This window comes from Providencia sp. SP181 (genome assembly GCF_050446505.1).
Classification (GTDB): Bacteria; Pseudomonadota; Gammaproteobacteria; order Enterobacterales; family Enterobacteriaceae; genus Providencia; species Providencia vermicola.
Genome location: NZ_JBBPXM010000001.1, coordinates 1 through 57,671 on the forward strand (window position 1 = coordinate 1; position 57,671 = coordinate 57,671).

Annotated in this window: 40 protein-coding genes and 2 pseudogenes (1 of these 42 running past the window's edge); 11 read left to right on the forward strand and 31 right to left on the reverse strand. The window is 39.0% G+C overall.

Features of this window, described 5'->3' with window-relative positions; genetic code table 11:
* The 4 genes from rsxC to AABS66_RS00020 form a co-directional block, all read right to left on the reverse strand.
* Window positions 1-2,013 (reverse strand): electron transport complex subunit RsxC (rsxC, locus tag AABS66_RS00005; RefSeq protein WP_430224405.1); only part of this gene is annotated, 2,013 nt, incomplete at its 3' end.
* Window positions 2,006-2,620 (reverse strand): electron transport complex subunit RsxB, encoded by a 615-nt coding sequence (rsxB, locus tag AABS66_RS00010; protein WP_206086074.1) that lies wholly within the window; start codon window positions 2,618-2,620, stop codon window positions 2,006-2,008. The genes rsxC and rsxB, both read right to left, overlap by 8 nt.
* Window positions 2,620-3,201, reverse strand: a complete 582-nt coding sequence (gene rsxA, locus AABS66_RS00015) for an electron transport complex subunit RsxA (protein WP_206086073.1) — start codon at window positions 3,199-3,201, stop codon at window positions 2,620-2,622. The genes rsxB and rsxA overlap by 1 nt, the downstream gene beginning before the upstream one ends.
* A gap of 88 nt (window positions 3,202-3,289) precedes the next feature.
* Entirely contained in the window at window positions 3,290-3,730 is a 441-nt protein-coding gene (locus tag AABS66_RS00020; RefSeq protein ID WP_206086072.1) for a DUF2569 domain-containing protein, read from the reverse strand.
* A gap of 393 nt (window positions 3,731-4,123) precedes the next feature.
* Between AABS66_RS00020 and AABS66_RS00025 the strand changes: the two genes are divergently transcribed.
* Window positions 4,124-5,098, forward strand: coding sequence for a bile acid:sodium symporter family protein (locus tag AABS66_RS00025; protein ID WP_206086071.1), 975 nt, complete (start codon window positions 4,124-4,126; stop codon window positions 5,096-5,098).
* 240 nt (window positions 5,099-5,338) lie between these two features.
* Here the strand turns inward: AABS66_RS00025 and add are convergent, their stop codons facing one another.
* The 3 genes from add to manA all read right to left on the reverse strand — a co-directional run bounded on the left by add (window position 5,339) and on the right by manA (window position 9,469).
* Complete coding sequence (gene add, locus AABS66_RS00030; RefSeq protein ID WP_272573569.1) at window positions 5,339-6,340, reverse strand: adenosine deaminase; 1,002 nt, start codon at window positions 6,338-6,340, stop codon at window positions 5,339-5,341.
* A gap of 196 nt (window positions 6,341-6,536) precedes the next feature.
* Window positions 6,537-8,183 carry a YdgA family protein gene (locus AABS66_RS00035; protein ID WP_272538399.1) on the reverse strand — a complete coding sequence of 549 codons (1,647 nt, stop codon included), beginning with the start codon at window positions 8,181-8,183 and terminating at the stop codon, window positions 6,537-6,539.
* A 110-nt stretch (window positions 8,184-8,293) separates the two neighbouring features.
* Window positions 8,294-9,469 carry a mannose-6-phosphate isomerase gene (gene manA / locus AABS66_RS00040; RefSeq protein ID WP_206086068.1) on the reverse strand — a complete coding sequence of 392 codons (1,176 nt, stop codon included), beginning with the start codon at window positions 9,467-9,469 and terminating at the stop codon, window positions 8,294-8,296.
* 179 nt (window positions 9,470-9,648) lie between these two features.
* On the opposite strand from manA, the gene fumC reads away from it, so the two are divergent.
* Window positions 9,649-11,046 (forward strand): class II fumarate hydratase, encoded by a 1,398-nt coding sequence (fumC, locus tag AABS66_RS00045; RefSeq protein ID WP_206086067.1) that lies wholly within the window; start codon window positions 9,649-9,651, stop codon window positions 11,044-11,046.
* A gap of 58 nt (window positions 11,047-11,104) precedes the next feature.
* On the opposite strand, the gene tus is transcribed toward fumC, so the two are convergent.
* From tus to AABS66_RS00060, 3 genes are all read right to left on the reverse strand, one after another.
* Entirely contained in the window at window positions 11,105-12,013 is a 909-nt protein-coding gene (gene tus, locus AABS66_RS00050) for a DNA replication terminus site-binding protein (protein WP_272538400.1), read from the reverse strand.
* 121 nt (window positions 12,014-12,134) lie between these two features.
* Window positions 12,135-12,713 (reverse strand): lytic polysaccharide monooxygenase, encoded by a 579-nt coding sequence (locus AABS66_RS00055; protein ID WP_206086065.1) that lies wholly within the window; start codon window positions 12,711-12,713, stop codon window positions 12,135-12,137.
* Window positions 12,714-12,795: 82 nt separating this feature from the next.
* Window positions 12,796-14,067, reverse strand: coding sequence for an MFS transporter (locus AABS66_RS00060; protein ID WP_206086064.1), 1,272 nt, complete (start codon window positions 14,065-14,067; stop codon window positions 12,796-12,798).
* Window positions 14,068-14,182: 115 nt separating this feature from the next.
* On the opposite strand from AABS66_RS00060, the gene AABS66_RS00065 reads away from it, so the two are divergent.
* The 3 genes from AABS66_RS00065 (at window position 14,183) to bioD (ending at window position 17,211) form a co-directional block, all read left to right on the forward strand.
* Window positions 14,183-15,088 carry a LysR family transcriptional regulator gene (locus AABS66_RS00065; protein ID WP_206086063.1) on the forward strand — a complete coding sequence of 302 codons (906 nt, stop codon included), beginning with the start codon at window positions 14,183-14,185 and terminating at the stop codon, window positions 15,086-15,088.
* A gap of 96 nt (window positions 15,089-15,184) precedes the next feature.
* Window positions 15,185-16,396, forward strand: a complete 1,212-nt coding sequence (locus AABS66_RS00070; protein ID WP_375083461.1) for an ROK family protein — start codon at window positions 15,185-15,187, stop codon at window positions 16,394-16,396.
* Between the two features lie 140 nt (window positions 16,397-16,536).
* The gene (bioD, locus tag AABS66_RS00075) at window positions 16,537-17,211 is read left to right on the forward strand and encodes a dethiobiotin synthase (RefSeq protein WP_206086061.1); all 675 of its coding nucleotides are present in this window, start codon (window positions 16,537-16,539) and stop codon (window positions 17,209-17,211) included.
* A gap of 64 nt (window positions 17,212-17,275) precedes the next feature.
* On the opposite strand, the gene AABS66_RS00080 is transcribed toward bioD, so the two are convergent.
* The 5 genes from AABS66_RS00080 to AABS66_RS00100 form a co-directional block, all read right to left on the reverse strand.
* Complete coding sequence (locus tag AABS66_RS00080) at window positions 17,276-17,509, reverse strand: DUF1161 domain-containing protein (protein ID WP_206086060.1); 234 nt, start codon at window positions 17,507-17,509, stop codon at window positions 17,276-17,278.
* Between the two features lie 44 nt (window positions 17,510-17,553).
* Entirely contained in the window at window positions 17,554-17,928 is a 375-nt protein-coding gene (locus AABS66_RS00085; protein WP_206086059.1) for a DUF1283 family protein, read from the reverse strand.
* An 81-nt stretch (window positions 17,929-18,009) separates the two neighbouring features.
* Window positions 18,010-18,759: a bifunctional NADP-dependent 3-hydroxy acid dehydrogenase/3-hydroxypropionate dehydrogenase YdfG gene (ydfG, locus tag AABS66_RS00090; protein ID WP_206086058.1), complete on the reverse strand. Its 750-nt coding sequence runs from the start codon at window positions 18,757-18,759 to the stop codon at window positions 18,010-18,012.
* Between the two features lie 74 nt (window positions 18,760-18,833).
* A complete protein-coding gene (locus AABS66_RS00095; RefSeq protein WP_430224406.1) occupies window positions 18,834-20,462 on the reverse strand; it encodes a DUF4139 domain-containing protein in 1,629 nt (542 codons plus the stop codon).
* A 105-nt stretch (window positions 20,463-20,567) separates the two neighbouring features.
* Window positions 20,568-20,975, reverse strand: a complete 408-nt coding sequence (locus tag AABS66_RS00100) for a hypothetical protein (protein WP_241016886.1) — start codon at window positions 20,973-20,975, stop codon at window positions 20,568-20,570.
* 176 nt (window positions 20,976-21,151) lie between these two features.
* Between AABS66_RS00100 and AABS66_RS00105 the strand changes: the two are divergent.
* The 3 genes and pseudogenes from AABS66_RS00105 to AABS66_RS00115 all read left to right on the forward strand — a co-directional run.
* Window positions 21,152-21,376, forward strand: a pseudogene (locus AABS66_RS00105) (ASCH domain-containing protein); the annotation flags it as partial.
* A gap of 48 nt (window positions 21,377-21,424) precedes the next feature.
* Window positions 21,425-21,754, forward strand: a pseudogene (locus tag AABS66_RS00110) (type II secretion system protein GspD); the annotation flags it as partial.
* A 370-nt stretch (window positions 21,755-22,124) separates the two neighbouring features.
* Window positions 22,125-22,577, forward strand: a complete 453-nt coding sequence (locus AABS66_RS00115) for a GNAT family N-acetyltransferase (protein WP_349415119.1) — start codon at window positions 22,125-22,127, stop codon at window positions 22,575-22,577.
* Between the two features lie 394 nt (window positions 22,578-22,971).
* On the opposite strand, the gene AABS66_RS00120 is transcribed toward AABS66_RS00115, so the two are convergent.
* Window positions 22,972-23,514 (reverse strand): hypothetical protein, encoded by a 543-nt coding sequence (locus AABS66_RS00120; protein WP_206086055.1) that lies wholly within the window; start codon window positions 23,512-23,514, stop codon window positions 22,972-22,974.
* Between the two features lie 188 nt (window positions 23,515-23,702).
* Here AABS66_RS00120 and AABS66_RS00125 point away from each other — a divergent pair, with 188 nt between their 5' ends.
* Together AABS66_RS00125 and AABS66_RS00130 are read left to right on the forward strand one after the other, a co-directional pair.
* Window positions 23,703-24,050: a helix-turn-helix domain-containing protein gene (locus AABS66_RS00125; protein WP_349421863.1), complete on the forward strand. Its 348-nt coding sequence runs from the start codon at window positions 23,703-23,705 to the stop codon at window positions 24,048-24,050.
* Window positions 24,047-25,354, forward strand: coding sequence for a type II toxin-antitoxin system HipA family toxin (locus tag AABS66_RS00130; RefSeq protein ID WP_206086053.1), 1,308 nt, complete (start codon window positions 24,047-24,049; stop codon window positions 25,352-25,354). Before AABS66_RS00125 ends, AABS66_RS00130 begins: the two co-directional genes overlap by 4 nt.
* A 112-nt stretch (window positions 25,355-25,466) precedes the next feature.
* Here the strand turns inward: AABS66_RS00130 and AABS66_RS00135 are convergent, their stop codons facing one another.
* Together AABS66_RS00135 and AABS66_RS00140 are read right to left on the reverse strand one after the other, a co-directional pair.
* On the reverse strand, window positions 25,467-26,567 hold the full coding sequence (locus AABS66_RS00135; protein ID WP_206086052.1) for an alkene reductase: 1,101 nt from the start codon (window positions 26,565-26,567) through the stop codon (window positions 25,467-25,469).
* Between the two features lie 53 nt (window positions 26,568-26,620).
* The gene (locus tag AABS66_RS00140) at window positions 26,621-27,220 is read right to left on the reverse strand and encodes a TetR/AcrR family transcriptional regulator (protein WP_272573576.1); all 600 of its coding nucleotides are present in this window, start codon (window positions 27,218-27,220) and stop codon (window positions 26,621-26,623) included.
* A 124-nt stretch (window positions 27,221-27,344) separates the two neighbouring features.
* On the opposite strand from AABS66_RS00140, the gene AABS66_RS00145 reads away from it, so the two are divergent.
* A complete protein-coding gene (locus AABS66_RS00145; protein WP_430224408.1) occupies window positions 27,345-28,472 on the forward strand; it encodes a DNA alkylation repair protein in 1,128 nt (375 codons plus the stop codon).
* A 76-nt stretch (window positions 28,473-28,548) separates the two neighbouring features.
* On the opposite strand, the gene AABS66_RS00150 is transcribed toward AABS66_RS00145, so the two are convergent.
* The 13 genes from AABS66_RS00150 to AABS66_RS00210 form a co-directional block, all read right to left on the reverse strand.
* Window positions 28,549-29,079 (reverse strand): beta/gamma crystallin-related protein, encoded by a 531-nt coding sequence (locus AABS66_RS00150; RefSeq protein ID WP_206086049.1) that lies wholly within the window; start codon window positions 29,077-29,079, stop codon window positions 28,549-28,551.
* Window positions 29,080-29,297: 218 nt separating this feature from the next.
* Entirely contained in the window at window positions 29,298-32,153 is a 2,856-nt protein-coding gene (locus AABS66_RS00155; protein ID WP_430224409.1) for an RHS repeat-associated core domain-containing protein, read from the reverse strand.
* 35 nt (window positions 32,154-32,188) lie between these two features.
* Entirely contained in the window at window positions 32,189-33,940 is a 1,752-nt protein-coding gene (locus AABS66_RS00160; RefSeq protein WP_430224410.1) for an RHS repeat-associated core domain-containing protein, read from the reverse strand.
* A 20-nt stretch (window positions 33,941-33,960) separates the two neighbouring features.
* Window positions 33,961-35,037: a hypothetical protein gene (locus tag AABS66_RS00165; RefSeq protein WP_430224411.1), complete on the reverse strand. Its 1,077-nt coding sequence runs from the start codon at window positions 35,035-35,037 to the stop codon at window positions 33,961-33,963.
* Window positions 35,038-35,062: 25 nt separating this feature from the next.
* The gene (locus tag AABS66_RS00170) at window positions 35,063-37,927 is read right to left on the reverse strand and encodes an RHS repeat-associated core domain-containing protein (RefSeq protein ID WP_430224412.1); all 2,865 of its coding nucleotides are present in this window, start codon (window positions 37,925-37,927) and stop codon (window positions 35,063-35,065) included.
* A gap of 35 nt (window positions 37,928-37,962) precedes the next feature.
* Window positions 37,963-40,845 (reverse strand): RHS repeat-associated core domain-containing protein, encoded by a 2,883-nt coding sequence (locus AABS66_RS00175; protein ID WP_430224413.1) that lies wholly within the window; start codon window positions 40,843-40,845, stop codon window positions 37,963-37,965.
* Between the two features lie 13 nt (window positions 40,846-40,858).
* The gene (locus AABS66_RS00180; RefSeq protein ID WP_430224414.1) at window positions 40,859-45,256 is read right to left on the reverse strand and encodes a SpvB/TcaC N-terminal domain-containing protein; all 4,398 of its coding nucleotides are present in this window, start codon (window positions 45,254-45,256) and stop codon (window positions 40,859-40,861) included.
* 44 nt (window positions 45,257-45,300) lie between these two features.
* Window positions 45,301-52,464, reverse strand: a complete 7,164-nt coding sequence (locus AABS66_RS00185) for a neuraminidase-like domain-containing protein (RefSeq protein ID WP_430224416.1) — start codon at window positions 52,462-52,464, stop codon at window positions 45,301-45,303.
* A gap of 463 nt (window positions 52,465-52,927) precedes the next feature.
* Window positions 52,928-53,758, reverse strand: a complete 831-nt coding sequence (locus tag AABS66_RS00190; protein WP_272516282.1) for a prepilin peptidase — start codon at window positions 53,756-53,758, stop codon at window positions 52,928-52,930.
* A 1-nt stretch (window position 53,759) separates the two neighbouring features.
* Complete coding sequence (locus tag AABS66_RS00195) at window positions 53,760-54,974, reverse strand: hypothetical protein (RefSeq protein ID WP_206086041.1); 1,215 nt, start codon at window positions 54,972-54,974, stop codon at window positions 53,760-53,762.
* An 11-nt stretch (window positions 54,975-54,985) separates the two neighbouring features.
* Complete coding sequence (locus AABS66_RS00200; protein ID WP_430224417.1) at window positions 54,986-56,014, reverse strand: type II secretion system F family protein; 1,029 nt, start codon at window positions 56,012-56,014, stop codon at window positions 54,986-54,988.
* A complete protein-coding gene (locus tag AABS66_RS00205) occupies window positions 55,998-57,542 on the reverse strand; it encodes an ATPase, T2SS/T4P/T4SS family (protein ID WP_430224418.1) in 1,545 nt (514 codons plus the stop codon). The genes AABS66_RS00200 and AABS66_RS00205 overlap by 17 nt, the downstream gene beginning before the upstream one ends.
* Window position 57,543: 1 nt before the next feature.
* Window positions 57,544-57,671, reverse strand: partial view of a hypothetical protein gene (locus AABS66_RS00210; protein WP_430224419.1) — the 3' portion only. 388 nt of this gene lie beyond the right edge of the window; the window shows 128 of its 516 coding nt (coding positions 389-516); its start codon lies off the right edge, out of view; the stop codon is at window positions 57,544-57,546.

Genomic DNA, 57,671 nt, shown 5'->3' on the forward strand with positions numbered 1-57,671 from the left:
AACTTTGCGTGGGTCGACTTCTGTTTCTTGCTGAGTGTCAACCTCAGGAGCCGTTGGCTCTTGCGCTGCTTTCTTGGCTTTCGCACGGGCAATGGCAGCAGCAACCGCGGCTTTGCGTGGGTCGACTTCTGTTTCTTGTTGAGCGTCAACCACAGGAGCCGTTGGCTCTTGCGCTGCTTTCTTGGCTTTCGCACGGGCAATGGCAGCAGCAACCGCAGCTTTGCGTGGGTCGACTTCTGTTTCTTGCTGAGTGTCAACCACAGGAGCCGTTGGCTCTTGCGCCGCTTTCTTGGCTTTCGCACGGGCAATGGCAGCAGCAACCGCAGCTTTGCGTGGGTCATCATCAGATCCACTAACAGGAGCATTAGCTTGCACATTAGCCAATTTCTCAGCTTGTTTAGCACGAGCTTGGGCTTTTCGTGCCTCACGTGCCGCAATAACTGCGCTGTTGTCAGGCAATTCGCCAGAAACAATTTTAATCGGCTCTTGGCTTGCAGTTTGTTTTGCCTTCACTCTTGCTAATGCCGCATTTACTACGTCTTTATCGGCACTTTCAACTTGAACAGCCGCTTTCTTATGGCGCTCTTCACGGGCCAGTTTATCGCGCTCCATTCGCTGTTGTTTCGCTTCAAAGCGCAATTTCGCTTCTGCGGCACGGCGCTCTTCTTGTGCGATTTCACGAATTTCTGCTTTTTCTTGGCGGTAATATTGTACTAACGGGATATTGCTTGGACAAACATACGCACAGGCACCGCACTCAATACAATCGAATAAATTGTGCTTTTGCGCTTTTTCGTGCTCGTCACCCTTACTGAACCAGTAAAGTTGCTGCGGTAATAAAGCTGCTGGGCAGGCATCAACGCATAATCCACAACGAATACACGCTTCTTCAAGGGCTTTTGGCCCCATTTCTTCCATTGTAGGAACTAAAAGACAGTTACAAATTTTGACAACAGGAACATTGAGGTCGGGTAGGGTAAAGCCCATCAATGGCCCCCCCATGATCACCATTTGTTCAGGTTCTGGGTTGAATCCAGATTGTTGTAGTAAGTGCCTTACTGGGGTACCTAAACGTGCCCAGAAATTTCCCGGTTGGGAAATCGCTTCACCTGTTACAGTGACAACACGTTCAATTAAAGGTTGTCCATCAATGACTGCACGTTTAATTGCCACAACAGTGCCCACGTTTTGCATCAACACGCCTATTTGGGATGAGCGGGCACCCGATGGTACTTCTTGACCGGTTAAAATTTTAGTTAGTTGTTTGGCCCCACCTGAAGGGTATTTAGTTGGGATCACACGGACGAAAATGTTTGAGTCTTGTTTAGTGATGGCTTTATTCAGAGATTGAATAGCTTCTGGCTTATTATCTTCAATGCCAATTAATACTTGGTCTGGATTTAATAAATGTTGTAAGACGCGGCAGCCTTCAATCACTTCTTGGGCGTGCTCTTGCATTAACCTATCATCAGCGGTGATATAAGGTTCACATTCAGCCGCATTGATAATCAATGTTTTAATCGCATCTTTACCTCCCGCCAATTTAGAGGCAGTAGGGAAGCCCGCTCCACCTAAGCCTGCAATTCCAGCTTGCTCAATTTTGTGCAATAAATCTGGTTTGGCTAATTGATAGTAATCAGGGGTTGGCTCTAATGGGCACCAAGTATCTTTACCATCAGATTGAATACGCACACATAATTCTTTTAAACCCGATGGATGTGCCGTCACCATAGGTTCAATTGCAGTAATCGTTCCAGAGGTTGAAGCATGTACTGGTACGGTACGACCAAGACCACGAGTTAACGGCTGGCCTTTAAGCACAGAATCACCGACTTGAACGATAAGTTCACCTTCAGGGCCTAAATGCTGCTGCAATGGGATAATCAGCTCATTAGGTATAGTTGCAACCCGCATAGGGGTACGGCTGGATTGCAACTTCATTTCAGGTGGGTGAATGCCACCATCAAAATCCCAGATATTGTCTTTTTTCAACCATTTAAATAACTTAAGCATGGGAGTTCTCCCTTGATTTCACTTCAGTTTTTTCAATAGGTTCAACAGAAATATTTTTCACTGGAATAGTGTTTAAATCCCATTTCCAATTGGCGGTTGTGGTTTTCACGGGGACAAGTTCAATACAGTCAGTTGGGCAGGGGGCGACGCATAAATCGCATCCAGTACATAAATCTTCAATTACGGTATGCATTGCACGGGTGGCACCGACAATGGCGTCAACAGGGCAAGCTTGGATACATTTCGTGCAACCGATACAGTTTTCTTCATCGATAATGGCAACTTTACGAACAGGGTTCTGCGCTGCTTCATCACCATCAATAGGTTGTGGGTCAACATTCAGCAATTCGGCTATCTTTAGCATGACTTGCTCGCCACCAGGGGCACATTTATTGATCATTTCACCATTGTTAGCGACCGCTTCTGCGTAAGGGCGGCAACCTGGATAGCTACACTGCCCACATTGACTCTGAGGTAAAATAGCTTCCACTTGTTCGACAATTGGGTCAGCTTCGACTTTAAAACGTAACGACGCGTAGCCTAAAATTAGACCGAAAATCAAACCGAATACGGCTAATATACCGATGGCAATCCATACAGACATCATTAGAATTTCACCAAACCACTAAAGCCCATAAATGCGAGGGACATAAGCCCTGCAGTGATCAGGCCAATGGAAGAACCACGGAATGGGGCAGGGACATTGGCAACAGCGAGTCGTTCACGGATCGCTGCAAACAGAACCATCACAAGGGAAAAGCCAATAGCGGCTCCAAAACCATATACGGCTGACTGCAGGAACGAATGGGACATATTAATGTTCAACAATGCCACACCTAATACTGCGCAGTTTGTTGTAATTAAAGGCAAGAAAATACCTAATAACCGATAAAGTGTAGGGCTTGTTTTTCTTACAACCATTTCTGTAAATTGTACTACCACAGCGATTGCAAGAATAAAGCTGAGTGTACGTAGATAAAGTAGGTCAAGGGGAACGAGGATCAGTGTATCAATTAGCCATGAAGAAATGGAGGCTAATGTCATGACAAATGTTGTCGCTAATCCCATACCGATGGCAGGTTCAAGTTTCTTTGATACCCCCATAAATGGACATAACCCAAGAAATTTAACAAGGACGAAGTTGTTAACCAGCACCGTACCAATAAAGAGTAATAGATAATCAGTCATGCTATTGCCTGAAATGAAAATATAAAGAACAAAAACTGGCCGAAGCCAGCTAAACAGCCATTATGATATCAAGCAATTTTTGTGATGCTTATCGATCTTGTGTGAAAGTCATTTTAACTCGTTGAGAACGTTTTAAATAAGGGACAAAGAACCCCGCACCTAACAGGGGCCAAGCAAGGACTTGCAGAGCCGTTTTGTCATCAATGGGTGAAAATGCAAATGTTTTTAGTCCTAATAATAATAAAATAAGTAACCAAATCGTAAAGCGGCGAGGGAAGTGCTTTGAACGAGAAAACATTAATTGAAGCACATGAACACTAAATACTGTCATACCAATCGAGATTGCAAATGACAAATACCACGCAGCAGGAATAAACGTTATCCAACCCTCTACCGTGGAAACAATTTCATACAGCTTGATGCAATACATCACCGTCATACTACAAACTGCCAAGAAAGTGAGTAGCAAGTAGATTGCAGGAACCAAAAGCCAACCCGTCAGGCGGTTAGCGTCATAAACTGAACTCATAAATAATTATCCATTTTTAGCCAATCGCAATCGATTTAACAATTCTATCATAGATTTATTTGCCAACTCATTCCTTCTAATGCTACTTTTCGAGGCTTATTTATATCTACAGCGATGAAAAAACTTAGGCATAACGACGATTAACCCGTGATCGATTAAGATCTAGCGAGGATCTTCATAATAACTGGCTGTTTTGTACTGTAAACAGGCTTTTTTAGCGAACTTATTAAATAAGCGTTGTTAAACGGTAATATGGAGTGACGCTGTCACTTTAATAAATTTCAGGGAAGCTGAGATTTTTTCCATTGAAAAATGAATTATTACGGCTATCTTTTAAGGCTAAAACCGATTTTAAGGCCAATTAAAGCACTGCCTTTTGTTATGGATAAGCAAATGAACTTACTTGCAAAATTAAGAATTGACCCTTTTTTACTGATCATGATTTGTGTTGTGGGCGTGGCAAGCTTATTTCCTTGTGAAGGAGATATTAAAACGGGCTTCCAATACCTAACAACTGCGGCGATTGCCTTATTGTTTTTTATGCATGGAGCTAAGTTATCACGCGAGTCAATAATGGCTGGGATAGGGCACTGGCGATTACATTTACTGGTATTTGCAAGTACATTTATTTTATTCCCCATTATTGGTCTCGGCTTAGCCGTTATTGTGCCTGCATGGATGTCTCCGACGGTTTATATGGGTTTCCTCTATCTATGTGCATTACCAGCAACCGTCCAATCTGCCATTGCATTCACTTCTGTTGCAGGCGGGAATATCGCCGCTGCGATTTGCAGTGCTTCTGCATCTAGCATTTTAGGTGTCTTTCTTTCACCTATCTTAGTTGGCCTTTTGATGGATGCAGATGGTAGCCAAGCCGTTGACACACTCAATGCTATTGGTTCTATTCTTATGCAATTAATGTTGCCTTTCGTTGTGGGGCATTTATCTCGCCCATTAATTGCTAATTGGATTAATCGTCATCGTAAATTAGTGAATATCACTGACCGATCTTCGATATTACTTGTCGTCTATGTTGCATTTAGTGAAGCAGTGGTTGAGGGGATTTGGCAGAAAATTGATGTTTATTCACTATTGATGATTGTTGTTGTGACATGCATTATTTTATTTGTTGTGATAGTGATAAACACGTTAGCGGCTCGTTTACTTGGATTTAGCAAAGAAGATGAAATCACGATTGTTTTTTGTGGTTCAAAGAAAAGCTTAGCAAATGGCGTTCCAATGGCGAATGTGTTATTTCCCGCAGCCACGGTAGGCGTGATTTTATTGCCACTGATGATTTTCCACCAAGTCCAATTGATGGTGAGTGCGGTATTGGCACAGCGTTATGCAAAACGCTTAGTGAAGTAATCGTTGTATCGAATAGCTTGAATAACATGTTTATTTAAGCTGTTTTTGTTCTTTTCAGTCTCTCTAACTCTAACTTTTAGTTACAACATACTATTTGTTATTATTAAATAAAGTACCTTAGCATTGTAATTAACAGGTTAGCAGCTTTACAGGCGTGCGTGATTGAAAACAATGTGAGTTTGTCTGGAAGAAGGAACTGAAGGAAAAGGGCATCATTCTGTGCCCTCAATAACTCACTAATTAACGTTTGGCCGCTTTTTGGGCTAGCGCGACTTTCTCGCTATCCGATAAAAATGCCATTGTTAAGCCGTTACGCTGTGCTTGTTCTATCTCTGTAACGCTCAAACCTGCTTGTGGTGCGGCGACTTCATATTCATGGCGTAGTTCAATGCCTTGAACGGCAGGATCATCAGTATTAATTGATGCTAACACACCCTGTTGCAAAAAGGTTTTGAGTGGGTGCTGAGCCAATGAAGGCACAGTGCTAGTTTGGATATTCGACGTCAAACAGCTTTCCATACCAATTTGATGTTGAGCTAAATATTCAATCAGAGCAGGGTCTTCAATAGCTTTTACACCGTGGCCGATGCGTTGTGCGCCTAATACTTTGATTGCATGCCAAATACTGGCAGCACCAGCGGCTTCTCCTGCATGTACGGTAATGTTTAAACCTGTATCACGAGCTTTAATAAAATGCTCTTCAAATAGCTCACCAGGGAAACCTAACTCATCACCCGCAAGGTCTAAAGCACATAATTGGTTACGATGTGCAAGCAAACCTTGTAATTCAGTGGTACAAGCTTTTTGCCCAAACGTACGGCTCAAGATACCAATCAGATTTATTTTAATATCATATTGGCGACAACCCGCTTTAACACCATCAACAATCGCTTCTACCACACCTTCAACGGGTAATTGGTGCTTCATCGCCATGTAATAAGGTGAAAAGCGTAATTCTGCATAATCGATACCTGCATTGAATGCATCTTCGACATTTTCAAACGCAACACGACGACATGCATCTAAATCAGCAAGAACCGCCACACCCCAATCTAATTTTGTTAAGAAACCCACCAAGTCGGCTTCTTGGCCTATAATTTGCACATGAGGGCGAAGAGCTTCAAGTTCCGTGGCTGGTAATTGAATATTGTGTTCTTTAGCTAAAGAAAGAATGGTTTCTGGACGGATATTACCATCAAGGTGGCGATGTAAATCGGTTAAAGGGAGATTTGTTTTTATCACGGAATGTTCCTTTATCTATTTTCTTCCCTTATTTTGGCTGTTACAACGCCAAAGGCAATCTTAAGTCACGAAAAATGTGAAACGCATTCAATTATTACATAATAATTGTGATTCAAATCACATTTATTATGTGAGGTAAAAAAAAACGCCAATCAAATTGACTGGCGCTTTAAATTTTTTAGGTAACAGAAATTAATTAGTTAGCTGGAGCTTCTTGCGGAGCAGGCGCTAATTCTGGTGCTTCCATTTCTGGAGCGGGCTCTGCATCAGGCGCTGGAACAGCTTCGTACTCTAAAGCATCATCTGGATTCGACATAATTTTCATCTTAGTCAGGAATTCAGCTAATGTATACTTATCATTGTTGAATGTGAGGTCATTACCTGCAAACTTGATAGTCATCGTTAAATCATTTTCACTATCAATCATCCAAGGTGATTTTTTCTGTTTTGCTTTTTCAGCACGTTCTTCATCTGTCATGAACATTTCTTCGAATGGGGAAGAGAACATGTCAGACGTTAACATTTGCTGCACGCCTTCGAACTCAGACGTTACCATGCCTTTCATTTCTTTCTTCGTATCAGCATCAACTGGTGTACCTTGGTCAATGATCATGGCTTGCGTCATAGATTCGATTAACATTGGTTTGTTCAGTTTCAGGTTGAAGTCGAAAGATGAAATCAATTGCTTAACAGCTTCATCAACTTTGTTAGACATTGCTAAGGCTGTAATTTCGTCTTGGTTCCATTTGTTAAACGTAATGTTCAAGTCAACAGAGCTTTGACCTGCTTCGTTTTTCCAGTAGAACGGGCTAACAGTGAAAACAGGTTTGCTTTTCATCAGCTCAGGTAATGTAGTAGACATCATTTCCATCGCTAAACGTTCTGTTGCTTCAGTTGGATCGCCATTTGCTAAGCCTTGTGCCAATGCTTCGTTGTATTGCTCAACAAATTTGCCCAATGCTTTTGCATCTAACTTTTCAATTGCAACAGTTAATTCGCCCGAACCTAAGTTTTGCTCTAATGCTTTTAAGTCAGCGATACTGTAAGAGATATTCCCTTTAACATCTTCACCTGTGATAGCTGTATCACTTGAGATTTTGAAATCTTTAAATGAGAATTTGGTATCAGGGATGTTAAAGTCAGTGTCTGCAATAATAAACGATTGTTTACCTGTATAGAAACCGTACTGAGATTTTGTCACATTAGAGACTAATTTTAAGCCTTTTAATGTCATGGATTCAGTTTTATCTTTCTTACCGATAACTAAACTGTCAGTAATTAAAGACGCGTCAACCGCAGCAAGGTCAGCCGTTGTTGAAATATCAAACTTAGAACCACTGAAAGAAACGGTAGCATCATCTTTAGAGTATTCAACAGGGATTAACTCTAAATTAGTATCAATGCTTTTGCTGTAACCGATAACAGCATTACCATGAATGAATGGCTTCCCTTTGGTTGCTTCAAATAATTCTTTAGTTGTAGCATTATTGGCTAATTCAACTTGGGTCGCTGCTAATTTAGGCATTAAATTAAATTTGGCAACCTGTGAAATAGGGAATGGGCCATGGTCGATATTTGCTTTAAATACGATTGATTCATCAGGTGTAGTCGAATCTGCTGACGTAATTACGATATCTGCTTGTGAAGAGAAAACGCCTTTTTTGTAGTTTTCTAATTTAAAGTTCACACCTGATTCAGGCACATTTACAGCAAAAAAATCGTTGGTTTTCAGGATGACTCTATCAAGTTCATCTTTAACTTTAGAACCTGTATACCATGATGCACCGGTCCACACTGCGCCCAGAGCAACGATAACACCAACCGCGACTAATGACTTTTTCATTATAAACATCCATCCTTTCAGTACGTTTCTAACGCACTTATAAATTTGTATAAGTTTTATATAACCGTCTTAATGCTGCGTAAGAAAGACGGCTAATACAGAATATGACACTAAAGATTAAACACTCGAGCAAGTTTACCATTACCTTTAATGGAAACATGTTTCTCATACGCAGGCAGAAAAATAGACTCACCAGAATCAATGCTAATTTCTTTATCACCTGAGTTTAAAACTAACTCGCCTTCAATACAGAATAAAATTGAGGCTGTATCGTTAGTTAGGGTAATCCCCGAGTGATTAATAGAATATATATTAAATGAAAAATCTTCTACTGGAATATGATATTTCCAGATATTTCCAGATTTTTCGGGGATATTTAACAAATCATGCGCAGGCGTAGGTTTGAAATCAATATTCGCAATTAACTCAGGTATATCGATATGCTTATTTGTCAAGCCTGCGCGTAGCACATTATCGGAGTTGGCCATCACTTCTAAACCGACACCTTCTAAATAAGCATGTGGTGTTCGGGCATATAAAAACATTGCTTCGCCAGGTTGCAATTCAATGACATTTAAAAGAAGAGGGGTAAATAAGCCATTATCTTCAGGATATAAGCTAACCATTTGTTTTATTGAGTCCCAAGGTTCTCCCTGACGGCTATTTAAGGCCGCCTTTAATACCCCTAGAGCCAACTCTTTTTGTGCGCCAGTTAGATTCAGAAGTTGTGCAAACAATCGAGAAAGCTTCTCTTCAGAAGGAGATTGAACAAATAACTGAATGTCAGGATGAGCAGCAGAAACAAAATCAAGTAAAGCTGCAATTTCATTCAGGGGACGAAACGCATTCATCGCCTTGAAAGGCGTTAATGCATAGATTAATTCGGGTTTATGATTATCGTCTTTGTAATTACGGAGAGGTGAATCGAGTGGTATGCCTGCCGCATTCTCTTTGGCAAAGCCAACTTCAGCATATTTCTTATTGGGATGAACTTGAACTGACAGCGGCTGAGCCGCACAAAGTACTTTGAAAAGATAAGGCAATCGGTGATAAGTTTGCGCCACCTTTTTTCCTAAATACAACTCAGGATGACTATCAATCAATGTATTTAACGGAGTAATTTGATTATTTTGGCTATCGATAACGTCGGAGCTAGCTTTAGGATGCGCTCCCATCCAAAGTTCAGCCATTGGCAAATTCTCTGGATTTGCGATTCCATACAGCTGTGTTAGGGCGTTTTTACTTCCCCAATCATAATTTTGGACTTTGTTTATCATTTTAAGCATAGCAAAATTCTCTTTTTTGTAAAAATCAACTCATTTCCTTAACATCAGGGTACAATAAGCTCGACCAAGTCTCATAAATTAAATTCAATTTGTGGCATTATACTGCTCGGTTATTTGCTTACCTGCAAGCAGACGATTCTAAAATTAATTATTCTGTGTATGTACCTAAGGAGATAGTAATGGCAGCCACTCGCATTGAAAAAGACTCAATGGGGCCTATCGAAGTACCTGCTGACCAGTTGTGGGGCGCGCAAACGCAGCGTTCTTTAGAACATTTCCGTATATCTGTAGAAAAAATGCCAGTCGCGCTTATCCACGCACTTGCGATTACTAAAAAAGCGGCAGCAAGTGTGAATATGGATTTGGGACTACTCGTTAAAGAACGTGGCGATGCAATTATTGCCGCTGCTGACGAAGTTTTAGCGGGTAAACACCCAACAGAATTCCCTTTAGCTATTTGGCAAACGGGTTCTGGTACACAAAGTAACATGAACATGAATGAAGTGTTAGCAAATCGTGGTAGTGAAATTTTAGGTGGTCAAAGAGGTAATGACCGTCTGATCCACCCAAACGATGACGTTAACAAAAGCCAAAGTTCAAATGATGTCTTTCCTACCGCGATGCACGTAGCTGCCGTTGTAGCTATTCGTGAACATCTGCTCCCAGAATTGAAAATTTTGCATAAAACTCTAGATGCAAAAGCAAAAGAATTTAAAGACATTGTTAAAATTGGCCGTACCCACTTACAAGATGCAACACCGCTGACTTTAGGCCAAGAAATTTCAGGTTGGGCTGCGATGTTAGCTCACAGCGAAAAACACATTGAGAACGCGGTTCCTCATGTTTGTGAATTAGCATTAGGCGGTACTGCAGTCGGTACAGGTCTGAATACTCACCCAGAGTATGCGGTTCGTGTTGCTAAAAAAATTGCAGAATTAACAGGGCAACCATTCATCACTGCACCGAATAAATTCGAAGCATTAGCAACATGCGATAGCTTGGTTCATGCTCACGGTGCGTTAAAAGGCTTAGCGGCATCATTAATGAAAATCGCTAATGATGTTAGATGGTTAGCTTCTGGCCCTCGTTGTGGTATTGGTGAAATTTCAATTCCAGAAAACGAACCAGGCAGTTCAATCATGCCAGGTAAAGTTAACCCAACACAATGTGAAGCATTAACCATGCTGTGCGCACAAGTCATGGGTAACGATGTTGCTGTGAATATAGGAGGTGCTTCGGGTAACTTTGAATTAAACGTTTTCCGTCCAATGTTAATCGATAACTTCCTGCAATCGGTACGTTTATTAGCTGATGGTATGCGTAGCTTTAACGAACACTGCGCTGTGGGTATCGAGCCAAACCGTGAGCGCATTGAGAAATTACTACATGAATCATTAATGTTAGTAACCGCATTAAATACGCACATTGGTTATGATAAAGCAGCTGAAATTGCGAAAAAAGCGCATAAAGAAGGCCTAACATTAAAAGAGTCTGCATTAAAGCTGAACTATTTAACTGAAGAGCAGTTTAATGATTGGGTTCGTCCAGAGGACATGGTTGGCAGTATGAAATCTTAATCTAAACGTTAAGATTAAATCTTAAGGCACCCGCATAGTTAAACTAGCGGGTGTTTTTTTATCGCTCAATGTAAAGATTTAATCGAGGGATCAATAACTCAACAGGTTTTGCGCGTGGGCGATTACGTAATGCGATATTATCTGCATGGTAGTCAGGCAACTCCCCAATTTTGATTTCAGCCAATGTTTTCTCTACAGCAAAAACGAATAATGGTGTTGCACAGGCAAATTGAGTCTGTTTTTGCTGTGCCTTATCCCAAACGCGTGCAATTGGCTGCACTTTTACAGGGCGCTGGGTTTTTAAAATGGCATCATGGGGAAGGGACTCAATCAATTGTATTTCTGTTTTTAATTGCAATTGCCAATGCTCTCGCGGTAAATGAGCAGGGCAACGGCCATTTTCTAAACTATATTGTAATTTATCGAGCAATGTTTCTTTAGTGATTTTATTGATCACTTTTTTATTTGCCCAACCAAAGCCTAATGTATCTACATCCACTAAGCTTGTGATAGTACGGTAAGTATTTAACGTGAGTAGGCCATGCAAACTTTCTCTAATAAACTCAAATCGTTGAGTCTCATCTATCTGCGTAACAAGGGTTTTAATGGATATCTTCAGCTGATTGATTTCATCTATTAATTGGTTAAACCGCTGATAACCCTGGTTGTCTATTTGAATACAAATGACACCTGGTAGCCGAATAGCGGCTTTGTTACTAATTTCAGTAGATTTATTATGTATAAACAGTAGGTTGAGTAAGGCAATGACTTCTTTTATTGCATTATTACCAGTAATCTCATCAACAATAATTTCGTTGACCTCATTGTTTTCATCACCTTTAATGACATCGGGTAATGTATAAACTTTAGCTATATATTGTTTCTGCTCAGACAATAACCCAGATAACTGTTTTATCTGGCATTCTAATTGGTTAAAAAATTCGATTAATATTTGTTTTTTATTCATATGAATTAGTTACAACATACAGTTTGTTTAAATATAAATTAACATTAGCAACAGTGTTTTTCAATTTGATTGTATTAACTAGAGTAAAAAGGGGATGACTCCCCTTATTTTAGCACTATTTTCAGTTCGATTTCACAAAATGTATATTTAAATCAATTGCTTGATAAAATGCATTACCTGTGTCATCGATTGTCCATACTGCTAAAATGGTATGGTACCCTTGATGTGATAATGGAAGGACACAGTTATGTTGAACAACTTCCTGTGGTATTTCAACGCGTTCGTATTTACAAAAAGGTTTTAACTCAAATTGCGCACGAGATAGCGGTGCATTTGGATTCCAATTTAATTTGGTGATGAAGTATTCCCATTTCGTGGTTTTATGTATCGCTGTTAACCGCCATCTGAAATCAATTTCAGGGGAGGATTGTGTCAAGCGTTTCCAACGAAGAGGAGTTTGTTCATCAAGCTGTTTAAACTGGGGTAGTCCTGCACTCGCAATTTGACCATCAAGCGGGCCTTTTTCTGGAAACCCCTTCGGTCCTTCAACTGATTGGGGTTCATATTGAACAGGGCCACAATTTTTGTTTTCTTGTTTTTTACACAAATAAGCTCGACTTTCAGGAGACTCGACATATCCATGGGACCAAACTAGAAAACTACAACAGAAAAGAACTGGGGCAAACAACAACGGTTTCATCTCATTTCCTCGTTATTAAAAGAGCGTGTATCATCCAGTAATAACGAGGGGGAGAAAATTTTAACCTTTATCAGTGTCTAAGCTAATGGTCATAACAGCCTGATTTCAATCGGCATGCAATCATAACACCAACCAATAATATTCCTGCGATGAATAAAGCAACGCCGTTCCAACCATAATTAGCCCAGAATAGCCCACCAACTGTACCCGCAATACTTGAGCCTGCATAATAGCTGAATAAATACAGTGAAGATGCTTGCCCTCGAGCCCGTTTAGCTCGACGTCCAACCCAGCTGCTAGCAACAGAGTGTGCCGCGAAAAAACCAGTTGTTAATAAGGTCATTCCCAATAAAACAATCCAGACATTTGAATGTAATGTAATTAAAATACCTAATAACATCAATGAAATAGCAGCAATCAATATGTTACCTAATCCATATTTCTGGGTTAGACTGCCTGTTTTTGTCGCACTGTATGTACCTGTTAAGTAGATAACAGATAAAAAACCAACGGTAGATTGTGATAAGTTATAAGGTGCTTCTAATAAGCGGTAACCAATATAATTATACATGGTGACGAACCCGCCCATGAGAACAAAACCCTCAACAAATAACCAAGGTAAGCCTTTATCCCTAAAATGAAGATGTAAATTGACCCATAAATTTTTCGGTTTTAACGAGCTGGCACGAAAGTGTTGGGAAGGGGGTAATAAACGCCAGAAACTTATCGCAGCAATCAAAGCCAAGGTCCCTAAAATCACGACAGCGACACGCCATGAAAAATAATCAGCAACAACCCCTGTCATTAATCGTCCACTCATTCCACCAATGGAATTCCCGCTGATATAAAGTCCCATAGAAAGAGCCACATAACTTGGGTGTATCTCTTCACTTAAATAAGTCATGGCTACAGCGGCAACGCCACTAAGGGATAAGCCAACTAAGGCTCTAGCAATCAAAATACCTTGCCAGCTTTGCATCACTGAACTTAATAACGTAAATAATGCCGCACATGTCAACGCTATCACCATCACGTTTTTACGACCAATCGCATCTGATATTGGCCCTGTGATTAACAAACCTAAAGCCATTAAGCCTGTGCTTAATGAAAGGGCTAGGCTGGCTGTTGCAGGAGATACGTTAAAATCTGTGGATAATAAAGGCAGGATAGGCTGCACAAAATACAGCAGCGCAAATGTTGCAAAACCAACTGTAAAAAAGGAGAGGGTGACACGTAGGTATAAAGCGTCATCTCTTTGAATATAATGTTTTTTAGGTGCGACATGTACCGCGGAGTCAGTTTCTTCCCTTTCAGCAGGTTGCTCAGTAGTCAGGCTATTGGATGAGTGTTCCATGTGTATTCCTTGTCATACTAACTCATTTGATTTTGATCAAAGAATAGAAATTCCTAAGTTTTTTGTCTAATATATTAATTATCTAAAATGATACTTTAAAGATATCAATATACTTATGAACATTGAACTGAGGCATTTACGCTATTTTATTGCGGTAGCAGAAGAGCTCCATTTTGGGCGAGCCGCTGAGCGCCTACATATATCACAACCTCCATTAAGCCAACAAATACAATCACTTGAAGAACAAATTCATGCTAAATTATTGGAGCGAAATAATCGAAATGTCGCTCTAACACCGGCAGGAACCATGTTTTTAAAAGAGGCTTATCAAATACTTGCTCAAGTTAATGCGGCTGCAACTAAAGCAGCTCGAATGGAAAAAGGTGAGCTCGGTGAATTATCTATTGGTTTTACTTCCACAACACCCTTTATGCATAAAGTCACAATGAGCTTAAGGCAATACCGTGAAACTTACCCTGAAGTCTCTATTCACATGCACCAAATGAATACAAAACAACAAATTGCGCCTTTAGTAACTGGGCGCATTGACATGGGGATTATGCGAAATACTATTTTGCCTGAGCAACTCGACTATCAATTGCTGTTTAAAGAATCATTTATGGTTGCCGTTTATGAAGGGCACCCATTGTTAGAATTCGAAGAGCAAGGCGTCGATATTCAATTGTTGGCTAATTACCCTCTAATTTTTTTTGAACGTGAAGTAGGAACGGCGTTACATGATGAGATCAGTCAGTTATTAACCTCCGCAGGGATCGTCCCTAAAATCTCACAAGAAGCTGGGGAAGCCATGACAATACTTGGGTTAGTTTCCGCAGGAATGGGAATATCTATTATTACTGAATCATTCACACGCATGAAAATTGATGGTGTAAGATATGTAAAATTAATTAATATTGAGGCATCATCTGAAGTATGGTTAGTTTACAATACCCGTAGAACCTTACCTGCAGTCGCTAAAAAATTGACTCAAATTTTGATTTCCAATATTGTCGGCAAATAAACGTGACCGAAATCACACTTGGTATGTATGCAGAATCATTCATATACAGAATAAGGCATAATAACTAATTGCTTTATAAAGGATTTGACAATCGCTATGCTGAACCAAACGGGTCATATTGACCAAATAAAACAATTAAACACAGGTATTGTGTATCGAATAATTGATCAACATGGTCCAATATCGCGTATTGCCTTATCTAAGCAAGCTTCATTAGCCCCTGCAAGTATCACTAAAATTACCCGTGAGCTAATGGATGCCCACCTTATTAAAGAGCTAGAATTTCCAGTATTGGGTTTGCGAGGTCGCCCCGCAATTGGTCTGGTCATTGAAAGTGAAGGGTGGCAGTTTCTTTCGATGGTTATTGAGCCACGTAAAATCACGGTTTCTTTGAAGGAAATTAATGGGGTGACGCTAGCGCAAAACACATACCCATTTGATGTGTGTGGTAATGATGCTTTTATTCATGAATTGCTTGAGTTAATCAGCCAGTTTTTTGCTGATCATCAAATGTTAATTGAGCGGCTTACTGCGATCAGCATCCTTGCAGAAGGTATCATAGATCCTTACCAAGGGATTGTTTTCCAACTTACGGGTTTCAATATTAATTCTTTACCAATAGCACAACATCTGACTAAACAGACAGGTTTACCTGTTTATTTACACTCAACCGTTGATGCACTGGCATTAATGGATCATTTTTCGCTTTCAGCAAAACGACAAGCCACAAATATTATTTACCTTCAAATACAGGATGTGGTGAATGCCACTGTACTAAACCGTGGCGTGACATTAGATGCCAATACACAAAAACCGCTTCTATTCGGTCATAGTCAGTTAGGTGAATCGAATCAAGTTGCCTGTTATTGTGGTGGTGAGGGTTGCTTGGAAACGCATATTTCCATTCCAGTGGTATTACAAAAAGCCAGTAATTTATCTTGTCATTACCCTGATAGCGTCTTATTCCAAAGTGAAATATCAATCGATAAAATTTGCGCTGGCGCAATATTAGGCGATCCCCTTTGTGTTTATCTAATAGAAATGGTAGCAAAACAATTGGCCAAACCATTATCGTTAATGGTAAGCCTATTTGGTACTGAACTTATTCTTATTAACTCCCCCTTAAATATAGCATCAGAGAGATTATTTGAGCGGTTGCATCATTATATACATCAATACGCATCTCCTCTGTATAGTTCTCATTTATTAATAGAAAAATCTAATTTTTCAGTAAAAGAAAGTGAATCCACATTAATTCAGCGCGCTTTATATGATGGTTCACTGCTACTACAATTGCTACAAGGCTAAAACAATTAGATAAACTTTTGACTATCGACCACAAAATTGAGCTAACGCAAACTTATCACTTTCCCATTCCCATAAACTGAATCCATATCATTTTTACAGCTTATTGCTGCTAGTCTGTCACTTCAGGATAGAAAAAGACCATGATCAATCTATTTATTACCGGGACAGATACAGATGTCGGGAAGACAGTATCAACACTTGCTATTTTGCAAGCACTCAATGGACAAGGAATTAAAGCCGTAGGATACAAACCTATTGCAGATCAATGCATTGATACCCCTGAAGGAGTCAGGAATAAAGATGCATTATTGATTCACAGTGTGTCTAAAGACCTCGTTTCTTATGATGAAGTTAATCCAGTTCGCATCACTGACAACTACAGCCATGAGAACAGTATTGATTTTAGTAAAATCAAACAAGGTTTAGAGCATTTACATGAACAATGCGACATGGTCGTTATTGAAGGAAATGGCGGTTGGCGCTATTTACTTGATGATAATACTTTTTATGCCGATTGGCTCAAAGGACAATCTGTCGGAGTCATCTTAGTGGTGGGTATTCAGCACGGTTGTGTCAATCATGCCTTGTTAACAGCGGATGCAATTAGAGCCGATGGTTTACCGCTAATTGGCTGGATGGCAAACCGAATTAATCCAGGTCTTGCTCATTACGCACAAATTATTGACCGTCTACAGCACCACATTAAAGCGCCACTAATTGGTGAAATTCCGTATTTATTACGGCCAGAAGAGCGGGATTTAGGACGCTATTTGCATATCGAAAAATTGCAGGAATTTATTACTGTACCAGCGTAATTATTTGAAAATAAACAAATAAAAAGGGCGATTTATTCGCCCTTTTTGTGTTATTTATCCATGCCTAATGGCGAGTATAAATAATTTTATATGAATCATTTTGGCAGTGACCGACAACTTGGCCTTTTGATGGGTCAACTTCATCATTAGGAACTGCAACTAAACTAAAACTATCGGCAGGTACGCCATTATTGATAATTTTCTGTTTAATTTCTTCTATCACACTTTCACATGAAGCTTGAGCAAAAGCAGGGGCCAACATCACTAAAAATAATGGAACTAATAATTTCTTTCGCATTGATCCTCCTTGGTAAATGACTCCATAACGAACAAGTTAACAACTTACGGGTTAATTGGACGACCAGTACCAACATCTAAACAGCGCTTTGTACTAGGCTCCCAATAGGCATTCAGATTCAAGCTTTTTTCACACTTATCTTTTGCATCAAATGCGGCGTCAATCTTATCGAACTCTTTTTCAGTACGCGTATTCACTTTATTGCGTAACATTCGAGTGTTATCCCATTGTTCTTTTTCTTGGCGAGCTTGTTCTTTATTTAAAGTATCATCACCTTTACCAACAGAAACACAAGTACTGCCTGCAGTGCATGACGTTGTTGTATTTCCCTGAGCAGCGGGTGCAACTGTTGTCCAAAGTAATGGTAAACAGACACACATAGCTGCTACGCTTTTCTTCAAAATATTCTGAGTACTCATGTAAATTCCTTACTAAACAGGGCCAATATCTTGAGTATAGCCAAAGATAAACCATTTCGTCTGTAGAGAATAGTACGAAAATTAAAGTTGTTTATGAACGGTTAAACCAGCGAATGTTTGGCAAACAGGCATTAATTCCAGAGTATTCACGTTCATATGCGCAGGCAGCGTTGCAACCCAAAATACCGTTTCAGCGATATCTTCAGGCGTTAATGCTTCAGCACCTTTATAGGTGTTTGCAACTTTATCATCATCACCTTTAAAGCGTACGTTAGAAAACTCAGTTCCACCGACTAAACCTGGCTCAATATCCGTCACCCGAATTTTTTTACCTTGTAAATCAGCACGTAAACCTAATGAAAATTGTTTAACAAATGCCTTAGTGGCGCCATACACATTACCACCTTTGTAAGGCCAACTTGCTGCGGTTGAACCAATATTAATAATATGACCATGATCTTTTGCCACCATGCCTTGTAGGACTTCATAGGTCATATTGACCAAACCTTTGGTATTGGTATCAATCATTACTGCCCAATCGTCTGGGTTTGCATTAAACGCAGGTTCCAAACCAAGTGCTAAACCTGCATTATTGACAAGAACATCAATATTTTTCAAGGAGGTAGGTAAATTAGCGACGGCAGTTTGAATCGCTTTTCTATCTTGAACATCTAATGTTAGAGGATGAAAACTATTGCCTAATTCACGTTGTAACGCTTCTAAACGTTCAGTTCGACGCCCTGTACCAATAACGGTATGACCTTGCTGAATGAATCTACGCGCGATAGATTCGCCAAATCCAGATGATGCACCAGTCACTAATATAATCATGAAAACCTCTAAGCTATTATAGTTGTCTTGCGTAAATTTATTCTAACGCCTTCGAAAGGGAACTACAAAAGTTACTATTCAAGACCAACGATATGCTTATCTTTTGGGTAGCTCAACGTATAATTAAATGGAATTTCAATCTGTTGGTTAGCTTCTAAAGTCACATCCCAAGTTAATTCTCCTGTTGTTTTATTGACAACAGCCTGTTTATTATCAATTTCAGAGACTTTAATTTCGCTATCTTGACTAATCGGTAATTGGTCAACAATTGTTAAATTAATTGGCTTAGTATGCATATTTTTGGCTTTAATTAAATATCCTTCCTTCTGTTCAATAGTTGAACCAATAAAACTTGGTTTTTTCTTCATTTTTTCGTTATTTCCACGAGAAATCTGAATGTTTTTATCAATGCCAAAAGGAATAAAGAGAGTATCATTCAACTGAGTGGTATCAATTTGGAAATTACCAATATACGTATTGCCATAGTAAATATTGGCGTTACCATTCAGTAAATTCAGCGCCTGCCAATTATCGATATCGGCTTGTAAGAAGACATCTTCCGCCAATTTCGGTGTCGTCGTGTATTGGTATTTCCCTATAATATCTGTTTGTTTGATGGTTAACGAGTTGGGTTTTGTGCTGCTTTTTAGGCTATAAGGTAATGAAATATCGTAGTTTAAATTGATGCCATTGTTTGATGCAGTGACAAAATCGGCAATACCTGAGCTATCACGCTTTTTTTTTGCACGCATACTGGCGTCCGTCATTGCGACGGGAGCAGGGGCCTGTTGCATTAAGGCTTGGGATTCGTACTGTATACTGTCATCATAAACCGATAAGCGCCAAGGTTGCAGGTTAAATGGCGTAATATTTTTAGACGGATTCACAGAGGATAACGTTAAATTGACATCTCGCCAATCAATCCCTGTGTTTTGCACAACATTGGCTTTGTAGGTAAGAACGATAGGGGATTCAACATCTTCACTACGAAAATCATAACTTGGGGACCAGGCGGCATCAGGGGTAAGGTAAGAAAGTTGCATTTGTGCTGTGGTTGCGTTTTTCGCATCAATGACCATCACCACTTGAGTTTGCTGCCCGACAACCGCAGGCAAGTTTTCATCAATTTGAGCTTGTAGCAACATGTTTTTTTCTTCAAGCTCATCCACTGACGCTTGGTTCTGCTGCTGTTCTTGCAATATTTGCGTCATCTGTTGACGAATAAAATTCAATTTTTGTGATGATTGCTCAATTGTCTGGCTATTGCTTTCACCAAAAAAACGTTGATCTTTCAACAACGATAATTGTTCTTCTCCCACTTTAATTGCAATATTTAAGCGTTCAATTTGTTGATTATTTTGTTTTTGTTGTTCTTGAAGCGTAATTATTTCAGGTGAATAAATAGGGGGAACAGCGACCTTTTGGACATTGATTGAACGAATAATAACATCATTATTTTTCAAACTAACGGACAGGGTTCGTGGGTCTATATTTGCTGCAATATTGGTCAATATAACATCATTTTGGCCCGGTTTAAGTGACAGTGTCACATCATTATCCAACTCAGCCCCACGTAAAAATATTGTTGCATGATTCAATTTAACATTTTGATTTAAAGTGCTTTCTGCTTCCGCTAGAGCATGACCTGCAGCAAGAAGTGATGTTAAAAGTAGGCCACTTACAATACGAATGGAAACCGTCATAGTGAAACTCCAAGAATATATAATGAGCAAAAATTGATAAATCGGCGATTCACTCATCATATTTTATCCGTTTGTCACTTGATAACAGATAAAGCCTAAAATATTTTATTTGTACTTTTTCATTTGGTAGATAAAGTATCCAGTCGCTAAAGGGATGATAAATGGAATAATCGCAATTAAATACAAAGCGCCGAAGCCTCTAGCGCCCCCCCCATTAATTATCTCTTCAAATGTATGCTCTGAAAAATAGTGAAGAAGAACATCATCACTGCATTTTTTAGCAAAAGGAAATAAAGGCAGGCAAATACAAGCATAGATTATCCATAACAGGTGTGCTGTCGCATTTTCACTTAACGAATAAATAGCCATTCCAAAGATCATAAATCCAAAGCACGATTTACCCCAAAAATCCCAACTTTTGATAAATAGACGAATAGGGTGTTTATTTTTTCGCTCCAAGGCCTTACGTTTCTCGATTTTTTCTTTTGTGTAATGCCGTCCATTTTTACTCATAAAATTTCCTTGTAAAACAAAAAGAAGTAAAGCTATATTAATCTATCATTAATGGCTCAACGGTTAAAAATGAAAATATTTAACCACGGTAATTTTGATGGCACAACCGTTCGTTTGCATTGGACTAATCAACCTTATAAAGGACACATCAATTTAACAGGAAAAACATCTCATTAATGAAAGCCATATCTGTAGTCTCTCCAGCAGGTAAAAATATTGCGTTAGGAAAAAAAACGTTAGAAATAAGAAAATGGGCACCAAACATCGGTTGTAATGAAGACTTACTGATTGTTGAAAATCACAATTATCTTTTAAAAGATGGCAATGAAGAAATGGGGAAAGCTATCGCAATTGTTAAAGTGAAAAACGTGAGGCCATTCGTTGAAAGTGATATTGATGCAGCCTGCGCATCCTACTATGAATATAGTAATTTTTTGCAATTCTCAGGCGGCTCTATTGATGTGTTATACGAGTTATTCAGTCAAGATAGCCGTTTTCATGTTGTGAGCTCTCCGCATTTGCGCGTCTCGTCGGGAAATGAAGGGCGTTTTAGCGTTGGCTCTGATGTGCCAGTTTTATCATCTGTGACGTATAAAGATAATACGCCAGTTCAGTCCGTTGAATATCGCAGCAGCGGTGTTATTTTTACAGTTAAGCCATTGATTACATAACATATCATTTCACTTGATGTGAATCAGCAACTTAGCAATTTTGCAAAAACAGAAACGGGCGTGAATAACTCGCCAACTCTGATTAAACGCGAAATTGCAACGAACGTTAAGTTTCAACGATAAACGAACCAACACGATTAACCAGCCAGAACGCTGGATTTCTTCATTTTATACTTAGGTTCGCATAATGCATATTATGTTAAATAAGCTATAAGGGTTCATTAGTTCACGATCCTTCTCTCCATTACGCTAGACTTATGTTTCTTGAGATCAACTCAATATTAAGGTGGGAAATTCAACTTAACCCAATATTTATAAATGAAAAACGCTCTCCCTCCCCTTAAACATAACTGTGGTTTATCTGAATCAGCTAAGACCTCATACTCATGACTTTATCTTTATCAGCATTTAAGAACAAACGGATGATATTACCATCCGTGTATATTTTCTTTCTTATTGCTTATATGCTGAGTGAAAAATGAAAAAAATTTATCAATGGACTCGCCAAAATTATCGAATAACAACAGATACTGACGATTTTGATATACCTTCTATTCACCAGTATCTAGTCCGTTCAAGTTGGGCAAAAGGAATTGATCTAGAGACAGTGACCCAAAGTATTTCTCATAGCCTTTCCTTTGCACTTTTTTATGATAATAAGCAAATTGGTTTTGCCCGTGTTGTCACAGACTGGGCGACATTTGGTTATTTATGTGATGTTTATATCCTCGAAGAATATCAACGCCAAAAACTTGGGCTCTGGTTAATGGAATGCTGCCATTCTCACCCTTTAATGATGCGCCTACGACGGCTCATGTTGGTAACATCAACAGCCCCCTGGTTATATGAAAAAGTGGGATATAATCCCATAAACCGTGAAGACTTTGTTTGGGAAATTGTTAGGCCAGATATTTATCAAAAAATGGAATAAAACTGTTTATTGATAGTTTCAGTACTATGATTATTTAATAGTATTATTAACATGTTGATTTTATTAAAAACGGTATGATTAAACATACCGTTTTCTCAATGACTAAATGGTGACGGTTATGGTTTCTCAGCGGCATATGATTTAGGTTACGGCGTCACGTTTGGAGGTGGATATTCAAACTCAAAACGGACATCGGGCCAAAATAATGTGATAACTGTAGCCAGGGATATAGGCCTATCTTTCGCCATAGACCAAACACGCTACCAGTTTTACCAACAAATGTTTAATCAATGGAGTGATGATGAGATCGACGTCTTTAAGATGTTGATTGAGAAGTTTTCAAACGCCTTAACGCTATTTGAAACCCCTTAACATAAGTAAGAGGCGTTTTTAATCAAACAGGCCTATCTATTTTATTGGCCGCTTTTTCTAACAAACTATCTAAGCTGGAATGCAGTAAGTGGTTTTTCACCGCTTTGCTTTCAACCTCCAGTTTAGATCCAATTTTTTTATCCATAGTATAGATATTCACTTTACCAGCAACATGCTCATATAATAATAAGCCATCAACCCCCTCACCTTGCTTATCATGGAACTCAGTTAATACCTTTTGCATGCGGGTTTTCGCTTGCTTATCCCCTTCCACGGCTTTGCGTAAGTCTTCCGTTAATAGGCCAACGGGAGCGGAGTAAACATACAGCACCTCAACAGAATAGCTGCCATCATTGCCATCACAAATAAAACAGTTGTGATCCTGAGCGTCAGAAAGCGCGTTCATTTCGCGCAGCTCTATCACTAATTTTTGTCCATCTTTATATGGGTCTTGGGATATATCGAGAAACACTAAGCGGTATGGACCAGGATCACCTGCAAAAGCACTTGTTATGCTACAAAGTGAGATAAACCCCGCCGTGATTAATGAAAGGATACGTTTCATAAGTGGCTCAACGAGAATAAATGTACCTTTACTGTACGAGGTTTACCTATATAAAGAAAAGAGTGAATTATCTTATTCATCAACCTAATTCATCTAATTTTTAATCCTGATATAAACCGTAACGTATACGTTGCAGATCGCCAGAAAAAACACTATATTGTAATATATATATTACAAAAGAGGCCGTTATGAAAATTTCAATGGCAATGTCAGATTTAGCAATAACACAAGAACTCTATAACCGCCTTGAATATTATAGGCAATCTAGGGGGCTGTCACAGGAAGAGCTTGTCGAAAATCTAGGTATTAGCCGACCAACCTACGCACGAATACAAAAAGGCACTTGCAGCCTTGGAACATTTATCAGCGTTTTACGCGAGCTGAATTTATTGGAAGGGTTCGACACATTGATCCCCCCTCCGTCTTTACGTCCTTCAGAAATAGTTAAACAACAAAATGTTAAGCGTAATCAAATACAGACCAAACTCTCTGTCAAAGAAATGTTAGCTAACCGAAAAAATAAAGGTTCGATATGATAGCCAAATCTTGCACTGTCTTTTTTGATAATATACCCACGGGCTATTTGGCCTATACAGATGATAGCGGTTTTGCGACGTTCGAATATACCAAAGAGTGGCAAAAAGAGGGTTTTAGTCTCTCCCCACTTCACTTACCGTTGAGTTCACAAACCTATACTTTCCGCAGTTTACCTGTTGATACCTATCGCGGTTTACCTGCTGTATTTGCAGACTCCTTACCCGATGATTTCGGAAACGCCTTGATCAATGCGTGGCTGGCACGCCAAGGTAAAGACAAATCACAATTTTTAGCCTTAGACCGATTACTCTATACTGGAACTCGGGGTATGGGCGCACTTGAATACCAACCGACGAATTACCCGAACATTGAAGAAGATACCCCAATATTGATTGAAGAATTGGTCAATATCGCCCAAAAAGTGTTGGATGCGCGAGATGATTTGCATTTAACGGATAGTGAAGAGTCCTCGATGTCTAAGTTGCTACAAATCGGCACCTCTGCAGGTGGTGCACGTGCTAAAGCCGTAGTCGCAGTCAATAAAGACCGTACAGAAATCCGCTCAGGCCAAGTAAAAGTCCCAGAAGGGTTTGAACATTACTTACTTAAATTTGATGGTGTTGTAGAGCACCAAAGCAATAAAGAAACCTTTGGCGACCCAAAAGGATTTGGGGTGATGGAGTATGTTTATTACCTGATGGCCACACAAGTGGGTATTGAAATGTCAGAATGTGAGTTATTAAGGGAAGCACAGAGTGGACGTGCTCATTTTATGACTAAGCGCTTTGACAGAGTGGGAAATTTAAAATATCACGTCCTTAGTTTATGTGGCTTAGCGCATGCAGACTTTAGAAAACCAGGTGCATTTAGTTACGAAGAGCTACTGTTAACTGCAAGGCAGTTGGGTTTATCAAATAAAGAGCAAGAGCAAATATATCGCCGAATGGTGTTTAATATCATCGCCCGTAACCATGATGACCACACCAAGAATTGGTCATTTATGGTGAACGACCAATACGAATGGCAGTTAGCGCCTGCTTATGACCTCGCTTGGAGTTATAAAAAAGACTCAGAATGGGTACAATCTCACCAACTGTCATTAGCGGGTAAACGTGATAATTTTACCCATGATGACTTGTTGTCAATCACAGAACAAATTACACACCTACGTAGAAATAAAGCAAAAAAAATAATTGATGAGACAATTGCCGTGGTCTCAACGTGGCGAGAGCTTGCTGAACACCATGGTGTTCCAGCTGCACTGAGGGAGAGTGTCTGGAATACACTCAGATTAAAATGGTAACGTATATATTCCAAATAGTATAAAAAAAGCCAATATTGCAATATATACATTACAATTTGGCGCAAGCAAAATTAGTAGTCATCCGTTGCTTGCGCCTATATCTATTATATTTCTATTTCATAAATGGATAATCAATATAACCTTCTGCACCACCGCCATAAAATGTTTCAGGGTGCTGAGGATTCAGTGGTGCACCATGCTGCAAGCGCGCAACTAAATCAGGGTTTGCGATAAAATCACGGCCAAAAGCTACGGCATCAATTAATCCTTTTTCGATTAAGTCTTCTGCCTTTTCAATAGTATAAGCACCAGCACCAATAATTACACCATCAAAACACTGGCGAACTTTTTGACGAAATGCCTCTGTATAAGGCTTACCGCCTGCCCAATCAGGCTCAGAAAGATGTAAATAACCAATCCCACGCTGATTTAACGCATCAATCACATATAATGCGTCTGACTCTTCATCGGGGCCATTTCCTGTATTTTGGAAACTACCAATTGGAGAGAGTCGAATACCTATGCGCTCTGGTGCCCATTGTTCACATACGGCATCAATCACTTCCAACAAAAAACGTGCGCGGTTTTCAATACTACCACCATATTGGTCATCACGATGATTTGCATCTGGCGATAAAAATTGGTGCAATAAATACCCGTGAGCACCATGTAATTCCACCATGTCAAATCCCGCTTGGCGCGCATTTTCTACCGCTTGGCGAAAGTCATCAACAATTTGAGGGATTTCTTGTAATGTTAGCGCTCGCGGCATTGAGGTTTCAACCCTCACTGGTTTACCTTGCTCGTCTCGTAAAGATGTACGTGTGTTAGCACTTAGTGCCGAAGGTGCAACAGGTGATTGATTCTCAGGTTGTAACGTATCATGGGAAATTCGCCCCGTGTGCCACAGTTGTACGGCAATATGACCACCTGCATCATGTACCGCTTCTGTGATCTTTTTCCAAGCGACAATTTGCTCAGGGCTATGTAACCCTGGAGCCCCTGCATAGCCTTTTGCTTGCGCTGAAATTTGTGTCGCTTCCGAAATGATCAACCCTGCACTAGCACGTTGACGATAATACTCCCCCATTAATTCTGTAGGGACATCACCTGGCTCAATACTACGCAAACGCGTTAATGGTGCCATGAATATTCTATTTGCTGCAGTGAAAGCACCAACTTTAAGTGGTGTGAATAATTGTTTTTGCGACATAACAGCTCCATATTAGACCAGTCGACTAGTAATTAGAGAAATAAAAACGCCATTTAACTATTTGGCGTCTGAAGTGTATTCTTTACATGTTCCAACGCGTTTTCCAATGGAACCGTGCTACGTGTAATTTTTGATTGTAAATTTGCCCCTAACCAAAGCGCATAGAAAACTTGAGCCTTTGATAAAGGATCCCCCATAAAATAAAGTGATTTTTCTTGGCGACCTTTTTCTAAGGCATCCGCAAGCAAACCAATAATTTGCCGAACACCCTCATCCATCGCTTTATTCATATCTTCAGATAAGTCACACACTTCAGCTGATAATTTTACCGTGAGGCAACCATTAATATGCCCCACCTGGCAGACCTGTTGCAGCATTTCACCATAATAAGCTAAAAATCGGTCGCCGTAATTCCCTGCTCCTTGTTCGAAGTGCTTTGTTAGGCGTTGTAAATAGTCTGTGTAATAACGTTCTAACATCGCAACACCAAACGCTTCTTTAGAGCGAAAATAATGGTAAAACGATCCTTTAGGTACTTGTGCAGTTTTTAAAAGTTCACTAAGCCCCATCCCCGTAAAACCAAGATGCAGACAAAGGCGCTCACCCGTAGCTAAAAGATGTTCACGTGTATCGTGTTCTGTGTGTTTATTCATGGCACTACTGTACTGGACTGATTGGTCTAGTACAAGTTTTTTCCTGCTAAAATACAAAAATAGCATATTCTGCCAAGGCAATTTCAGGCAATATATTCCTTTAAATAGCGAGGTGGGAATGGGTATGACGAGTGTAATCGAAGAACAAAATGATAAAGCATTTAAGCACCATTTTAATGAAGCGATGTTACAGCGACTTGCTGAACTCATTAGTGTTGAATACCCAGAATTTAATGCAAAAACATTGCATGATTTAGCCTCTAAAATGTCCCAACTTGAAATGAAAGCACGAGTCCATGCGATCCGAGACGTTTTAATTACCGCACTGCCATCTGACTACCCTAGCGCACTTAAAATCATTATTTCGGTGCTAAAACAAAATAAATTACAAGGATTTGCTATTTGGCCATTGGCTGAGTTTATTCAAGTACAAGGTTTAGCACACTACGACATTTCACTCGATGCCTTAAAATTGCTCACCACCTATTTTACCTCTGAATGGGCCATTCGCCCTTTTATCAAGCAATACCCTAATGAAACCATGAGCTTTCTAACCAAATGCACTATTGATGATAATGTCCATGTGCGCCGTTGGGCATCTGAAGGTACTCGTTCTCGCCTCCCTTGGGGTGAGAAATTACATGCGTTTATCCAAAACCCTATCATCACTCGCCCAATTTTAGATGCACTTAAGTTTGATAGTGAGTTATATGTCCGCAAAAGCGTGGCCAACCACCTTAATGATATTTCGAAAGACCACCCTAGCTACGTGACACAACTACTGACTGAATGGAAACAACAGGCCAATACACCACAAGAACAGCAATATATCAAATGGATCACTAAACAAGCATTAAGAACGCTAATTAAACAAGGAAACCACAACGCGTTGGCACTTATTGGTGTGGAACATGGGGCGCAAGTTTCTATTGAACAATTTAATGTCACTCCAAATATTAAACTCGGTGAAAATTTAATACTTGAGCTTTCTCTACGTTCATTCAGTGATAAACCGCAAAATTTGGTGATCGATTATATTATTGGTTTTATGAAAGCGAACGGAAAAACAGCGCCAAAAGTATTTAAGCTACGCACAATGACGCTCGGTGCCTATGAAACCCTCACCCTAGAAAACAAACACACGGTTAAGCCCATCACCACAAGACAATATTATGCAGGAAAACAGCAAATACAGTTGCAAATTAATGGTAAGGTAATGGCGGAACAAAACTGGCTGTTAGCCATTGAATAAACAGCCAATTCGTTAATATGTTAGAATCTTAAATAACGAATAAGGTCAGGTTCTCTGACCTTATGTACTCACATAATCAACGACGTATGATTTTAATGGAGCGTATTTTCTCACCATAACCTAATGCGTTGTGCTCGCCACCCGATTCTGTGTGGTATTTCCCTGTATAATTAACCCCTTCATAAAAACGCACTGTCCAGCCATCAGGAATACTGTAAGAGGCAATTTTATCTGCAAAATCATAACGGGATAAGTTAGGAATATTTTCATCAATTTCAAGATACTCTCCCTTTTGCCATGTTTTTGTGTATACAAACATGCTCTCTTCGAGATAATCACCATTGAATGATATTTTGCTGGTGCTACATTTCGCATCTTTGGCTTTACAAAAAATACTGCCTTTCCCTTGCCCTAACTCACAGCGACGAGACGTTTTTTGCCGTGCATTTTGTTCTGAAAACGCAGCTTCTGCATAAAATTCAGAAAATGGTGATAATGCACAGATATGCACAACTTGTGTATCATGACGGGAGGAATTATTATGATAATTGGATTTTGCATAGCTAAAACTGGTAAACAAAATCAGCAATAAAATACGTTTTTTCATCGTAAAAGCATCTTTGGCGGAAATGTATTCAGCCAAATTACGGTAAATAAGCTAAATTTTCTAGTAGAACACTCTGATAAACAGTCACTTAGTGAATTTTACTTATCTATATTAGTTCAAGATCCCCCCGTGACTAAATGCAGCACAAGCGGTGATGCTCGCCAAACAAGTTGCTAACCCCAATCTCACTTATTTTTTATCCAGATTGAGGTTAAATTTTAGATAGAAGCGCGTCGAGCTTTGCGGGGTTTATACCATGTTTGCCCATCTGCATTAAGCCCAAACCCCCAACTTGTTAGTGATGCTCTATGACCAAAAAAGCCTGACTGATTGATGAGTTTTCGCGCTCGCATGCTTTTATCAAATGGGCAACTGGAGCGGATCCAACTGACAAACATACCAGGGCCTGTACCATCGACTGTAATATTACGGCGCATATGTGGAATTAAACGCTTTCCTTGCCACATGAGAACTGACCAAGGAATATTAGGGTAATAATAATTCTTTTTAGCCGTCAAGGTATCAAATTTGCTTTGGGGCACAACGTCAAGAAAAGGCTCTACCCCATTATGCGTATAAAGATAGCGAATATAACGCATTACACTGTGTAGACTAAATGCATTCTTTTTGGCGGCAATAACGGCATTACCTAAGGCAGTTTTTCCTTTGTAATCCCTCCCATGATGAATTAGCAGATCGGGAAGTTCGTCTTGGTTGTCTAAAAGTGGTCTAATTTCCCCAATTGGGCCATCGACCATAACATCAATATCCATATATAACCCACCAAACCGCCTTAAAATACCGATTCTTAACATATCTGATGCAGCCGCATAATTCGCATAGGTTGTATTAGTCGATTCTCGGTTAATCGCTGCTTGATATTGATAATCAAATGGGGCAGGTTTTTTAACATTGATAACATTGAATATCGCTTGGCTATAACCTCGTTCAATGAGATTATTTTTCAACTTCGTTGGGTTATCACTCCACAAATTAATCTGATATTGAGGGTTATTATGTTTAAAGCTGGCAATATTACTGATGCCATCAGCGGGAAGTTCTTTGTGACCAAGCCAAATATAATGAGCAATTTTAGGGTATTGCCCTTGTTCGTCATAATATGTCATTGGGTTATTGCGCGCCATACGGTATAAATTATTCCCGTCAGCAGCACCCAGAGGGTCAGCACTCAGCCAGCGCCCAATCCATGGTTGGTAGTAACGGCGACCATAATAATATAACCCTGTCATATCAAGTTCCTTATTACCATAGTGCCGCGTTTTATAACCTGCTAAAGAGGTATTATCTGCCAACCAAGTTGCTGTTCCGCCATAAGGATAATATTCTTCTTGGCTAAAGATATTTCCTTCGTTATCAAGTTCAATTCCTTGGTTTCCCGTTAATGAACTAAGTGAATAATGCATGGCATTATTGGCAACCCCTTTTGGCTTGCCACATTCCCAATGTAAAACTTGAAACTGTACCCCAATCAAGCTATTAACCGTAATCACTTGTAATATTTCATCATCGTTGCGATTTCTTAACTCTAAGTTCGGTAAATATATCACTTTCATTTTTTGTCCCGAACGTTCAGTCACTTTCACTGTTCGTTGGTATTGATGGTCATAACAGTAATGTTCTATAGCGTCAGCGCTTTTGACAGAGCGAAGTTCCTGGTGAGTTGTCCAGTTAAGGTGTTGGCCTTGAAGCAGTGTTTTCTGTTGCCCCGCTGCAGTAAATAACTCATCGACTTTTTCTGCGCTTGAAGCCAATCCGTTTAATACTGCGCGATTACTCTGATTGCTAGTGATTATTTGTGTTGAATAACGTTGGTTTGTTGCAGGTGAGCGATGGGAAATTTTCGTTAAATTACCGCTATTATCATAACAATAAGTACGGAAATATCGCGTATAGGTTGCATTATCAAACGAAAAACAACGGGAAGGTGCTGAAGATTGGTAAACTTGGTTTGCCATTTCACGCCCAGACGCGCTGACTAATTGATACAATGAGTCATACTGAAACTCTTGTCTTGCCTCAACTTTTTGGTTGTGCCAAAAACGTGTTTGCCCCGCCTGATCACGAACACAAACAACATTGCCCACGGGATCATACTGATAAATTAAGTCTTGAATTAATTTAAACCCCAATAAATGATCCGTTGGCCTTTGGGTTTTCACACGAACTAAATATTGAGTCTGTGCTTCATATTCGTAGTTTGCAACAATGCCATTACCGAGTTCTTCACTGGTTTTCAAACCTGAAGGAGAATACTGTATCGCTTTTGCAACCCACCGCTCTAACGCGTTTTTAATTTTTAAGCTGTAGGTTTTTAATTGCCCTGCAATATCATAAGATTGCCGATGTTGATTGCCCTTAGTGTCTTCAGTCACTAAGTTTGCCCCTGTTGCATCCGTGATGCAATAACTGACAAATTGGCTAACCGCAAGTTGTTCCTCCCTTTCATCAGTTTGCCAATCCACGTCATATTCAGCATCTTCATCATGTTGGATTAAACGTCGAGTTTGTGAAATCGCTTTTCCCAATAATGAGACTTGGTCTAATTGCAATAATCCTACCGTATCGTAGTGGAAAATGCATTGGCCGCATAAATTAATATTTTGATAAATAATGGAATTATCCGCATATTCGAAACATTCGGTTACTCGAGTCTTTCCACCAGCCAATTTTTCCTTCAAGCACAATGGCCTACCTAAGGAAGTACTATCTTCATAGTCATAAGTACGGGTAACACCATTAGCATCAATACTCACTAATAATCGACTCTCTATATCGTTAATCGTCACCGTTTGTCCGTTATCTACGCCTTCACTCACCAATACAAGGCCTGACAAATCTGCTTTAAAACGAAAATTGAAAGACGTTTTCTCCTGTAAACGAGGATCACTTATCCCAAGCAGAAATCCACGAATATCAACTGACTGAAAGGTGAGTCTTTCATCTGTTATTTCGGGGGTATCTGGGTGGCGATAATACTCAATTAACCGAATATTGAGCCCGCGATTATCAGTAATCGTTATTGAAGGTGTTTTCCCCATTGAAAATTCATCCATTTTTCCTCCTTTAAAAAACGTTTAATTTGACCCCATTAGTTAAGCCGAACATTAGACACCGTCGTTGCCTTGGATTTTAATTTCTTAGGAACAAGCATTTGAGGACGGTAAAATAACGAAATTAATTGGTCAAAACTGTCATTGGTTGAGGTTTCATAAACACTTAACTGTGACTCAGAAGAAAGCAAACGTGCTGAGCCCACGATTCTTAAAGCAAGTGCTGTTCTAAAATCTTGAAATGAATACAACGTGTTAATCGCACTCTCTGCGATCGTTTCACTTTTTAGTGCGGCGACACCTGATGAGTCATCAGGAAAGCGTGCTGTTAAACGTTTTATATCCGTTTCTCTGCGATAAAAGTCCAAGGTATCATTGATAGCCATATGGCTATAATTCATATACTTATAGCCCGTGATATCATCTACAGAAGTGACGTACAGGTTATCACCGAATTCACTCCGTGTTTTTCCGCGCACTCCTCTGATCCCTAATGAGAAAAAAGCAAAATCAACCGTTTTCAAGTTCAGTACATCGCTTGGTGTGGTATTGGTTTCACACGCAGATAAGATCCCTTTCTTGATGAGCTCATTTCTTGAACGAAACGTTGCACGGTTATGGGGTTTAAGAAATTGTTGGTCTGAAAAATGCAGTAAGGTGAAATCTAGCTTAGTAAAGTTATCAACAAAACCTCTCTCATCATCACTCAGGTCACCTACCTTAGTCCTAATCTGAACCATATTTTCCTGAGTATGCGCAAAAAATGTCTCTAAGTTATTAAAAACAGGGCGATAGCTATTATTATCTAACCATCGTTCACCTAAAGACATAATCTGGTAGCTCTGGTTGGCACGTGATTTTGCCCGGTAATTATTATACTGCTGGTAATATCCTACAACGCGGTCAATTGGGTTAAGACCATCATTATCTTGGTATTTTAATGGGTTATTTCTCGTCATTCTAAAAAGATTTAAACCATCGACTGTTCCGCCAGGGTCTGCACTTAGCCAACGACCACACCATGGTTGATAATAGCGATGACCGTAGTAATATAACCCTGTTGCATCAAGTTCTTTTCCTGAATAGCGTATCGTTTTGTAATCCGCTTCAACGTCATTACGTACAAGCCATACTGCAGTCCCTCCATAGGGGTAGTATTCTTCTAGGCTAATTAAGTTACCTTGGCTATCTAGCTCTAATCCGCTATTGCCATTAAATGAATCAATAGAATAACGTATTGAATTATTATCTATTTCTTTGGGTTTTCCTTGTTCCCAATGCAAAACCTGAACCCGCATTCCATTGGTTTCATTGATATGGATAACCTGAAGTTTCTCTTGATGGTTAATATTTTTTAGTTCGAGATTAGGTAAGTAAATGACAGTCGCTATTTGTTGATTATGTTCGGTGAGTTTAAAAATTCGTTGGTGGTCGCTACCATAACGGTATTGTTCGTAAATCGTTTCCCCCCTCATACTCAGTAATTCTTGACGTACAGTCCAATCCAGCGTTTGGCCCTTCATTAATTGCTTTTGCTGTCCACTCTGCGTGAAAAATGCATCAACATCTTTAGCTTCCATCGCCAATGAATAATCTATTGCGCGGTTACTTCTATCACTGACCGTCATTTTTATTGTATAGCCGCTATGTATTGCTGGAGTGCGATGGCGGGATTCGATTAAATTACCTGATTTATCATAATGATATGTGCGATTGTAATAGGTGTACATTGAACTATCGAACATAAAACGTTGAGGAGATGCATGCCTTTGCTGATTAATATTCGCCATTTCGCGGCCTGTTACACTCACTAACTGATACAGTGTATCGTATGTAAACCTTTGTTCAGGCCTATTTTTTGATTTTGCCAAAAACGTGTTTGCTCTGCATCATTACGAATACATAATATATTTCCGACGGGGTCATATTGATAACGCAAATCCTGAAAACATTTAAAACCCAATTCGTGATTATTTGCTCGTTCAGTGCTAAACCGAATAAGCCGTTGTGTTTGTGGTTCATATTCATAATATGTCACAACACCATTTCCCAATTTTTTACACAGTTTTTGCCCAGCTGCGGAATACTCTATTGATTTGATCATGCATTGTGTAATCTCGCCTTTTATGGTTAACCCACAAAATTGTAACTGCCCTGCGATATCATAATGTAAACGCTGTTGATGCCCCTTTGCGTTTATACTAAGAATGTTAGCCCCTGTTGCATCATTTTTTAGTTCTGTACAAAAAGGCTCAGGATTTAACATCCCATCTCGGTCATTTGTATTCCAGTTAACATAAAAATCTTGATTATCAAGTGATTGAATTAACTTTCTTGTAATGTGAATTGCTTCCCCAGTGAGAGAGATTTGGCCTATTTGCAATAGGCCAGCCGTATCATAGTGACGAATACATTGACCAGACAAATTAGCATTTTGCTCGTGAAGTGAGTTCCCTGCATATTCAAGGTAATCACTAATACGCTCCCCCTGCTCGGCAGTTTTTTCCCAAATATGCGTTAACCGGCCTAAAGACACTGACGTTTCATAAACAAAAGTACGCCATAAATTATTGGCATCAAGACTTAATAACAAACGTCCTGCAGAATCATTAAGAACCCTCACCGTACCGTTATCTATTCCCTGAGTTTGCAGTGAAAACCCCAAAAGGTTATATCTATAATTGAAATTAACTTGTTGTTTTACATATTGCCGCGGGTCAGCAACGGTTGCTAAGAAACCATGAGTGTTAAATTGATAAAACTCAATACGCTCCTCGGTCTGCTCTGCAAAATTAGGATGCCTATAATAGTCAATTTTCCGGATTTTATTTCCTCGATTATCCCTTACAACCACTAATGGTGTTGATGTAAACAAAGACAAATTCATATTATTTTCCTTTATATTCAAATCATTAATGAATATTCATTCTCTGCCCTTGTACAATTCGAGTATTCTTCGAATGTAATTTTTTCGGGACAAGAATTTGAGGGCGGTAAAAAAGGGAAATTAAATTATCGAATTCTGCGTCTGAAGTTGTTGAGAAAACAATTTGTTGCGAATGTTTGTTGAGTAATCGCGTTGATTTGACGATGCGTAATGCAAGTGCTTCTTTAAAATCACTATACGGATAAAGCGTATCACTGGGTTTTGTTGCAATTTTTTCATGAGTTAATGTTGCGGCAGCACACAGATCACCTCGAAATTTGTCAACAAGCCTACCTTGTGATGTCATTCTTTTATCAAACAGCATCGTATCATTAATTGCCATATGCCCATATTTTAAATACTTATAATCACGCACTGAATTTAGTGGGGTAACATATTTTAAATCACCAAATCGGCTACCCATTTTCCCTGTCACTCCCTCAACACCGAGAGAGAAAAAAACAAAATCTTTTGTTTTTAAACCCACAAAATCGAAATCTGTGGTGTTCGTGTGGTCAGAGCGGATCAGCATTTTGTCTAGCAAGCTATCTCGGGAACGAAAAACGGCATGACTACCACGTTCTAAAAATCGTTTATCTGTGAAATGAATTAAGTCAAATTTTAATTCGTTGAAATTATTCACAAATTCTAACGAATCGCCCCTAATTTCACCCACAGCAAGGCGTAAATTCTGCATATTATCCTGCGTCATTGCATTGAAAGAATCGAGATCCATAAACGGGATTGAATCATCAGAGCGTGAAACCCAGTCTGTACCTGTCGACATGATTTTATAGCTTTCATTGGCTCTTATTTTAGCCTTTTCATCAATGCGCCGATGATAATATTCAACAATTTGATTAAACGGATTTAGCCCATTATTATCTTTATATTTCAGTGGGTTATTCCTTGCCATTCGAAACAAATTCAATCCATCGACAGTTCCACCAGGGTCGGCACTTAACCAACGCCCACACCATGGCTGATAATAGCGATAACCATAATAGTAAAGCCCTGTTGCATCCCGTTCTTTACCTGAATAACGATGTGTCTTATCTTCCCCTTCAAGCGCACTGCGTGCTGCCCATATTGCAGTTCCACCATAGGGATAATACTCTTCATAACTCATCAATTGCCCTGATTGATCCAGTTCTAAATCACCACTCCCCGCTAACGCATTAATACTGTAACGTATTACGTTATTTTTAATTATATCTGCCCTTCTGTTTGTCCAATGCAAAGCGCGAATAGATGCAATTCCCGCATTCCCTACAACAATCAGTTGTAGTTGCTCTGCTTCTTTTCCATGAATTTGTTTGTAACGCAATTCTAAGTCGTCTAAATAATAGGTTTGGTAACTATTTGATTTTTGTTGGCTAACCTTTAAAACACGCTGACTATTCGAATCATAACGATAATGTTCATTAACCTCTCCCTGATAAACCTGTCGTAATTCTTGCCGCACCGTCCAGTCAAGGCATTGCCCTTGAAATAACTGTGTCTGCTGTCCGCTTGGTGTAAAAAAGTGGTCAACTTCATCACTGTGTGCAGTAAGTGAATCGAGAACAGCGCGATTACTGTGCGTACTTGTGGTCATTGATTGGGTATAGCATTGGTTTGTCGCAGGAGCTCGATGGTGGATCTGTATTAAATTGCCACTGCGATCATACTGATAGGTACGAAAATATTGGGTGATAGTCATACTGTCGAACGAACAATATCTGGGTAGTTTGGTCTTTTCCGTGATATTGCTTGCCATTTCACGCCCTGATGCACTCACCAATTGATATAAACTATCATAGACAAAGCTTTGTTTCGGCTCTATTTTTTGGTTTCGCCAAAAGCGTACAGGTTCAGCATTATTGTAAATACAAACAATATTCCCTACGGGATCATATTGATAACGTAAATCTTGTAGGCGTTTAAAACCGAGAGGATGGGTTACTGGTCGCTCTGTTCGAGAGCGAATTAAACGTTGGGTTTGAGGCTCATATTCATTCCATGAAACCACTCCATTCCCCCATTCCTCTCGCACAATATTTCCATTGGCGGTATAAGTGATGGATTGAACGAGAACCCGTTCGGGCTCACCCGAAATCGTTAGCCAATGCCCTATACACTGCCCCGCAATATCATAAAATAAGCGCTGCTGATGGCCTTTCGCATCCTGCGTCAATAATATAGAACCTGTCGCATCATAGGCCTTTTGATTAACAAAAATCTCTTGCGAAAGCGTATTATCCATTTCACCCTGCCGCCAATTTGCAATGACTTCCGCATTCTCGGCATCTTGAATAAAACACCGAGCAGTTGAAAGCGGCGATCCCGTGAGGGATATTTGGTTCAGCTGTAATAACCCTGCGGGGTCATAGTGGGAAATGCAGTGTCCTGCTAAGTTGTTTGCCTGCTCTACAGGAGAATTACCTGCATAAACAAAATAATCACTCACAATAGTGACAGCGTCACGTTCTAGGCAACGAATTAATCTCCCTAACGTGTTTTTACCCTCGTAATCACACGTACGCCAAATATTATTAGCATCAATACTGACTAACAAACGCCCTTCAATATCATTTAGCCGTCGTACCTCACCATTATCAACGCCATTTGAATAAAGTAGTGTTCCCAACAGATCATAGTGATAGCAAAAATTAGCTTGGACATGAATATGTAAACGTGGGTCAGTACTTTTGTACAAATGCCCTTTTATATTAAACTGCTGGTATGAAATTCGCTCATCAGTCATATTCAGTGCATTAGGGTGTCGATGATATTCAAACGTTCGTATATTTAGTCCTCGATTATCAACAACATCGATTGTTGGTGTTTTTGTTGACAATAAAAAAGTCATGTTTCTCCTTATATTACAAAGAAATTAATTACCTCCTAACATGTCCCCATGAGTTCAGGCCTATGCTGAATTGATTTTATTGTGGTATTTTTTGATTTTAATTCTCTCGGAACGAGAAGTTGAGGACGAAATAATAATGACATAAACATATCAAACTCTTGATTGCTCTGAGTATTAACTATTCGGCTATATCCTGCTGGAGAAAGTAACTTTGCAGAGTTGATCATCCTTAACGCGATTGCTTCTTTAAAATTATGGTAGGCATAGACCGTTTCGCTAGCTTCTTTAGCAATTCTTTCTTCTTTAAGGGTATTGCCATCATCACGACCAAACGTACGCCCTAAGCGCCTTGAGAATTGTCGCGTGTTGTAGTTTAAAGTGTCATTAATCGAAATATGTGAATACGGCATGTATTGTTCGTTTTCGACACTATTTAAAGGGGTATAATATAATTTATCGCCAAATCGGCTAACCTGCTTACCTTCTGCCGCCTCAATACCTAGTGAGAAAAAAACAAATTCCTTTGTTTGTAAATTCATTTCATCTGAATAGCTGGTGTGATTATGTGTGTAATCAATAATATTATTATTTCGTAATGCGACTCTTGACTTAAATGTGACCTCGCCATTAACCATAAAATCCGTCTTTGACGCATGAAGTAATGTAAAATTCAATTTGGTAAATCGTTCAACAAAACTTGATTCCGCCTCATTCAATGGTGAGGTAACCTTGCGTAAGTACTCAATATTTTTATGTGTGACCCGATCAAAGCTCGCTTTATCATTAAAACGATTGTTCCAATAACGGCCATTAGCCATGAAAATATAACTATAATCTGCATTTTCTGCCGTTTTTCTTTCTGCTGATCTTCGCCTTAACTCTCTGACCCAATGTAATGGATTAAGCAAATGAAAAGGAAATAGGCCATTAGGGTCATGATAGTTGATCGGGTTATTACGAGACATTCGGTAGAAATTCAGCCCATCCACCGTTCCCAAGGGGTCGGCACTTAACCAACGACCAACCCACGGTTGGTAGTAACGGTAACCATAATAATACAACCCAGTCTTATCACGTTCTTTACCTGAATAACGTCGTATTTTATAATCAGCTTCTACCTGATTACTTGCCAACCAAACAGCTGTACCGCCATAAGGATAAAACTCCTCCTGGCTGAGAATTCGCCCCTCTTCATCTAACTCTAAACCCCCATTACCAGCCCAAAAATCAAAACTGTAACGCCATAAATTATTCTTGATACCATCAGGCGCGTTATCCTCCCAGTGTAAAACGTGCACTTGAACATTATCTTCCCCCCCGATGTTAACGACCTGTAAACGTTCTTTTATGATGTCATTTCGTTGTGTAATGTTGACTTCCAAATCCGTTAAATACCTTGTTTGGACACAAGAATGATCTTGTTGACTCATTTTGAAAACACGCTGACTTGCGCTGTCATAACGATAATGTTCATTCAAGCTTAGGCTGGAAACATGTTGTAACTCCTGACGCGGGTTCCAATTGAGATATAGTCCTTTCATCAGCTGTTTTTGCTGGCCATTTAAAGTGAAAAAATCATCAACCTGGTTTGATTCCGTGGCTAATGACTTACTGATGGCACGGTTACTCTTATCGCTTACCGTCATTTGTATTATATAACTTTGATTGGTGGCAGGAGAGTGATGATGGATGTTGGTTAGGTTTCCTCCTCGGTCATAAACATAATGCCGAATATATTGGGTATAAGTTGCATTATCAAAAGGCACATAGTGAGGTATTTGATGATGTTGTTGCCCAATATTCGCCATTTCACGCCCTGTAGCACTAACCAGTTGGTATAATGAATCATATTGATAGCACTGTTCAGGGGGGATTTTTTGGTTACGCCAAAAACGTGTTTTTTCTGCATCATTACGCATACTTGTCCTATTTCCCACAGGATCATATTCATAATGGATGTCTTGGAAAAGTTTGAAGCCTAGTGAATTAGTATTGGGTCGTTGTGTTTTGACGCGCAATAAACGCTGTGTTTGTGGCTCATATTCATACTGTGTGAGCACATGATTACCCAATTCTTCTTGCTGTTTTTGCCCTGATGCTAAATATTCAACCGATTGAATCACCGAACGCTCTTTTTGACCATTAATAGTTAGCCAATGATGTTTAAGTTGCCCAGCAATATTGTATGCGTAGCGTTGCTGATTGCCTTTCGCATCGATAGATTTCAGCAAACTCCCTGTGGCATCAACGTGTATTTGATAGCCGTACTCTTCCGTTTCAAGCTTTTGTTTTTCTTCATTATTCGTCCAATTAACATCCGTTTCCCTCTCTTCAATTTTCAGTATAAATTGACGAGTCGTTAACAACGGCTTCCCTTGAAGGGAAATCTGTTTTAATACTAATAACCCCGCTGTGTCATAGTGACCAACACAGGCCCCTGCCAAATTTGCTTTTTGTTCGTCAATGGAGGAACCTGCATAAATAAAGCATTCGCTGATATAAGGAGCTTCGTTATTTATTTGTTCCGAGATGCTAATAGGACGGCCCAACGTCATTTTGGCCTCATATTGGCAAGTTCGACGAATGCCATTCGCATCAATGCTAAATAATAAACGTCCCTCAATATCATTTAGCGCAACGGAATCTCCCACATCAACCCCATGAGTGAACAGAGTCTCTCCCATTAAATTATAGCGGGAAATCATGTTGTTTATCTTGCTTGAGCCTAACCGAGGATCAGCTGAACTGACTAAATACCCCTGTATGTTTAACTGCTGTAATGTGACTCGTTCATCAAGATCTGTAGGTTGTTTTGGTTCCCGATAATACTGTAGATGGCGAATAGTCAAGTCCCGGTTATCCGTAACTTGTATTGTGGGTGTTCCTGCATGAAAAGACATGTTTACGCTTTTTTTCATCGTCTCCCCCTGTTTACCCTTCTAACGTATCATTTTCGTCTTCTTCAACTGTAAACCACGGGAATATTTGAGTACGCCGTAAATAATTTTTAGCCGTTAATACTTGGCTAGCTCTTCCTAGTGGGTCGTAATAAACCGTATCGGCATACAAATCACTCCGGCTGCTAGCATCACTGACATAACGCCAGCTATTGAGGAAATAAGGTTGATAAGTTCTGACGGCAAGACCTTTGTTGTTGTATTCTGTTTTTCCTGTTACAGCCCAACGAGTTGATGTAAAGCGTTCAATTAACTTTCCTTGAGGATCACACTGAAGAGCCCCTGAATCATCACGTATATAAGCATTTCCAGCTTCATGGCGTATAGACGTTTGTAACGATCGCCCAAAACCGTCAAAAAAAGCCACTTGTTGGCGTAGCTGCTGTTCAGGGTCATTATCATAACGGTCTGTCGTAATCGTACAAAAATGCGGTGGAATACGCATACCCGTCGTCAAAGCGACAAATGGTTTTTGCTTTAATGCACAAGACTTTCGCAACCGACGTAGCGCTAAAGAACCTATTTTTTTCCCTATTGTTATTTTAAAATCCTGAGGTAAATCATGTGGTTTATCAATTTGATACATCCAGCTATCATCACAGTAAACAATCGCTTGGGAAACAGGGGTGCCTTTTGGCAAACTTAGAATGTCCTCAACAGTTAATGGTGCCTTAAAAGGTTTATCTGACGGGGGGCTATAACCACACGGTAAGCCATTTTCTGTTCCCCAAAAACGTGTAGACGTGACTCGCCCTAGGGCATCTAATGCGGCATGACTTTGGTTATTATTGATATCTTGAATTTGAATTGGCGTCATAAACCGATAATCATACTGTGCATATGTTGTCATGCCTGCAGCATCTTCCATCGCAGTGATTACACAGTAATGTTGACTCCAACGATAATGTGTTTTTCCCGTCAATAACGTCGTTCGAGTCGCCAATGGCCGCCAAAATTGTTTTGCATCACCATAATCGGTGTAACCTTGACGAGCACACCAAACCAACTCCGTGGAATGACCCAATAGCTGTGGCGCTTGGGTATAGCCACCTTTATATAAATATTGAATAAGCTCCTCTTTTCCAATATGTCCATCAAATGCTTTTAATGCTTGTTCATCTAAAACTGCGGTTTCGGTATACGCCACGAGAACAGGGAAAATAGGCTCCACAAACTCGCGTTTACCATCGGTATAAACGATCCGCTGTTGACCTAAGTACGCCGAAGCACGATGTTTACCTAATAGGCCATTGTTAGCTATCAACGTTTCAAGCGTAATCCCTTCTTTTGGCACCTCTGTGGCCACAAATTCAAATGCATCACTACGTTGACAATCCGCAATACCTAAAACATAAGTATCAGAGGAGATTAATTGATGCCATCGCGATTGTTTTATCACTAAGCGTAAAATAGTTTGTTGTTCATCATAGCTACTTCCTACAGTGGTAGTTGGAAGTGTCGTCGGATAAGGATCACTTGCTGGTTTTGGTCTACGAGGGTAAGCAATCGTGACTTCCTTAAGGACTGCCCCATATAAATCCTGTTCAACAACAATGGATTGAGCACATTGTGGATCAGAGATAATTCGCTCGTAGGTATAAGTTCTTTCTTCTATTTGTGAAACTTGGGTGACATATTGAGCCGATGTGGAGGGGAGTAAACGCGATTGAAACCGAAATTCTACAATATTATAGGGAACATGTTGTTTATCACTCCCGTCTAAACCAAACACCTCAGTACGTAGCGGCATCCCCTTTAAACTTCTGGAAAGCCAATATTCCCCCCCATCAGGAAAAGTATCCAGTGATATATCTTTGTCATCAACCCATTGGCTGTAGCGTGGATATAAATGGTCAAATGCGTGAGGATCTCCTTCCCAAAAATAGTGATATTGCTGTTGGTCAACCGTTTGATTTCCCGTTAAAAACCAGTTTTTTGTTAGGGTTGGAGCAGTACGTTCGGGGGCATTCCCTTGGGCTCGCTCATCAGTATCGAGCATTTCCAAGTAACCAAAACCACGAAATTCACGTTCAACACCATCCCAAACCCCTTGCTCATAACGGATACTGCTGATCAAACAGTTTTGCGTAATTTCATCCACGCTTTGTGTCTGCCATAAAACATGGATAGGGAATGGAAGATGCGAAACTATAGGTAAGCCCATTCTCTGCAACTTAGCTTTTTCATCGAGCCAAAATTGTGCAGAACTTCGATACCTCAGTGACGTTTCAGCCCCCATATTGTTGTTGATTGTGCTTAATAACCACGCTTTTTCCGAGGCAAAATCCAATTTCCAGTGATAAGGGGCTTGATGTGGAACAGTTAAGATTAAGCTAACTACCCCCATACCCGTCACATCTGCAGCTTGCAACAGGCATGTATTATCAAATTGCACCCCTGTGGGTAACGCGATGACATAAGGTTCACTAAAGCGATTACCCGCTTCATTGCTATACACTAAAAGTTGTGTCGGTTGCACATAAATTAAGTCAACATAACCAGAGCCATCCGTATCAACAAGATAAATAAAATTTGGATTGAATAAGGCTTTTGGCAAACTAAAACCGTCGAGCGTGCGTGGGGGACTAAATTGCCCATAACCTAAATTTGCCCAGCAAGTGACCCCTCCGGCATTAATTTCGACCAAATGCTGTTGGCCTGATCCTAAAAGATCACTAAACCCGACTAATGTTTCTGCATTGGCAATCGGTAAAACCACTCCCTCAGGTTGTATCGTGAGTTCACCCGCCGAAAATCCCTCTCTGTTATTGGCGTAAATACGTACACTTTTCGGGCCTATTAAAACAAGGTCTATGATACCGTTACCTGTTAAATCAATAAGTTGTGATCTAGAGTGGAAGTATTCCGTCGGAAATGCAGAGATGGGAATAAATTGAGTCCAGCGACTATCAGGCTGTTGACTGTAGTAACCTTCAAGACCAGGTTGAGCAATAACCCAATCTAATTGGCCATTCCCAGTAAAATCCATCAAAACCGCATTTTGTTTCAAAGAAGGCGTTTGCACTAATGCAGTGGGTTCCGCATAACTCACCGCATTTTCCCCAATGGTGGCATCCCGCTCAGGGGAACGGTACCACCAAGCTTCAGGCGATTGATATAAAATCCCCGAAATTCCTTCACCAAATAAATCAACCAGTTGATATGACTGCTGTGAATTGAAATATTGTAACGCCGTGAACTCCCCCCATTGACTCGCTTTAGGGCGTTCTTGATGTTGATAATCAAATTCTAAAGGCGCTCTGGTAACTATTTCCCCTCCAATTTCATGCCCTATTTGTTTTACAGCCACCAGCGTGGTTAATGTAGGCTGCAAATCATATTCAAACACCACTCTGGCGACGAGTTCAGGTGGCTGTTCAGAGGCAGTTGCGCCTGACAATAAATCGACCCGATGAAACATCAGAACTTGTTGGCAAAGGCGACGTGTTCTTATTTCAAAACCATATTCAAACCGTGAAAAACAGTCAGGCCGGCACAACCAAAGTGATTGCTCATGATAATCGGGCTTATCTATATCGATGATGCTGCGCTCGCCATAATCAAAGATGGCATGAAACAACCAACTATTTTCTTGAATAGGGGTATCTCTTAGAATGAAAGGCGTTTGTGCTGCTTGAATGTTGCCATACGAAACCTGCCATAAGTAACGTTGTGCCCCCACACTTGCGGAAGAGAGCGCTTGCTCTTGTTCATCACAGTTAGCGATATTTTCGGCCTTATACTGATAATAAACATGTTCTCCAGTGGGCGTAATGGTTTCCTCAATAAGCCACTGTGCAATTTGGTTGGTATTTTCAGCGCAATAAATACGCGCCTGTTTCGTCTTACCTAAAAAATGGATATTTCCATCAGGTGAATAAATAACCCAGAAAGGCTTTTCCTCACCTTCACTACTCGGTTGCCAATATTCTAAGCGGCTATTATCTTCAATCACTCTCGGTTGATACGTCGTCACTAAATGTGTCGATGATAGCGTTACACCCTGTAATTGTGTGCGTCGTTGAACATCGGCAGCGCCTAATGTATTGACCGCTATCACTAATAGCTCGCCTGCTGGCGACAAAAACTGATCCTTTCCTGCGTAACGGGGAATGCCATGTTGTGTTCTGAGGCTAATTGATAACAGCCCTACTTGCCAGCCTAAACCAAAAGCGCCATTCCCTGCTCCACTGCTATAGGATAATAAGAGAGAGGGGGAATAGGTTCGCCCCGAAGATAAAGAAAGTGGAATTGACATTGATGACATACCACTTGGGCCTGCACTTGCAATGTTCTCCCCCATACCTTGGCTAGTTCCACCACCCTTTGGGAGCGATAATGGCGCAATATTAACACCAGATTGTTTTTCCATAGTATTTTCCTGACAGGCAGTCTCCTGCCTGTACTTCCATGAGATTATTGACGTATACCGTAGTGAATATGCAAAATAATATTACTTAAACTCAAAAGTAATAATTTTTGCTTTCCTGTTGCATTTGGAAAACTGAGGGTGAAAATCCCGCTATCATCAATAGGAATGCCTTCAAAAGGTAGGAATTGGGGATCATCAAAATTGAGTTGGAATTGACCACTATCATTAATGCCGTGGGAAAGTGCAATAGTATTGCATCCCCTCGGAACGATAAGGCTACTACTGTAGTTCAGCACAGCTTGAATATCCTGATAAGCCCCCATTAGCATTGGAAGAGATACACTTATTTGTTTAATTCGACGAATATTGCCTAAATTATCTGGGTAGTCATTTTTGATATTAAAATCAGCAAGTTTAAATGTGCTCATTAAAATGCCATTATGCTCGAGTATTAATCCATTTTCTCGAGTTCCCACCCCGCCTTCCTCTTTAATCAAGATATTTTTCACTTCATCCGCTAAGATAAAACCGTTACCATCAGGTTGTGAGGAATACCATTGCGCCAGAGAGATTGTACGAGTCACTTCCATCGGGCGACTTTCTTGTTTAAGGTATGCTTCATCCAGTTGAGTCAAATTCAACGCAAGGTTTTCTCCTGCCAGTAATCCCGCATAATTACTGTTCCATGCGCCTGGTTTGATGAATGTGGCATCACGTTGGTTGGTCTCCCAACGGAAAGCCTCTTGAGCCATTAAACAACGAGACAATGTAAGGTCATAAAATTGATAATAAATTGAAGATAAACAACCACGTAACCAGTTATACATGGCTTTATTGCTAAATTTGCGTTGTATAAATTCCAGTTGAGCTTGTGTATGTCCCCTTTGCATTTCTAAATAGCGCTTTTGCAGCTTTGCCGATTCCTGACGAATTCCCAATAGATCAAGCTGAGCATCTATTTGTTCCAACTCATTCTGTGCATTATCTTTATGGATCCCCCACTCTTGGCGTCGGCGTCTATAGGTTTCATTATAACTAAGGCGTTCCGCTGAAATTCGCGTAGCATGAGAGCTCATTTCTGTACCAATGGCTAACGCGTTGAAAATAGCGCCACTCTCCCCACCGCCAACGGCAAGGCCATAAATATTAGGGATCATATTCATTATCGCTGCTGACATACGTAATGCTTCGCAACTCAATGCTGTGATGGATGATGATAAAAAAAGATCCATCGCCAATTGTTCGCCCACATTCACATTTTCATCATAAAGGCGGGTATAGCTATTGAAACGCTGTAAAGCGCCTTGTCTATTTGCCTGCAGAACTTTTTTATCCGCTTCAATTTCAGCAATGGTTGATTCTTGCAAGGCAATGGATACTTGCGAAAGATCACTTGCCTGTAGCTGCATCATCTCAGCCATCGCTTCACTATCCTGTCGTTCAATAATCCCCTGCAACATGTTACCAAATTGCATCAATTGACTGACTAATCCTCGTGCATTACCTAATGCAACTGAAAAACGTTGTAGGGGTAATTGTACCTTCGGTAATGCTCTCCCTCCGTGTGATGAAATAATGCTTGAACTTTTTAATACTTCTGGGGAAAGGGGCTCAGCATACAAAGGTAAATGCAAAGGTTGCCCATCAATTGAAAGGTTATGGCGCAAGTTATATAACCGTAGTTCTAATAGATCCCAGTAGCCTTCAAGCTTTGTATTCACCTGCGGATAGAAACATGGCATCAGTTGTTCAACTCTTTCTGATGGTCGACGTAAGACCCCACTTTGATGAATATGAATAAGATCATCATGATAATTCTTAATGCGTTGTTGTTCTGCGGCGGCACCTAAATTAATATCCCCCCATTTATCGCCTATATTAGGAATATACGGTTTTTCTCCAAGTAAACTCAGCGCATGGGTATACCACATTTTAGCTTCATTCAACATATCCCTTTCAAGTTGCCGATAGGCTGTATCCCCACGAGCAATTAATAAGTCCAGCATTTTCATAAATGTTGTGATCTTATAGTGTATAGGGTCATTTTGTGCGATAACATCAGGATCTGTGGTATCAATCGTCGACGCACTCCAAGAGATACTTTCTTCAAGTGGTCTACAATTCCAAGAGTATGGCGCTTTATTGCCTTGCCATGTTTGGTACCCCATTGGGCTCCAAATATACTTAAGCCAGGTAAGCGCTTGATCAAATTGGTTTTCTTGTAATAACCGGGAAGACACCATAGCGGGTAAGTAATAAAACATCTCCCAAAAATACAGTGAATTAGCCCCCGTAAAATCCATTGGCTCAATATAATTTTTTAGCAATTCAACTTGTACAGATTGATGACTATTTGGCGTATAATTGGAAAGATAAAGTCGGTTATTTTCCACTGAGGCAGCGAGTACACCAATAGATGAAAGACCACTCTGACTTTGGAAATGCAGCTGTAAAGTTAATTCAGTATTACTAGGAAAATCAATAATATCATTGAACGGTGATGCCTTTCGGCTTAAAGGAACAAAAAGCACGATATTCGTATCGATATCATTCAATCTGCCCTGCCAAAAAACAGCCATAGAGGCGCTTTCTGACCCGATAAGTAACTTAGCCGCTCTTGAATTACCATGCAGCCCAGTATCGTATTTGGGTATTGTGACACGAATATAATCACCATTTCCCATTTGAGGTTCAGGCAAATATTGCGTATCCATTGTTAAAATATGATCAATACCTTTATTCGCTTTGGTAATTAACTGCTGTGCAAATAAAGTATTAATTCGAACTCGATGCATATCACGTTGCATGTATTGCGCATATAAATTTGTTTTATTAAAACTAATTACTTCGATATTGGGATTTTGCCGTTGTATTTCAATTTTATAAATTCTTGTTCCTAAACTGCGCATATCAATAGGGTATGCATTATAATCCACTGTAACCGTTAGCTTATTATTAATAAACTCAGAAAGTGAAATATCAATCTCTAAGTGCGTAAAATTATAAATCATCTCCTCTAAGCTGAAATTTGGTAGTTTTTCAACATAATTACTGGCTAGAAAACTTTTTTTTGTATTCCCAGAAAAAATATGAACATATACATTTTGGGGTGGGAGTGCTGTATTAATATCATAATAGCCATCTGTTCTTGATTTATTGTTGGCAGAATCTGACACAACCATTTGTCTTATTGGTGTCGTTGATTCTTTTAAAGATGGAAGTCGATAGTATTCTTCTGAAGGCGGGATTGGCCCACTACCACCTTTATTTCCTAAGTTATATGCATAAAAGTCAGCAGCACTCGGGTTATTAAGAAGAATACTTTGATTATACATCCCCTCCGTTTTCACCATATGTACAACATTGTACAACGGTTTGCCAGCAAGTGTTTGCTGGGGATAAATAACAAACTCGCTTGGTTCATTATTGTAATATTTTTTCATCATATTACATTGTTCACGCTGACGTGTTCCTTCCCCCCGGTAAGAGATACTCAAATTAGCGTCAAGGCTTAATGTAATTCCCCTATTTCCTGATTCAACAACATTAATATTGCTAAGGCCACTACCATTCACCATAGTTAAGTTATCGTAGCCATATTTCGCATAGATATAGATATACTGAAATTTATTATATAAATAATTATCCTGCGCTATTTTTTTAATTAAATGTTGGTTTTTTAATGTATCAAAATCATTATAAACCTTGAGAACAATATTTTTCGAATCTTGACTACTTATATTCTGGGTGGTCATATTCGGGTAAATAAATAAGCCTGAAGCTGTCGTTGGCATTTCTTCTGTATAAAATTCTTTTTTCGTATAAAAAAGGATATAGATAGTATCTTGATCTAGCCCATCAACCCTATTGCTATACAAGGAACAATAGAACCCAACTTGGTATAACTTGTCTTTTGAAAAAATACGTAATGTGCTATCAAGACTAAAAGAGTTGATCGCGGCCCACGTGCCATTGTAATTTAACTTACTGATTTTCAGTATATAGTGTTCTATTGGTTGATTGTCACTATCTGTTTGTTTTTCTTTCTCAACCCAAGCAACATGAAGCCGTGAATTAAAAATAAATGGCCTGACCCAGTCTTGAACCGCATTTATCCCCATCTGAATGGCTTTCCATTCACTCCAAGCACTTGCTGGGAATTTTCCGTCTTCATTAAACTGACCTTGGTCGACGCTACGCCAATAAAACCCGCTAGAATCTGCGGAATGACCAATAAGATAGGTAAGCCCATTATCAAAATTAATATTATTATGATAACCGCTAACGATATTTAAATTTGCGATGTGTTCAAATTGACTAAGATAAGAATTAAACGCAGTTTCTATCGTATCAGGGGACAAATTACTCTGACTAATGTCTTGCAACATGCCATCCATCATCTGTGTTTGCCCAATTCGCATTGTTGGGTCAAGATAGTTTTCAGGGTAGTACAGTAATTGAGCGCCCCCCGCCCAAGTACTATACCGGGCATTATACTTATCCCAATTAATAAAAAATGGGCGGCTGATTACGCCACTTTCGGTTTTGTCTTCTAGATCATTGAGTGCTCTGTAGATATAGAGTTGTAACGATGCAATTGTTTCTGCAATTCGTGATGTTGTGACTGTCCCTGAGACTTGGTTATCAATTAATAAATAATAGTAAACATCATCACGAGTAGGTAATGGAACAGGAGCCGCTTTCAAACGATAAAATGTGCTTAATGCATTCCCCCATTGTTCCTCTAATTGATGGTAAACCGTTTCATTATCGGGTTGATTCAAAGCACCTTGGATAAGATGGCTTTGTACAGTCCAGGAAAAGTAGCCTTTTTTAGGTTCGTAAGATAATTCGAGCAGCTGAACTATCCCATCAGGTGTGATATTAAGTAGGTTTGACACGTAGAGTAACTGTATTGCTATCGAAACTTGCTCCCAGTGCCCTAAATAGGTTCGTTCTTGTGTTGGCAAAGAGACATCATCATTATGATTACGGCTAAGCCCAACTTGCCGAGCGAGCATAAGTGCTTGTCCCACTTTTGCTACATCATCGTTTAGACTACTCGCTAAAATTTCAGCGGATAATTGTTGATGATTCAGTGCGGTAAGCACATCATTTGAAAATTCACCTGAACCATTCACCCATTGATGAAACTGTGTTAATTGTAATAATATTTCGGTCGTTAAACCTAATTCGGATAGGCTAGAAATCAATAACGATGGCTTTTTAATAATCAGATCTAATTCTTGTTCGCTTAGATGAATTTGATTAATAATAATAGATAATTGTGTTAGCGTTTGTGTAAATGCAATAACATCAGCGCGTTCTGCATCTGTAAGAATTTGTTTTTGGATTAGTTGCCAAAATTTATCCGCCGTTTGCCCATTGGGCTTTATCTGGTTAACCCAATGCAAGCATAGTTCTGAAATATAATTAGAATTTAACGACAATGTTGAAACAAAAAATGGCGCCATTCTTGTCACAAGTGCTTCACCATGTAAATTAGGCACAGCACCAATACCATTTAATAACGTTTGCTGTAAATCATCGAGGGCTGGAGTCCACACTGCACTCGTAATATCGCCTACCATAATAAATAGCTGATAAACGTTCCAATTTTGCTCTGCTAACCACAAAGTGATCTTCGATACATAGTGTATAATTTCATATAGTTGGTCATTGTCGAGATCATAGAGTGGCACTTCACGATAATCAGATAACTGCAAGATAATCTCAAGTTCATCAATGGTTAATGCATGAGCACGTGCAAGCAACACGATCCGATATAAATCGGATAGCTTTTCCCTTGTATTATTAAATGCATAGGAATTATTTCTGCTCCCCATTTGATGAAGTAACCATAATCCCGCATCATCAACGTTAAAACTGCGTTTTAATACTGACCGGTGAAAGCTGTCGCCTTGAAGGAGTTTATCTGGATGAACTGTAATGAGTTGCTCATCAAGTTCGTATCGTTTCCCATCAAGTAATGGTGTATTAAATAAAAGATCAAACTGACTGACTTGTAGCGATGTTGACCTTATGCCAATCATTGCATTAGCTAAAATGAAGGCTTCTGATAGAGTTAAATAACCTTGCTGCACAAATATTTTCGCATATGCTATTTGATAAATAATATCGGGTGTTAACTTATCAATAGGTAAATCTGTATTAAGAACAATGCGCTCCATGTCTTGGATCGTTAGCTCTGTCGCTCTGAATAACCGAACCATTTTGTTGAAATAAAGAAGGAATAATGCGCTGTAATTACCATCAACACCCGTATCTGTAAAACCGCAACTTAGACGAGTTAATTCAATTAAAGTGGCAATTTCATCTGTAGAAACTTGATAATAACGAGACAACTGAGTTATCGATGACAAATCAGACTCACTGATCTCCCCAAAATTCTTATCATAAAGTTCATTAATTTTTTCTTCGTCCTCAGTGAGGTTTTCCGTCAAAATGGCAAAGCTTTCAGGTGGAAGATTTAAGCTAAGGGCCGTCAACTTTTGTGCCGTGAGTAGTTGATTGAAAAATGGTAAGCTTGTTATTGTTTTTAAATGGGGATCTTGCTGAAAAATTCCTAGGCGGACGGTGTTGTAAGCGTGATGGTAAGGTAGGTCTCCACCCTGCCGGCATGATGATAATTTTTCTTCAATCTTATCAGGTGGTTCTACCATAATGCTTGAAATTGCACTCACAAGTATTTCATTTGCATAGGTGAGTGTAGAAGTTTCAGTATCCATATTGTCTTGAGATAACAGTATGTTACTTATATCTGGCCGCCTATTACCTAAATTGTATACAGACTGTTTGTCATGAATAGGCAGAGCCTCTCGATAAAGCTCAGTTAAATAAGCAGCAGGAGAAAAAGAAGAAGAAACAGACCCCTCGCGAACAAAATAATTAGAGCGCTCGGGGAACATATCAATGTAACTGTGTTTTTCAGCGATAGGCTTTACATTTAATGGCCGTAAAGCAGATGTTTGAGGGTTAATACGGGCCAATAATTGGGATTCAAATAATCGATTCTCATTGTGTTTTTCTTGTGCTATTTGATATAAATTAACAATTTCATCCCTGTTTAAAATATGACTAAACTGCTCATGTAACTGTTCTTGAGACATTAACATGATATCTGCTAATGATAGTGTTTTCGAACTTAATTTATTAACTTTATTTGAAATCATTTCAAATGATGGCATTAAACACTCCTTACTCATTATGGTTTCATAGTCTCATATCTAAAAATCAATAAGACACTACTTTAACAGCCATTAAGTAGGTAAAAATCTTATGACCAATTAAACTAATTCCAATTTAGTGCTAAAATAAAAATAATAAATTATTTTTATTAATGCTAGTAAACATTAAACAAAAGAGAGAAGCATATAATGAAAATACAAATAATATATAAATAATATATAAATAATATATAAATAATATATAAATAAAATTATGAATAAAAAAAAGGGGTGACCAGCACCCCATAAAATAGCGAATCATGAAAATGAAAGTAAAGATTAATTACGAAATTAATATACCCTAAAAAAAACCAATAAACAATAATAAAAAAATAATTAAATTAATAATCAAAAAAAACAATCCATGCACTATCTAACTAAAACACATTAAAATATACTTTTTGAATATTTAGCATATGAAAAGTTAGTTCATCTGGTTGTAATAGAATAAAAAAATAATTGCTAAACAAATTGCAGGGCCAAAAGGAACATGGTGTTTCTCATCAATGTCATAGTAACTTTTATAATCACCTCGATCAGGAGAATAACTGTATAATCTAAATATGACATAACATATTATGCCAAATATGGACGATAGTAAAAATAACCAATGTACCTGTGAAATGCCAATAAATGTAGCTCCTGCTGCAAATAACTTGGCATCACCGTCTCCCATACCCTCTTTTCCTGTCACACGTTTAAATACTATAATAATGGTTTTTATGCATACCCATATAAAAACGCAACCTAGTACGGCTTGAATAGGAATAACGGATGTCCATTTCATGACTGAACTGATTAAACCTAACCATATCAATAAGTAACTTAGTTCGTCAGGAATGATATACCATTTTAAATCAATGAAAAAAATAGCGTAACATGTACTAAAAGCAATAAGGAAAATCACTATTGTTATCAGTTCGTTATTTTGGTAAGAAAAATAAAAAACCGTACTAAAAATAACTCCAAAAATAAATTCCGAAAGTGGATATATCTTTGATATTGTATTTTTACAATGTCTACACTTACCTTCTAATAAAAACCAACTAATAACGGGGATATTATCGCGTTTATAAACCTTAAATTTACAGTGTGGGCAATGAGAGTGAGGAAAGCTTAATGTTAATAACTCCCTCCCTCCTCGATTAAAAATAATGAGTGGCAATCGATAAATAACCACATTCACAAAACTTCCAATACAGCACCCTACAATAAATGCAAGGAAGAGATAAAAAAAATAAATAAAACTATACATATCAATCACAAATATTTAAGACTGAACCATCTTTACGATACTGATCCTCATTAATATAGACGTTATTGTAGGCACTAATACTTCCCCTAAAATACGTCTGAGCATATTTTTTGTAGCCAAACTCACCTAAGTTTCCATTAATTAAGTCCGCATTAGTATAAATAAAATCAGTTTTTTTTAAGTTTATGTCATATTGTGGAAATTTTTCTCCACGTTCCATTCCAAAATATAAATCATGAAAATTAACTCGAGGACCTGCAAAAGCATTCCGTGCTTCTCTATATTTTTTAGAATAATTGGTATTAGTTGCCAGATTTCGAATATCTGGAATTCGGCTCCAGTTCATCGCTAAAATATAGGTTTCCCCTAATGACATACTCACTTTAGCACTCAAGTTCGATAAAAAATAAACTTTTAAATCGTTATCAATTCCTATATGCATATTGCCGCCATTTTCCTTATCCCACCCAGACATCTCAACTTTACTCAGTTCTAATATCGGTGGATCCATTGATTTTGGGTTATAACCAAATTTAGCTCTCCAAGTAAATGCAACAAAAGCTGTTATGTTCGATATTTCAGGTCTTGGTGGAGATTTTCTGTCCTCAATGCGAATTGATAATCTTTTAATTGAACGTGTTGGTAACCAGATAATTTCATCAGGTTGCCTTAAATCGAAGGCCCGCGATCCCCCGTCCGCACGTTGTACGACGGGGTTGTATTTAATAGTATAGAAGCTCGGAGATTTCCATATTATAACTTCGTTATAATATGGTTCGAACTTTTTATTTTGATCTTGTTTTTTAGGATAACCAATCCCTGCATCAGCAACACTCATTCCCTTCATAAATCTTGTACTGAGCGGAACTTGCGAAACTGGGCCTCCTATTCCTTGAACACCAAAAGAGGGGGGGCCATCCCAATTGATTTGTCGGTCACCAAAAAAATTAGCCAGTTTTAATGGAATACCTCGTTCTTTTTCTGTCCAATAATCCACTTCAAATTTGACTGAAACTCGGTTTCTAAAATCTGAATTCATGCCAAAATCTCTTAATGTTGAAACCACAAGTGGTAACGGTGTAGAGGTATTAGCGCAAACCAACGTAGCAGGGTTTACTGGTCCTGAACCATCAATATATTTAATCCCTTTTGTCGTAACGCCATTAACAGCCATTGGTAATAGCAATGCACTTAAACATAACTTTTTTAATTTCATTTTTCTACTCATTACATTTGTGACATTTTCGATAGTTGGTCGGATAAAGAAAATAAAGCAATAAATACCCAAATGACGCAACCGCCTAATATCAACGTTGAAAATGACTTTAATAACGCTGCTAATTTATCCATTTTCTCATTAATATTTATTTTAGATTTTTCTGATACTGATGTTAAAACCTCATGAAATGACGGCAGTGCAGAATATAAGCTAATATTCAAAAGTTCATGAACATTCAACAACCCAGTATTAAGTGCATCACCATAGTTCATACCTTTTGACATATTAATTTGCATAATTTTAATGTGGCTTTGTAACCAGAGATTTGCATTTAAACTTAATATTGTTAAAGCATCGTTAATTGGTATTTTATTTTTAAGCATGCCAGATAAACTGTTTAATACGATAGAGGCATTTAATTGTTTGAATGTCGAAAATGGAATAACTTTGTCAATAAAACGGTCACGCATTAAACCTGTTAAGTTTGCCATAATGAGACGAATAACGATGATGCTTATTACTAAAAAAATAAGCATATATATCCATAACCCTTCATATAATGCTAGTCCGAAGTTATACAGCGAACTAGTCACTCCTGGCCAACGGCTCACAGGTAAAACCTTTTCAAAAGCAGGGAAAACCTTTAGTGAATACCCCGTAATCACAACTAATGACAAAACAAACATAATCATAGGAAAAGTTATTGATTTAATCACCTTGGCCATTAATTGATCTTTATATTTAATCACATCAATAATGCTGGTGAAACCATTTGCTAATGCCCCACTTTTTTCTGCCGAATAAATTAAACTAAGTTCATTTTTGGGCACCATACCATCAAAAACAGAAGCGATAGATTCCTTATTAGCCATTTTATCTAAAAGGAAATTCAATTTTTTCACAAATCCTTTTCCAATAATTGAACCTCCTTCTTTTTTAAGTTTTATGATTGAATCATATATTGGAAGGTTAGAATTAATCATATCTGCACAAAACTGATATAAGTATAATCGTTGAGACTTAGTGAATTTTTTCAAATATCACCTCCAGATCATCAGGGGGAATAACACCAAACTCATGAGTAAACCAGTGATAACAAACTTTATTTTCAATCACGAGTAACATCGTTTTTTCTTTTATTTGAAACCCTTCACCAATTCCCTCACCTATAAAGCGCTTTTTCCGCCAATGAACATAGGCTTCTAGCCAATTATTTTGAGCAATTGCTGACAGTTCATCGATTGAAGGTCGCATATATTCAACCACTAACTTTCTCCCGCTAATTCCTATATTTTTGCAATGTTTACACCCGTCACGATTGATAATAGAAATGTCTTTTTGAAACTTACCCAAGATAACGGTCTCTGTTTTTTTACAATGGGGACATAAAAGAGGCATTAGCTTCTGACACTGTAAACCAGCAATAAAACCAGGTGTGGAGAGTTTGTCACCTGCTATTCCTAATGCAGATAATCTTTGTAATAACGTCACAATGCTTCCCGCATGGACTGTAGTGAAGCAGTAATGTCCGCTTTCAACTGCGCCAGATAACGCATTAGCAGAAATTTTGTCGCGAATTTCTCCTATCATTAAAACGTCTGGGTCACGGCGAAGTGCAGACTTTATCGCCGAATGAAACCCTCCTCCATCGACATCCAATACTGAACTCTGTTTAGTGCCATAGATATAATATTCAACTGGATCTTCAACAGTTAAAAAACAACCTTTATTATTGAAGCGGTTAATTTGCAGCCACTCCATGACTGTTTTAAGTGTTGTTGATTTTCCAGATCCTGTTGTACCTGCGATAAAATATGCACCATAAGGATTGCTTAAAATCGTTTTAATATCGTCAATTTCTATTGGCGACAACCCTGTATTTTCGAGTCTCGGATTTGGATTAGTATCGATGGATGCGGGGATTATTCGTAAAACGCAGTGATAACAGTCACTCGATTCACCAAATATAGGAAAATGTGCATACCTAAAGCGGTATTTTTTACCTTGTAAATCATAAAGAATATTCGCACTTTGTGGCTGCTGACGATTCCACGTTGTTTCTTTCGTTGTGGCTTCAACGTTATACAAGACAAAAACTAACTCATCACAACTTGTTGATGTCATTTGTGAATAGAGAATTAAAGAACCATTAACTCTAAATTCAATTTTTGAAATCACATCTCCTCGTGTAATATGCAAATCACTCGCCCCTGTATCTACCGCTATTTGTAATAAACTTTCAAGTTCCTTTTGAACATGACTCGTTTCAAGTAAAATACTGTTACTTGTTGCCCGCGTTGCGCTTTCAATTATTTGATAATACTGGGCTTCACTACTTAACATAAACCCGTTAATTGCCTTTTTATATACAGATATTGCATAATGCAAATCCATATAAGCAGCAGCCAGGTGGTTAATTTTCAACTTATTAACAATCAGATATTTTTTATTATTATAATCAACTGTAATTAAATCTTTTTCTAATAAATTTAATTGACATTTCTCTAAAGCTTTTACGCCATTTTCTATATTATTCAAATAAATAAAATCAACTGGTAGATTCATTTCATTCAATAACTCTATATTGTTGATTTTTTAGAACAACACGATAACGCGTCCCATTCATTTTAAATGGTGTATTTTCTGTAGTAAACGTGACTTGTTTATTTTCAGGATTAATGACACCAATTTTTT

Bases quoted from the DNA above. Each gene is read 5' to 3' on its own strand.
- rsxB (WP_206086074.1), bottom strand. From the start codon at position 2,620: ATGATGTCTGTATGGATTGCCATCGGTATATTAGCCGTATTCGGTTTG.
- rsxA (WP_206086073.1), bottom strand. From the start codon at position 3,201: ATGACTGATTATCTATTACTCTTTATTGGTACGGTGCTGGTTAACAAC.
- AABS66_RS00020 (WP_206086072.1), bottom strand. From the start codon at position 3,730: ATGAGTTCAGTTTATGACGCTAACCGCCTGACGGGTTGGCTTTTGGTT.
- AABS66_RS00025 (WP_206086071.1), top strand. From the start codon at position 4,124: ATGAACTTACTTGCAAAATTAAGAATTGACCCTTTTTTACTGATCATG.
- AABS66_RS00035 (WP_272538399.1), bottom strand. From the start codon at position 8,183: ATGAAAAAGTCATTAGTCGCGGTTGGTGTTATCGTTGCTCTGGGCGCA.
- manA (WP_206086068.1), bottom strand. From the start codon at position 9,469: ATGCTTAAAATGATAAACAAAGTCCAAAATTATGATTGGGGAAGTAAA.
- fumC (WP_206086067.1), top strand. From the start codon at position 9,649: ATGGCAGCCACTCGCATTGAAAAAGACTCAATGGGGCCTATCGAAGTA.
- tus (WP_272538400.1), bottom strand. From the start codon at position 12,013: ATGAATAAAAAACAAATATTAATCGAATTTTTTAACCAATTAGAATGC.
- AABS66_RS00055 (WP_206086065.1), bottom strand. From the start codon at position 12,713: ATGAAACCGTTGTTGTTTGCCCCAGTTCTTTTCTGTTGTAGTTTTCTA.
- AABS66_RS00060 (WP_206086064.1), bottom strand. From the start codon at position 14,067: ATGGAACACTCATCCAATAGCCTGACTACTGAGCAACCTGCTGAAAGG.
- AABS66_RS00065 (WP_206086063.1), top strand. From the start codon at position 14,183: ATGAACATTGAACTGAGGCATTTACGCTATTTTATTGCGGTAGCAGAA.
- AABS66_RS00070 (WP_375083461.1), top strand. From the start codon at position 15,185: ATGCTGAACCAAACGGGTCATATTGACCAAATAAAACAATTAAACACA.
- bioD (WP_206086061.1), top strand. From the start codon at position 16,537: ATGATCAATCTATTTATTACCGGGACAGATACAGATGTCGGGAAGACA.
- AABS66_RS00080 (WP_206086060.1), bottom strand. From the start codon at position 17,509: ATGCGAAAGAAATTATTAGTTCCATTATTTTTAGTGATGTTGGCCCCT.
- AABS66_RS00085 (WP_206086059.1), bottom strand. From the start codon at position 17,928: ATGAGTACTCAGAATATTTTGAAGAAAAGCGTAGCAGCTATGTGTGTC.
- ydfG (WP_206086058.1), bottom strand. From the start codon at position 18,759: ATGATTATATTAGTGACTGGTGCATCATCTGGATTTGGCGAATCTATC.
- AABS66_RS00095 (WP_430224406.1), bottom strand. From the start codon at position 20,462: ATGACGGTTTCCATTCGTATTGTAAGTGGCCTACTTTTAACATCACTT.
- AABS66_RS00100 (WP_241016886.1), bottom strand. From the start codon at position 20,975: ATGAGTAAAAATGGACGGCATTACACAAAAGAAAAAATCGAGAAACGT.
- AABS66_RS00115 (WP_349415119.1), top strand. From the start codon at position 22,125: ATGAAAAAAATTTATCAATGGACTCGCCAAAATTATCGAATAACAACA.
- AABS66_RS00120 (WP_206086055.1), bottom strand. From the start codon at position 23,514: ATGAAACGTATCCTTTCATTAATCACGGCGGGGTTTATCTCACTTTGT.
- AABS66_RS00125 (WP_349421863.1), top strand. From the start codon at position 23,703: ATGAAAATTTCAATGGCAATGTCAGATTTAGCAATAACACAAGAACTC.
- AABS66_RS00130 (WP_206086053.1), top strand. From the start codon at position 24,047: ATGATAGCCAAATCTTGCACTGTCTTTTTTGATAATATACCCACGGGC.
- AABS66_RS00135 (WP_206086052.1), bottom strand. From the start codon at position 26,567: ATGTCGCAAAAACAATTATTCACACCACTTAAAGTTGGTGCTTTCACT.
- AABS66_RS00140 (WP_272573576.1), bottom strand. From the start codon at position 27,220: ATGAATAAACACACAGAACACGATACACGTGAACATCTTTTAGCTACG.
- AABS66_RS00145 (WP_430224408.1), top strand. From the start codon at position 27,345: ATGACGAGTGTAATCGAAGAACAAAATGATAAAGCATTTAAGCACCAT.
- AABS66_RS00150 (WP_206086049.1), bottom strand. From the start codon at position 29,079: ATGAAAAAACGTATTTTATTGCTGATTTTGTTTACCAGTTTTAGCTAT.
- AABS66_RS00155 (WP_430224409.1), bottom strand. From the start codon at position 32,153: ATGGATGAATTTTCAATGGGGAAAACACCTTCAATAACGATTACTGAT.
- AABS66_RS00160 (WP_430224410.1), bottom strand. From the start codon at position 33,940: ATGGCGAATATTAATCAGCAAAGGCATGCATCTCCTCAACGTTTTATG.
- AABS66_RS00165 (WP_430224411.1), bottom strand. From the start codon at position 35,037: ATGAATTTGTCTTTGTTTACATCAACACCATTAGTGGTTGTAAGGGAT.
- AABS66_RS00170 (WP_430224412.1), bottom strand. From the start codon at position 37,927: ATGACTTTTTTATTGTCAACAAAAACACCAACAATCGATGTTGTTGAT.
- AABS66_RS00175 (WP_430224413.1), bottom strand. From the start codon at position 40,845: ATGAAAAAAAGCGTAAACATGTCTTTTCATGCAGGAACACCCACAATA.
- AABS66_RS00180 (WP_430224414.1), bottom strand. From the start codon at position 45,256: ATGGAAAAACAATCTGGTGTTAATATTGCGCCATTATCGCTCCCAAAG.
- AABS66_RS00185 (WP_430224416.1), bottom strand. From the start codon at position 52,464: ATGCCATCATTTGAAATGATTTCAAATAAAGTTAATAAATTAAGTTCG.
- AABS66_RS00190 (WP_272516282.1), bottom strand. From the start codon at position 53,758: ATGTATAGTTTTATTTATTTTTTTTATCTCTTCCTTGCATTTATTGTA.
- AABS66_RS00195 (WP_206086041.1), bottom strand. From the start codon at position 54,974: ATGAAATTAAAAAAGTTATGTTTAAGTGCATTGCTATTACCAATGGCT.
- AABS66_RS00205 (WP_430224418.1), bottom strand. From the start codon at position 57,542: ATGAATCTACCAGTTGATTTTATTTATTTGAATAATATAGAAAATGGC.